Origin of the sequence: Gilliamella sp. wkB72 (assembly GCF_001693745.1) — a bacterium.
In the GTDB taxonomy this organism is placed as follows: domain Bacteria; phylum Pseudomonadota; class Gammaproteobacteria; order Enterobacterales; family Orbaceae; genus Gilliamella; species Gilliamella apicola_E.
Genome location: NZ_LZEI01000009.1, coordinates 1 through 57671 on the forward strand (window position 1 = coordinate 1; position 57671 = coordinate 57671).

Below are 57671 nucleotides of genomic sequence, written 5' to 3' on the forward strand. Positions count from 1 at the left end.
GCATTATACGATCCTTATCTTATCTAACAGTCTTTTTCTATTTTATGTTATTTATAAAGATAGTAAAGTAAATATTTATTCATAAATATTGAATTTATATTCATTCAAAAAAGTTGGATATTTTGTATATTTTATTCTTTTCTGCAATTATTTTCGGGTATAATTAGCGATTAATTAATAATCGTTAAAAAAATAGGAATAAATATGAGTCGTATTATTTATTGCCATTATTTAAAAAAAGAATCCGAAGGTCTAGATTTTCAGCTTTACCCAGGAGAGCTAGGCAAGCGTATTTATAATGAAATTTCTAAAATAGCATGGCAAGAATGGCTTAAGAAGCAAACAATGTTAATTAATGAAAATAAGCTTAATATGATGAATTTAGAACATCGTAAAAAAATTGAAACCGAAATGATAAAGTTTTTGTTTGAAGGTGAAGACGTGGTTATTGATGGATATATACCTGAAAATTGAGAGATTACAATGAAAAACAATTTTAAAATTCTTACATTACTCATTTCAGTAAGTTTATTAACAGCCTGTCCTGGCTCAAATAACAAAAAAACTGATGAAGACTATTATATAAAAGATACTAATGCATTTAATATTTTAATAAGTCAGTACGCTAATAATATAGAACAAATCTGGGGACCTAAAGAGGTTCTTATTGCTGGTCCTAAAGATTATGTTCAATATGAAGATAATCTACAAACTCGAGTTCATATCAATTTTGTTTCTGGGATAATTACCATTGAAACTTTATCTGATACACCAATCAATAATTTGAAGGACGCAATTGTATCAACATTACTTATGCCAGAACCTGTTGATATTATCAGGCGAGATAAAATAAGTCAGGATTTATCACAAGAACCTTTTTTATATAACCAGGTTCTTGATCAAGAAAGACAACCAATTCGTTGGAGTGGTAGGGCAAATAGCTTTGCCGATTATTTGCTTGCCAATAATTTAAAAGTACGCTCTTCTGGCGCTCATAAAATCACTTATGTTGAAATCAAACTTGTTCCAAACCATATTAATCAACGTGCAAGAAAATTCTTACCTTTAGTGACTGAAGCGTCAAATCGTTACTTTATTGATGAACGATTGATTTTAGCTATTATGGAAGTTGAATCAGCATTTAACCCATTTGCGGTAAGTCGTACAGATGCATTAGGATTAATGCAAGTACAGCAACACACTGCTGGTCGAGACATCTTCAAGTTGCGGGGTAAACCTGGTGAACCGAGCCGTCAGTTTTTACTTGACCCTCGTAATAATGTTGATATGGGAACTGCTTATTTATCTTTACTAAAAACTAAGTATTTAGCAGGTATAAATAATCCAATATCACTACGATATGCAATGATCACCTCTTATAATGGTGGAGCAGGAAGTGTATTACGTACTTTTTCTGATGACCGAAATGAGGCGATCAATATAATTAACTCGATGACACCTCAACAAGTTTATCGGAAATTAGTGACTTCACATGTTTCTCAAGAGTCACGAAATTACCTTATCAAAGTTAGTAGAATCCTAGATAATAAATAAAAGTATCTATTCTTTATAGGGCTATCACATTATTTTTAATAATGTAATATTGTGATGGTCCTTTTAAAAAACATTATATTTCTTATGCAAAGCTTAATATTTTAACCTTTCCCTTTCATTTCTTTAAAAAAGCTTACTTCAAGAGTTGTGTATGACGTTCAATAATTTGTTTTATAACATTTTTTTGGCTTACAACTCTTATCAAATATGAAGTTGCTGGCTATCAAGGTCAAATCTAGAATATATCAAAATTTTTATAATAAATTTTTAATAATTATACGTTTGTAAATAAATATATAGAAAATTTTCATTTCTTTAATTTTGAAATTTCTTCAGCTCTATTTTTATAACAACAAGATGTATTTAAGTGAAAGGAAATAATAGTTCATGGTCAAATTTAATCGTTTCCGTAACATTTCTTATCTAAGTATAAGTGCTGCATTTTTACTTGGTTCAAATAGTGTTTATGCGGGTACAGAGACCGTACCAAAATTAAATATTATTCGCGATGAATTTAATTCAGCGGAAAAACTAAATTTAAGTATCTATAATCCGAAGCTTAAATTAACATCACAAGGTTTATTCAATACCCCAATGGGGCTTTATGTCTATACCAACTATCCGAGCAAAATAGCAGAATATCAAATCACTATTTATCGCCAGTCTGATGTCGATAACCAACATCCAATAAAAACATTGAAGTTTAATGAAATTAGCCCATATGAAGCGTTATTGTGGCAAGGTGATACCGACAATGGAGAACCATTGTCAATTGATAGTGATTATAAAGCGATTTTAACCACGACTAGTCATGACGGCTTAAAAGATAACGTTTATGCCGTTAACTTTAGTACATTAGGTCATGGTATAAAACAAGAGAGTGAATTTATTTCATATAGCAAATCAAATATTTCTTCCTCCCCCGCCACTAACTTGACCTTTGGTAAATTAAAATCAGATAGTACTATTCCTGGTTTTGGAGAGAGTCGGATCGATCATCAAGGCATTGTCAGTGGTGCGCAAGATCGTAAAGTTGTCATTCAAATGGCGGGACTAAAAGATAAAAAAGATGTGATGTTAAATGGTGAACGATTGGTGGTGGATAATAGTGGTCGTGCCATGCGAGAGATGATTTTATCGCCAGGAGAGTATCAGTTCGATTTAACTTGGAAAGATGAATTTGGTCAAACTCATTCACAAAACGAAAAATTAGTTGTTCAGAAAGAAAATGATATTTTTTATGTCGGTATTGTTGATGTCACATATGCACAAAATAATGTTAGCGGTGAAGGCCAATCAATAGTAGAAGATGCTGATAGCCATCATTATAGTGGTAAAGGTAGTTGGGATGGTCGAGTTGCATTTTATTTAAAAGCCAATAAAGAAGATTATCGCTTAACAGCTCATTTAGATACCACCGAAACCAAATTAAAAAATGCATTTGGTCATTTAGGCGAAAAAGACCCAACGCGTTTTGTTCGAGAAATCGATCCTCAAGCTTATTATCCAATTTATGGTGATGACTCAACCACTGAAAGTGATGTTGATACCGAAGGTAAATTCTATGTTAAGTTAGAGAAAGGCAAAAATTACGGGTTATGGGGTAATTATAATACCCAAATTACTGGCAATGAATTTGCAAATTTTAACCGAAGTCTATACGGTGCTAAGCTTTACCATGAAAGTGAGCAGACGACAAAATATGGCGATACTCGTACATTAGCTACCATATTTTTATCAAATGGTGAAACACGAGGTAGTCATAATGAATTAGCCTCAACTGGTGGTAGCTTATACTTTTTGAAACATCAACGTGTAACTCAAGGTAGTTTAAAACTTTCGGTCGAAGTACGCGATCGTAACACTGGACGAGTATTAACTACCAGTACTTTAACCGAAGGTGTGGATTATGAAGTTAACCAATTCCAAGGTCGTATAATACTAACTAAACCATTACCAATGACCTCCAGTGGTGGCTCGGGTAGTTCCATTATCGAAGGTGGAAACTTAGTTGGTGGTGATCCAGTTTGGATTATTGCTGAATATGAATATTACTCTGATGGATTTGATCTTGAAGGTCAGAAAGTTTTTGGTGGAAGAGCTTATCACTGGTTAAACGATTATCTACGAATTGGGGGAACTTACCTAAGTGAAGATCAGGCTAGTGGTGATAATTATGAATTGAAAGGTGTGGATTTAATTGTAAGACCAACGCAAGGAACACATACTCAATTAGAATACGCCAAAACCAAAGCGAAAATGAATGATATATTTGTATCGAGCAATGGTGGTCTATCATTTACTGAAACTGTGCTATCAGGTGATACTCGTGGAGCTGCTTGGAAAATAGAACAAAAAATCGATTTTAATGATTTTACCGAAAAAGATGTTCCACTAAGTTTCAAAGGCTATTACTCGATGCAACAAGAAGGTTTTTCATCTTTTGCTAAAGCACGTAGTAGTGATTTAGAAGAATGGGGCGGTGAATTGCGTTATGACTTTGAACCAGATAAAAAAGGTGTATTGGTTGGTCATAGTCAAGAAAAAGATAAAGCAAATTACGTTGAACGAATTACTCGCGCACAATACTACACTGCCTTAGGTGAATTATATAAAACCGCTTTAGAGCTCCAACAACGAAATGATCATAATTATGGTAGTGATTCAACTAAAGAAACATTAGTAGCGGCAAAATTAGAACGTTCATTCTTTGATGGCCGAGATAAAGGTTATATCATCCAACAATTAACCTTAAATAAATCAGGTGATGTTGCCGATGATAACCGCACAACGCTAGGTTATAACTCGCAAGTGACAGAAAGCATCAATATCGGTGCTGAAGTTTTTGGTTCTAACCGAGGCGCAGGGGGTGGTGTACAAGGTAGCTGGGATGTTAATGAACGAACCAGTTTATACACCAAATTATTAAATGATGTCGATTCAACTTCTGGTCGTGGAATAACTACTGTTTTTGGTGGAAAAACCAATGCGACAAGTAAAATGGAGTTATATTCTGAGCGTCAATTTAAAACCAGCAAAATCGATCACACTACTTCAGATATCTATGGTGTCAATTATAAACCAACCGAAGCGCAATATGTCGAAGGGTCTTACTCTATAGGTCGAGTAAATAACCGTAATCGAAATAGTACCAGTTTGACAGGAAATGATGAAACTCGCCGAGATGTATATGCAGTAGGTTATGGCTTTAAAAATGAAAAATTTCAAATGCGTAATCGCCTTGAATATCGTATAGATGAAGCGAGTGAGCGTATCAAACAATGGGTCACAACAAACCGTGCTAAAACTATCGTAAGTGAAAACTTAAGTTGGCTTACTCAGTTTGATTTTGCTAAAACATTAGGTGAACGCGATGATAAGGTTGTAAGCAATTATACTGAATCAATGGTTGGTTTTGCTTATCGGCCACAAGCCATTAATAACCTAAATCTATTTGGAAAACTGACCTATGTATATGGATTAGATCCTGACGATCAGCTAATCGCAAACTCTACCTCATCAGGCAGTAAAAGTTACACATCAAGCTTATATGATCAGAAGAGCTGGGTGTGGTCGCTAGAAGGGGTTTATGAATGGAATGCAAATTGGGAGACGGCGTTTAAAGCGGCGCACCGTCAAGGGCATTTACGTTACAAAGGCGAAAGTAATTGGTACTCATCAGGCGCAGACTTATATGCCTTAAGAGTCAATTACAAACTTGGCGATTGGGAATATCAGGTAGAAGGAAGAACATTACGCACAAGCTTAGCCGATGACCATAAAGATGGTTTAGTCACCAGTGTTTATCGCAATGTTGGTGACAATATCAAGATGGGTGTAGGTTACAACTTCACTGATTATAACGATAACTTAACGCACCTGAACTACCGTTCACATGGTTGGTTTGTAAATGTCGTGGGGAGTTTCTAATGAACAGTTGGCAAAAAGTTAAAAATGGTCAACCGCATTTACAAATGCAAGTGAAATCAGATCAAAAAGTCGAAAACGTTAAAAAGAATTTACGCATATCAGGAGAAAAGATAATGCGAACTGAGCATAACACAAAATCTAAAAGAAGATCATTAATAAAAGTTTTTAATTATAAAGCGATAATAAAACACTTTAATTTAGTGTTGTTCTCATTTTTTATTTCGTTTATGGCTCTATCGGTAGCAAATGCGATACCGATTTCAGGTAAAGTCTTTCTGGATTATGATGGTAACTCTAATAATGTCAACTTCCCATTAAAAAACTTACCTGTTGAACTAAAAGATTATACAGGTGCGAAAATTGCTAGCGTAAACACTGATGAAGATGGAGCTTATGAATTTGATGTATCTTCATTAGGTTCTTATAGTGTTGAAGTGAAAACAACAAATAATGAAAGTGTTTCCAAGTCAGTTTCAGTCAGTGGTATGACTGGTGAATTGGGTCAAAATCTATTTTTAAAAGGTAATGGTGGAACTGTTCACCTTAAAGTTAAAGATTATAATAATCAGGGGATTAATGATCTTCCAGTTAAATTGCTTAATACATCAACAAAAAATGTAATAGTATTAGATACTAATTCTAATGGTGAGGTTGAGATAAAAAACACATTATTGAATGATGAATATACTGTTTACTTTGATGCTGAAGTTGATATTTTTTTAAAGCGTTTAAAGTATAAATTGTGGGATGTTACTTTACCAAATGGTAATAATACCTATGATGATAAAATTAAATTTGCAATGAAAGGCGCTGAACAAAGTGGCTCTTTTAATCTCAAAAAGCGAAATCCGAATAAGCTAGATGGTATCATTGCGTTTGATATGGATAATGATGGACTTTACACTGTCGGTAGCGATCCAGGATTAGAAGGAATAAGAGTTGATATTTATTATGAGAATACTACTATCCCTGTTATGGGTACAAATCCAGTTACTACGGGAGAAGATGGTTTTTATGGTTTCAGTGATTTAGCTGTAGCAAGTTATGATATTGTAGTATCAAATGTTCCTGCACCTCCATTTAAATATTTACCAAGCGATCTGAGAAAGAAAGCTAAAATACCTGATGAGATAGGTAATCCAACAGGTCCTGATTTCTTATTCCAGATTGACCCAAATGATACAACACTATCTAGTATATCAGGTAATGTTTTTGTTATCGGACCACAACAATATCTTAGCAGCGGTCCCGATTCAGGCAAATCGGATAATAATATTTATGATACTTCGGTTGGTAGCCGAGGAATGTCAACAAAAGTTGCACTTTATCAACATACTGGTTCAGAATGGAAAAAAATTTCCACTACAAAAACGAATGGTACAACAGGATTCTACCAATTTATAGGTCTTACTAAAGGTAAAGATTACAAAGTTCTGTTGACTGAATCTGGTATTGATCAGACTAAATTCTATTTCATCAATGATACTGATGGGAAATCAACGAGTACTTCACCAAATTCAAGAAGTAGCCATAAAGGTAAAGTCACATTAAGCAACAATACAAAAGATAATATTGCTGGAAAAGAAATCATTATTCCTAATTTAAATACTAAGAAAGGATATCAAAACTTCTGGTATTCACCAGTGCAAGAAGCTTTGGGTAATTTAATGGTTGTTAACTACTTAGAAACAGCTGGAGGACATTGGAGTTGGAGTACAACTTACAATGGATTGGAGGCAAATTCAGCCAGTACCTATACTAAGATAGTATTTTATGAAGAAGATGGCGTTACCCAAGCAACTGACTCTAAAAATAATAAACTTGAAGTAACTTATAAAAGACCAGGGTATTATGGTTTAAGAGACCTTCAGAATTATTATATTGACCGTTGTGGATTATTTAATTATACGGTTGAAGGTTATGATACTAATCTTCTGGAAAAACCAACATCATTACAGAATTTCACGGTGATGCTAACCCCTGGTAGAGTTTGGGACGATAGACTTATTTTTGTACCTAAACAAAAAAATACTATTTCAGGTTATGTTTATTTAAATAATAGTCATCCAGGTGTTTTAGGTAGTTATGTTCCTAATAATGATACAGCTATTAAATATAATCGAGTTGTTTTGGATAGGAAAGTTGACGGTGAATGGGTCGAATTTACTAACTTTTCTACTGATGAAAATGGTAAATATGAATTTACTAATTTACCGAATGGTGATTATCGAATTACGGCTAAACAGACATATGGTTTGGCTAGTAATATCAAAGACGGGGATCTAGTTTTTGAAAATAATGACCAAAATAAAGGGTTTAGTATAGATCCAGGTAATAACAAAAAAACCATATCACAAATTGAATTATCAGTTAATGGCGGTAGAGTATTTAATACTAATACCAATTTTTGGTATAAGTTGAGAGTCGATGATTATGTTATCCGAGGTACAGTATACCTTGATACATGGTTAGCTGACAGTAAGATCCAAACAGGACAACTTTATAACTCTAATGATTTGCCATTGAAATATGCAACAGTTCTACTTTGCCGTGATGGTAATGAAAGCGATTGTACGGAAAATGGTATAAACTTTCTTGATAAGCAAATCACAGATGGTAAAGGTGACTACACATTTAATGGGCAACTTAATAATGTAACTCCTAATACAGATTATATGATTAAGGTAAAATATGATGGAATAAAAACAGTTACAAACGCTAGTGAGAATTTATATCCATTTTACAGAGTTAAATTTACAACACTTGATGCGCCTATTACTAAAAACTTCCTTATGCAAGGTAAAGGTACTATTTCTGGTGCACCAATTAATGATATAAATGGTGACACTCAATATGCAGGCGAGCAAACAATTGAAGTCGGTAAAGGAAATTTTGCTCTCTATTATTGGGATACAGATCATTATGAATATTGGGCAGATATTGGTGATTATTATCATGCATTCGATTTAAAATCTTTACCGAAAGGTAAATATAAAATTGTGCATAAGACTAGCACTGATGATTATATTGATATAGCCGATCAAGATCCTGCGACTGAACCAGGTACATTGCAGTTTGAAGTTCAAGCTGATGGATCTTTAGCTAATGGAATGCAAGCTGATAAACAGTGGTTTATGCAAGCAAATACAGCTCCAGAAGCGTTAACTGAAGCTGTTTCAGGTAATATCTATCTGGATGTTACTGGTTCAAATGTTAAGAATGATCAGTCAATTTTGTTAACTAAAGAAGAACTCGAAAGGTATAATCCTTCCAAAATAACTGTTGAAGGGGTATTTACTCCTCGTCTTTATAAAAATCATTACAGTGGAAGTTTTGAATCATTATTCAATACACCAGATTTTATAGATAAGGGAGTAAAAGACAACGCTAGATTTGTCTATAACAAGACAAATGCAAGGTTGATGAATAAATTATATATTTCCAACATGATGTTAAAACTAAAAGGGTTGGATAATGCATTCGAAATAGTAGGTAATAGTGGTCAAACGAAAGGCAGCTATTTACCGAATAAAGTACAAAATGGTTTGGAGTATATGCAGGTAGAACTATTGCAAAATGGTACTCCAGATCAATATTGGTTACTAAGATTAAGAGAAACCACTGAAATTGGTGGAAAACTTTATTACGATTATGATAACAATGGTATTTTTGAACCTAATAATGGTGACGTGCCAATGACAGGGGTTCGAGTAGAGTTATATCGTAATGGTTCTAATAATGTTTACTCATATACAATGACAGATGGTAATGGTAATTATAAATTTACAAACCTGTTATATGATGACTATAAAGTTAAAGTCACAGCTGAAGGATTAGATACAAGTCGTTATGAATTGAAAAGTTTATCTGACACAATTTCTAATATTAAAATTACACAAAGCAATCCAACTGTACCAAATGGGGCGTTAGATTTTCTTTATAAAAAAGAAGGTGATTCCTCTATTTATGGTTATGTGTTAATTGATATTAATAATAATGGTGAAGCAGATATTAATTTCGATAAAACAGGTGATGTGCCAGTACAAAATGTTACTATAAATTTATATAAGGGACCTACGGCAACTGGTAGTCCATTTAAGACGATAAAAACTAATCAAATTGGGGTTTATAGTTTTGATTTAGATAAAAATCAACTTAATGATACTTATGTTGTTCAAATTGTGCCTCCTAGTGGGTATGGTGTTATTTCTAATGCTGATAAAAATACCAATACAGTTTTATCGCCAATTAGCTTTAGTTCGGGAAGGCAAAACCAACAAAGTAAATACTTCTTGTTAGCTGGAGGGACGAACCCTAATCCTTCAGCAGGGATTACTAGCCCTACAGCAATAAATAGTGGTATTTCTGGTAAAACATTAATTGATGATCCAGATCCTACAAACTATAAACCATTGAAAAATGTTTTATTGAGTTTGATTGATGAAAACGGTAAAGAGATGGCTCGTCAAAATAGCGATGAGAATGGTGAATATCATTTCTATAATTTACCGAGTGGAAATTATAAAGTTAACGTGAAACATCCACCAGCATATTATGTTGTTGTTCGAAATAGTGTGAGCACTACTCAACCAATTGATACTATTTCAGGTATTGCTATTACTAATTCAGGGGTAACGGATAAAACCTTCTTCTATAGCAAAGCAAGCCATGATGGTATCCAAGGTGATATTTATGTCGATTTTAATGATACTAATACTGATACAAGTCGATTGAATGAGTATGCACATTTAATCAATAGTTCAAACCAAGTAACAGTTAAGCTTTATGATGGTTTAAATGGTACAGGTCAGTTGTTAATGACACAATTGACAACCAATGGGCACTATCATTTTGCAGATCTTTTATATGGAAATGATGTTGATTACTCAGTTAAAATTGAAATGAACACTCTTCCGGGCTATGACTTTAAATTCAGTAAAGCAGGTAATAGAGCGCAAGATATTGTTATTCCTGTAAAAGCATTGAAAGAAGAGGGATCATTAGATAATCACTATGTAGTTTTAGGTAAACTACAACTAGGTGGTGATGTTTGGATAGATAATAATAGTGATAAGATTAAAACTGATCAAAAACTGACTAATGATGTTGAGGTTGAATTATCTTATCAAGAACCAAATACAGATACTTTTAAAACGCTTAACAAGACAAAAACGGCTAACATTGCATTGAATGGTAATGCATCGAAAAATGGGCAATATTTGTTTGATAAATTACCAAAAGATTATAATTATCAAATTAAGGTTAGTACGCCTAATTCGACTGTATTAGTACCAGCGACTGATATACCGAATAATACTAATACATTCAATTTTGAACCTTTAACTGATAATGATTTTAATAGCAGTACAGCTTTCAAATATACTGGACGAGTATCAGGTCAAGTTGTTATTGATGTTGATGATAGCAAAGATAGAACCGGTGTAGACACTAGTTTTGCAGGTGTTAAACTGGTTCTAACGAAAGTATCAAGTTCAAATTTCAGTGGTGGACAAACTCCATTTGAAGCAACAACTGATCCAAATGGTAACTTTGTATTTGATAATATTCCGGTAGGAACATGGGCTATTTCAACAGCATCTTCACAAACAATAACTGATTGGAATAGTTATGTTCTAAATTATACGACTATTGGAAATAATGTTGTTCCAATACAACAAAGTAATAATTTATCGTTAGAAGTTGAAGTGACAGCTGATCAAAATGTTGTTGATAACATTGATATTGGTTATCGAGGTAATAGTAAGATTACCGGTTATGTCGTTATTGATCGTGATAGTGATGGAGTTTATAGTTCTAACGATATAAGCTTTGGTCAGCTAGCTACTCCTATAACGCCGAAAATAACACTAACTTCGGCAACTAATAAAGCTGGATTTAAAACAAAAGAATTTACTGTTGATGCATCAACTGGTCTTTTCGAAATAACAGGATTGAGCGCTTATAATTATGAAATAAGTAGTAATGTGAGTGATTCTAATTATAAATTAGTCTTTAGTCCTGGAAATCCATCACCTGTATCTGAGATAGCAACTTTTAATGTAAATGGACCAAATGATACAAGTTTTGAAGCAAATCCAAATACAAGAGTGTTTGGGTATCAGTTTGATCGTAAATTATCAGGGAATGTTTATTTAGATATCGGTGGGAATGAGTCTGAAAAAACATTTAATCCAAAACTAGATGGGGCGGTAGTTAAACTTGAAGGCGAATTGAGTAACAATAAGCATGTAACTCATACTAAAACTGTAGGAAGTAACGGTGAATTTACCTTCAATAATATTACTGAAGGTAAATGGACAGTATCTGTCTCTCATCCGACACGAACTGATTTAACCTATAGTTATTTTGTTGAAAAAGTGGTAACCCCAACTGCTGTCAATAATAATAGTATCACTTATGAAGTAGATTCAAATACTGGCAATGAGATCAAACTTGATTTAGGTATGAAAGGCCAAGCTAAGATTACTGGTAAAGTCGTGTTTGATAATGATGCGGATGAGCAATTGTCATCATTCGATACTGGTGTCGATGGTTTAACCATAAAATTGATAGACCCAAATAGTGATACCGTTATTTATAAGGAAGCGGTATCGAATAGTGATGGTGAATTTACTTTTGATAATTTAGCTAATGGTAGCTACCGAATTAGAGTGACTGACCCATCTAATAAATTAAATGGTTATGTCATTAGCTTTAGTCCTTCTGGTCAAGCATCATCAAATACTGCTTCGGATATTGCGACAATTTCTATTTCAGGCGATGCTGCGCAATCAGATAGGAATGACTTTGGTTATAAATCTAATTTAGGTATAAGTGGACATATCTATCAAGACATTATGGGGAATGGTCAGCATAATACTAACTATCCTCCGCTAGCAGGTGTTGGAATTACCGCAGTTAATCAAAGTAATAATTTAACTATTAATGCAGTTTCTCTTGCAGATGGTAGTTATTCACTAAACAATCTGATTGCTGGTACTTGGATAATTAAAATTTCAAATTCACCGTCAGGTTGGAATTATAGTTATTTTGATGCTGCCGTAGGTAATGCAACTATTAGCGAAGTTAACCCTGGCGAATTGAAAATAATAATCGCGTCAAATGATACGGTAGGAAAAAATATTAATTTCGGTTTGAAAGGTAGTGCAAAAATATCAGGTAAAGTTGTTGTTGACGTGGATGTAAATGATAATGTCGGTTTAAATTATCATGCAGCATCAATTGATAGACCATTAAGCGGTGTAGAGGTTACCCTTAAAGCAAATGGTTTAAACGGTACAACGGCTATTTCAACAACTACAGGAAGTGACGGTAGTTATAAGTTTGAAAACCTTACCGCATATAATGATTATGAATTGACTGTTAATGATAGTAACTTGACTGGAGCTGGCTATCAAATCAGTTTCAGTCCAGCTATGATAAATGGTGGGTCTGCAATTAATCATGATACATTAGCATTAACATCTGCTACTCAAGATCTTGCTCAGATTGACTATGGTTATAAGAGCCAAAAAACCTTGAAAGGAACTATTTATAAAGATGTTTCTGGAAAAGGTGTGCATCAAACATACGATACAACTTTAGCGGGAGTTACCGTTGAGGCAAGAGATGTTAATGATCATAATATAGTATTAACTGCAATTAGTGATCCTAATGGTCAATATGAAATTAATAATATAGCTGAAGGTCAATGGGATGTAACTGTAAACGCAACAGCCGTTGCAGGTTATAGTTACAGTTATGTGATTCAGCCTCAAGGTTCAAATTCAACATCTATAACAAATGGAACAAGAATTAAAATTGAAGCAACATCTTCTAATTTGGTCACGAATGTTGATTTTGGATTGAAGGGACAAGCAAGTATTAGCGGTCAAGTTGTAATTGATGTTGATACTCAAGATGGTAATGCTATTTCATCTCGGGATATCGGTATTGATTCTCTAATTCCAAATTATCAAGTTGAGTTATTTGTAGACGATAATTTAATTGATAAGAAAGCCGCAACTACTACTGGAACAAATATTGATGAGCTTGGTAAATATCAATTTGACAATTTAGCTTCTGGTATTAGTTATAAAGTTAAAGTTAGTATGGGAAGTAATAGTTACATTAGTAGCTTCATGCTTACTGATAGTAATATTGCCGCAACAATCAATAAAACAGATAACTTGATGGAAGAAACCTATCAGTTTGCTAGTGCAACAGATCAAGCTAAAAACGTTACATTTGCTTGGAGTGGTATTAGTGGCATTAAAGGTAAAGTGTTCTTGGATAATAATGATGATGGAGAATATAATCCTTCAATAGATACAGCTATTAATGCTCCAATAACAATTACCTTTAAAAATGTGAATAATCCGTCAATTAACTTCACACGTAATTTAGCTGCTGGTGATATAGATTATGATGTTGCTAATCTTATTCCGGGCAAATGGAGTATTGAAATTGCTGGCGTACCATCAACACTAAAAGCTAGCTTTGACCCTGATGATGCCCATCATAATGCAAATGGTGAATTAAAATTACCGCAAACTGCGAATATTGCCGTCATAAATATTACAGGTAAGTTATCTGATCAAAACTTTGGTTATATCAATGGTGGTATTATCGAAGGTAAAGTTCTAGATGATAATCAAGGTGCTGGTTTAACTGGAGTATCTGGTTATAAAGGTTTATCTGGAGTTAAAGTTTACTTATTAGATGGTAATAAAAACCATATAATGGATAGAAATGGTCGTCCAATTGTTTCGACCAGCAATGACAATGGTAAATTTAATTTCCGTAATCTAATCAGTGATACTACTCGTAGTACAAGCGCACGTTACTTTATCCGTGTTCTTTATGGCGATTATAATGATGGAACTGTTAGTGTAGGTCGAGGTAATCCTTTATATGATCTAATACCATCATTTGATAAGTATAGAGATGCTAGTGGTAATTTAGTAGAGCATGATTTAATTAATCTCTCTAACCCACCGGCTACAATAAACTTTAATGGTGTAGGTGGTGAACATACTGTACCAGTTATGGTAAATGATGGAACAAGTAATTTAGCATATGGAATTTTATTAGGTTATCGTAGTTCAGATGCTGATATAACTATTGCTAAAATTGCATTAAAAGATAAGGTAACGGTTGGTGATATTGTTCCTTACTCTATTAAAATAACGAATAATAGTTCACGCGTTTCAACTATTAAGATCAAAGACGTTTTACCAGCAGGCTTTAAATTTGTTAAAGGCTCCACTCGCCTTAATGGTAAAAAAGTTGAAGATCCTACTGGAGGAAGAACAGTAAATTCACAACTTATTCAATTAAAACCAAAAGGTGAATTAACCTTTACCTATATGCTTGTTGTTGGTGCTGGTGTCACTCAAGGTGAATACACTAATACAGCTGTAGCAGTTAATTCAATAAATGGAAAAGTTGTATCTAATACTTCTCAGGCAACAGTAACTGTTACTGCTGATCCATTATTTGATGATGCACTCATCTTCGGAAAAGTGTATGTTGATAAAAATGGTAATGGTGTTCAGGACGAAGGTGAAGAAGGCTTAGGTGGTGTAAAACTAGTTACCGTACGTGGTGAAATTATTACAACTGATGCTAGTGGTCGTTATCACATAGTTGGTGTATCTGGTGGACGTTGGGAACGAGGTGCGAATTTTGTTCTTAAATTAGATACAAGATCACTACCGAAAGGCTATGAAGTAATTGGGCGTAATCCTAAAGTAGTGAGAGTATCACCAGGCTTACCAAGTAAAGTTGACTTCACAGTTTCAGAGGAAAAGAGTCAATAACAAATGAATTTGGATCGTAAGATCCAAATTTTAAACCACCTTAATTTCCGTCCTTTTCTGATTTATTAGGAAAAGGGCGGAATTTTTTATTTCTAACTGATAATTACATTGATTTATAATTGTTTATCTCTAAATATTAACTATTTAAGTGCAGAAAAAAAACATTGAAAAGTAACTAAAAAAACAATTGGTTAAAAAAAATGTTTTTTTTTAACTAAAAAATTGATGATCTGACTTAAATTAGTAGTATACTATGCGCCTCATAAAAGCATAGTTTTTTTGAGGATGTCAACTTGAGTAATGATAAGCTTGTGGACTCGTTTTCTCCCGCGCAAATGACCCAAATCGCCGAGGAACTTGGCAACTATAAAGTAAATAAAAACCCTACTAGTACTATAGTATCAGCTATCCTTGCTGGTGTTTTTATCTCTATCGCATTCGTTTTCTATATTACTGCTACAACAGGGACTTCAACCGTTGCTTTTGGCTTGGCTAAATTAGTTGGCGGTATCTGCTTCTCGTTAGGTTTGATGCTTGTTGTATGTTGTGGAACAGATCTTTTTACTTCAACTATTTTAACCATTTTACCTAAAATGACACATAAAATTAGTTGGATAAAAATGTTCCGTAATTGGATTTTGGTCTATATTGGTAACTTTATCGGTGCTATACTATTTGTAGGAATTATTTGGTTTTCTGGGCAATATATGGTAGCCAATGGTTTGTGGGGATTGAATGTATTACAAACCGCAGATCATAAATTACATCATACTTTCATCGAAGCTGTATTTCTTGGTTTATTAGCTAATTTAATGGTTTGCTTAGCTGCTTGGATGAGTTATGCTGGTCGCAGTCTACTTGATAAAATGCTAATTATGGTATTACCTGTAGCAATGTTTGTTGCAAGTGGTTTTGAACATAGTATTGCAAATATGTTTATGATTCCTATGGGAATTGTAATAAATAATTTTGCATCACCTGAGTTTTGGACTACTGTTGGAATATCTCCTGATTCATTTAAGGCATTAACCGTTGAGCATTTTATTGTAAATAATTTAATTCCTGTTACTATCGGGAATATTTTAGGAGGCTTGTTAGTCGCTATCCCTAATTGGGCTTTACATCTTCGTAAGCCACATTGATTTTATAATATTTACCCTTATGTAAGAGTAGATAGATATTTTTGTAAACCTGAGGTTAATAACTATGAGTAATTTAAACGAAGTACAAGCAACGGCTTGGAAAGGATTTAAAGAGGGTGATTGGCAAAGTAATGTCAATGTTCGCGATTTCATTCAAAAAAATTACACACCATATGAAGGTGATGAATCTTTTTTAGCTGGCGCAACAGATGCTACAACTAAATTATGGGATAAAGTCATGGAAGGCATTAAAATTGAAAATGCTACTCATGCTCCTGTAGATTTTGATACAAGTGTAATCTCTACTATTACTGCTCATGATGCAGGTTATATCGAAAAAGATTTAGAGAAGATTGTTGGTTTACAAACTGAAAAACCATTAAAACGTGCGATTATCCCGTTTGGTGGTATCAAAATGATCGAGAACTCATGTAAAGCATACAACCGAACTCTTGATCCTTTAGTCAAAAAAATCTTTACTGAGTATCGTAAAACTCATAACCAAGGTGTTTTCGATATTTACACTCCTGATATCCTTCGTTGTCGTAAATCAGGTGTTATCACTGGTCTTCCTGATGCTTATGGCCGTGGTCGTATCATTGGTGATTACCGTCGTGTTGCACTTTACGGTATCGACTTCTTAATGCAAGATAAATTTGCTCAATTCAATTCATTACAAGCTGATTTTGAAAATGGTGTTGATTTAGCAATGACTATGCAACGTCGTGAAGAAATCGCTGAACAACATCGTGCTCTTGGTCAAATCAAAGAAATGGCAGCTAAATATGGCTACGACATCTCTGGACCAGCTAAAACAGCTCAAGAAGCAGTGCAATGGACATATTTCGGTTACTTAGCTGCAGTTAAATCTCAAAATGGTGCGGCAATGTCTCTTGGTCGTACTTCTACATTCTTTGATATTTACTTCCAACGTGACCTTGAAGCAGGTTTAATTACTGAAAAAGACGCTCAAGAAATTGTTGACCATTTCGTTATGAAATTACGTATGGTTCGTTTCTTACGTACGCCTGAATATGATGAATTATTCTCTGGTGACCCAATTTGGGCAACTGAATCAATCGCAGGTATGGGTGTTGACGGACGTACTTTAGTTACTAAAACTTCATTCCGTTTCTTAAACACACTATATACAATGGGTCCATCACCTGAGCCTAACATGACTATTCTTTGGTCAGAACAGTTACCAAGTGGATTCAAAGAGTTCGCATCTAAAGTATCTATTGATACCTCATCATTACAATATGAAAATGATGATTTAATGCGTCCTGACTTCAATAACGATGACTATGCAATCGCATGTTGTGTAAGCCCGATGATCGTTGGTAAACAAATGCAATTCTTCGGTGCGCGTGCCAACCTTGCTAAAACTCTTCTATACGCAATCAATGGCGGTGTGGATGAAAAACTTAAAATGCAAGTTGGACCAAAAGAAGATCCAATCACTGACGAATACCTTGATTTTGAAAAAGTATTTGCTCGTTTAGATCACTTTATGGATTGGTTAGCAAAACAATACGTAACTGCACTAAATGCAATTCACTATATGCATGACAAATACAGCTACGAAGCATCATTAATGGCACTACATGATCGTGACATTATTCGTACAATGGCATGTGGTATTGCAGGTCTATCTGTTGCTGCTGACTCATTATCAGCTATCAAATATGCAAAAGTAAAAACTATTCGTGATGAAGATGGTTTAGCAGTGGACTTTGAAATCGAAGGTGAATATCCACAATTCGGTAACAACGATCCACGTGTAGATGATATTGCAGTTGATTTAGTTGAACGTTTCATGAAGAAAATTCAAAAACTTAAAACTTATCGTAATGCGATTCCTACACAATCTGTATTAACCATTACTTCAAACGTTGTATATGGTAAGAAAACAGGTAACACTCCAGACGGTCGTCGTGCTGGTGCGCCATTTGGACCAGGTGCTAACCCAATGCACGGACGTGACCAAAAAGGTGCGGTTGCTTCATTAACATCTGTTGCTAAACTACCATTTGCTTATGCGAAAGATGGTATTTCATATACTTTCTCAATCGTTCCTAATGCATTAGGTAAAGATGATGATGTTCGTAAACGTAACTTAGCTGGTTTAATGGATGGTTACTTCCATCACGAAGCTACTATTGAAGGTGGTCAACATTTAAATGTTAACGTATTAAATCGTGAAACATTATTAGATGCGATGGAACACCCTGAAAAATATCCACAATTAACTATTCGTGTTTCTGGATATGCAGTACGTTTCAACTCACTAACTAAAGAACAACAAAAAGACGTTATTACACGTACTTTCACACAATCAATGTAATTTAGTTAACTGATACTAACTTAAAATGGCGCCTACTTGAGGCGCTATTTTTTTATCAGAATAAGATTAAGATTTATTGATTCCATATCAATATTCTTAAAAAGAATGTTTTTCAACTGTTATTCTCATCATTAATTTAATAAGCGATTATCCAATTAATACAATTGGTGTAAGAAAGTATCATATGAGTTAAAATATCTTAAACAATAAAAAAGTAATATGAGCAAGCACTAGAGAATTTTTATGGAACAAAATATTATTATGACAACAAAGCAACCAATCAAAGGTCGCATCCACTCTTATGAGTCGTTTGGTACCGTAGATGGGCCAGGTATACGTTTCATTGTTTTTTTTCAGGGTTGCTTGATGCGTTGCTTGTACTGCCACAACCGAGATACTTGGGATTTAAAAGCAGGCCGTGAAGTCACTGTTGATGAACTGATGAAAGAGATCGTTACTTACAAAAGTTTTATTATGCCTAATGGCGGGGGCGTAACCGCTTCTGGCGGTGAAGCGACACTACAATCTGAGTTTATTACTGAATGGTTCAAAGCTTGTCATCAAGAAGGTATTCACACATGCTTAGATACCAATGGTTATGCAAGACAGTTAGATCACACAGTTGAAGCACTTATGGAAGTGACAGACTTAGTCATGTTAGATCTCAAACAAATCAATGATGAAATACATCAAAAACTAGTTGGCGTACCTAATAAGCGTGTGCTCGAGTTTACTAAATATCTACAAAAAATTAATAAGAGAACCTGGATACGATATGTGGTTGTACCGGGGTGGACTGATGATGATAATTCCGCACATCTTTTAGGGCAATTTATTCAAGGTATGGAGAATATTGAGCGAGTAGAGTTATTACCCTATCATAAAATGGGCGCTTACAAATGGGATACGTTCGGAGATAAATATCAGTTAGAAGGGGTAGAGGCGCCACCGCGAGAAACCTTAGACAGAATACAACAGATCATAGAAAGTTATGGTCAATCGGTTACATTTAGTAAATAACATGATAATAAAAAAGGTACCGGCTATGGTACCTTTTTAGTTGCTATCCTTTTTTATCTAATTCTTTTACGCTTTATTGCTCGCAAAACAAAAATCGTTCCCTCCAGCGCAAGTACACATACTGACAACCAAATAAAGCTGTAAGAGATAATATGTTGTGCCGAGATCGATTCATGTAAAAATAGAACTGATACAAGCGTTAATAAAACGGGTTCAACATATCCAAGCAAACCAAATAATCCCAAAGGTAATAGTCGTCTAGCTAAAAAGTACATAGCAAAGGCGATAGCAGTAATGATCCCTAGCATTGGGATAAAAATGTGAAAGTGCGTAATATCACTCACAATCTGGCTAAATGGGTAATTAAAGGCGAAATAAATCACGCAACCAATAAATATAAAAAAGAAGTCGGAAAAGGTGCCACAAATCCCCTCTATTTGCAATTTACGACGTGTAATAAAGTAAATGGGGTAACCCAATGCAACCACTGCTGTTTCCCACGAAAATGCGCCTGTGGTATAGATTTCAACGGCTACGCCGATAGCAGCAAGACAAACGGCAATCTTTTGCAAAAAACTGAGTTTTTCCTTGTAAAAAATTTGACCTGAAATCACCATGGTTAATGGTAATAAGAAATAACCTAAAGAAGCCGATAAGCCATGCCCATTAAGCGGTGCCCAAATGAAAATTAACATCTGAATAGTTAACAATAGGGAGGAAAAGATCAATCCGACTAAAATCATCGGTTGCTCTCTAATGCGCTTAAATAAATCTCTAATTGCGGACCACTGGTGTTCTATAAAGACTAACACCACTATGGCTGGAAACGAGGTTAATAAACGCCAGCAAAAGATGTCAACCACAGGAAGAGGCTGTAGTAAAACCGGATAGTAGTAAAGTAAGCCAAAAAGGCATGATGCGAGTATTGAAAGAACAACACCTTTAATCATTTTTCCACCTTTAATAAAAAAATAGCGCTAATTAATAGCGCTAAAAATGAAGTAAGCAAACTTTTAGTACATGGTTAACCGATTACTTCAACACCATTCATATATGGCACTAAAACAGAAGGCACTTTAATGCTTCCGTCTGCCTGTTGGTAGTTTTCCATGATTGCCACTAATGTGCGTCCAACAGCTAATCCTGAGCCATTTAAGGTATGGACTAAATAGGTTTTGTTATCCGCTTTATTACGATATCGAGCTTGCATTCGGCGAGCTTGGAAATCCCACATATTAGAACAAGACGAGATTTCTCGATAAGTGTTTTGAGCCGGTACCCAAACTTCAAGATCGTAAGTTTTGCATGAACCAAAGCCCATATCGCCGGTACACAATACGATTTTACGGTATGGCAATTCAAGTAGCTGTAAAACCTTTTCCGCATGTGCTGTCAGCTCTTCTAAAGCTTTCATAGATTCTTCCGGTTTAACAATTTGCACAAGTTCGACTTTATCAAACTGATGCATACGAATTAAGCCACGGGTATCTTTGCCATAAGAGCCTGCTTCAGAACGGAAACAAGGTGTATGAGCAGTCATTTTCATCGGAAGCTGGCTTTCATCAAGTATCTCATCACGCACTAAGTTAGTTACCGGCACTTCTGCCGTTGGAATTAATGCATAGTTACTGCTTTCAGCTTCTTCATCGAGAGGTTTAGTATGGAAAAGATCACCTGCAAATTTAGGTAATTGACCTGTGCCAAATAAGGTAGCATGATTAACAAGATATGGAACATAGATTTCAGCATAGCCATGTTGTTCAGTATGCAGATCTAACATAAATTGAGTAATCGCTCGATGTAAACGGGCTAATTGTGATTTCATCACCACAAAACGTGCACCAGTAAGTTTTACCCCAGCAGCAAAATCAAGGCCACCAAAACGTTCACCTAAAGCGACATGGTCTTGGATTGGAAAATCAAAAGTCCTTGGTGTACCAAAACGAGATACCTCAACATTATCGCTTTCATCTTTACCATCGGGTACAGAGTCATCAGGAATATTTGGAATGTTGGATGCAATATCTTTAATTTGGTTTAAAAGGATATCAAGCTCTGCTTTAGCGCTGTTAAGCTTTTCGCCTAATTGGTTTACTTCTTCTCGTACAACTGAAATATCTTCACCACGTGCTTTAGCTTCCCCAATAGCTTTAGAGCGGGCATTACGCTGTGCTTGTAAATTTTCAGTTTCAACTTGTAATATTTTGCGCTTTTCTTCTAATTGTCGAATGGTTTCAACATCTAATTTAAAACCACGACGTGCTAATTTGCTAGCAACAAGATCTAATTCGTTTCGAAGTAAATTTGGGTCCAACATAAAAAAGTCCATTATCGTTTATTAATGTTATCTATTTAATTTTCTGTTTGAGTTAACAAAAAATATGATGAATAACACATATGAAATTTGTGAGCTTAGTATACTAGAATTATATCGGGTTTCAACCGAAGTGGTAAACCCGAAGAAATCTAACTGATAGCCATAAACCAATGTAGTTCAATAGGATAAAAAATAATCATTTTTTATATACGCTGATTTTATACATATATAAATTTTATCTATTATTTTATTTGCTAATACTGTTGAATATTTTAACTTAACTATTATTCATAAAAGGAAAAACAAATACAAGTTATTAACAATCATTTTTTAGTAAATTTTATAATACCAATGCTGTATTTTGAGTTGAAGTCTATTTTTCTGTATTTCATATTTGTAAATCAACGTACAAACCATTTATTTAAGATTATATGTATATTTTTGCTGATATAAATCTTATTAAGATATTTAATGGAATAAATTATTATGATTTGCCATTGGTAAAGTGGAATCTGTCTTAGATTGATCTGCTAAACCGATAATATTATACTTAATCACAATTTGTTTAACTTTTCGAAATCTTTACGGAGCAAAAAATAAGTGGATCAACAGCAATATAAAGTAATAAGTGGTTTAGCTATAGCAGGGATGGTTTGCGGAATTATATCACTAATCCCAATAGGCCTTATAAGCATTGTATTAGCTATTGTAGCTATAGTATTAAGTGCAGTTGCTAAAAGTGATATAAAAACTAATAACAAAAGTGGTTCTGGTTTTGCAACAGCAGGAATCGTTTGTGGAATCATTACCCTTGTATTATGGTTTTTATTCTTTTTCGTAATTGGCAGTATATTATTATCAGCTAACCATTAATCTCATAAATAAAGAATAATGTTATGGTGAATTAAAAGCTGTCAGCTTATTATGAATAAAAGATTGTGTTCTAATAAATACCCAATTGTTTCTGCAATAAACGCATTGCATTACATATCAAACATTCAATATAGGCTTCTTAATATTTAATTCTTTAATTTCATCATTGAAAGTATAAACAAAGCTTTTAAGTAATTATTTTTCGGTTGTCCTTGATGTTCTTTTTATAACTTTATTTTTCTAAGTCGATGTACTTTAATTTTATTATTGCCAATTTAAAATTTAAGCTTGTACGAAGCTTTTTAAGAGCGGGTAGGGTAATATTTAAGGGAAAACAGAAAAAGCTTTGTATAGTGATTTATAGCATTCAACGTTTTTAAAATAGTTTGTAGTCCTAATAAGCTAAAAAGTAATTAACATTGTTAATGAGTATAACCTTTTATGATATTCAATATAACGTTTAATTGGCATTATAAATCGAAGAAGGTTTTTAGGATGCTTAAATGGCGCACCCGAAGGGATTCGAACCCCTGACCGCTCGGTTCGAAGCCGAGTGCTCTATCCAGCTGAGCTACGGATGCTTGTAAGTTCGTAAAAAATGGTGCATCCGAAGGGATTCGAACCCCTGACCGCCCGGTTCGTAGCCGGGTACTCTATCCAGCTGAGCTACGGATGCGTATTAGATTTTAAAATGGTGCATCCGAAGGGATTCGAACCCCTGACCGCCCGGTTCGTAGCCGGGTACTCTATCCAGCTGAGCTACGGATGCATATTTTAATTTTTAAAATGGCGGTGAGAGAGGGATTCGAACCCTCGATGCAGCTTTTGACCGCATACTCCCTTAGCAGGGGAGCGCCTTCAGCCTCTCGGCCATCTCACCAAAACATTATGACTCTGCTTGAACAACAAAATCATAATGTGTGGCGCACATATTACGTTCTACAAAAAATAAGTCAAACATTTTTTTGCGAACACGTGCTGGTTGTTTATTTAGTACCCAATATTACTCTTTGGGTTGAACTAATTCATCAACTTTGTCTTGTGATTGATGAATACGGTTGTAGATTTCTTCTCTATGAATAGAAACTTCTTTAGGTGCGTTAATACCGACTCTGACCTGATTACCTTTCACGCCCAAGACGGTAATAACAACATCGTCACCAATGATAAGTGTTTCACCTACTCTCCTAGTTAAAATTAACATTAGATCTCCTAATATCAGTTAAGTATATATCCAAACAATTTTAAGATATAGCTTCGTCAGCCTACTATCGAAGAGATAGAAAGACGTAATTTTACAGAAATACACTAATGTCTAATTAACAACACTGGAGTACTTCCGGCTAACTTGCTTGTAATTTATTACTGATTTCCTTTTTTACAGAAGATAACGCTTCTGGTAACGCCGAAAGATCCATTCCACCTGCTTGGGCGAAATCAGGCCGCCCACCGCCTTTACCACCTACTTTTAATGCTAATTGAGAAACTAATTCGCCAGCTTTAACAATGTTTAATAAATCATTGGTTACACCAGCAGCTAAATTGATTTTGCCATCATTGACAGCAGCTAAAATAATTACGCCAGTTTTTAATTGATTTTTGAGATCATCAATCATGGTACGTAACATTTTTGCCTCGACGTTATCAACCTTAGCAATTAGTAAGTTTTTATTATTGATTTCCACACATTGATTAAGCAATTGCCCACTTTGTTGGCTAGCTTGTTGGGCTTTTAACTGCTCTATTGCTTTTTCAAGTGTTTTGGTTTGATCGAGCAGTTGCTCAATTCGTGATAAAACAGCAGATTTATCACTTTTAACCAATTGTCCAATTTGATTTAGCAAATTGGATTCATGGTGTATATATTCCATCGCATTTTGACCTGAAGTAGCTTCAATACGACGTACTCCTGATGCAATACTTGACTCTGAAATAATTTTAAATAGTCCTATATCTCCAGTTCTATCAACATGTGTTCCACCGCAAAGCTCAATGGAGAAATCTCCCATAGTTAATACTCTTACAATATCTTCGTATTTTTCACCAAATAGCGCCATAGCACCTTTATTTTTAGCCTGATCAATAGGCATGAGTTCTATGTCTACTGGTAAATTACGTCGAATTTGTTGATTAACTAAATTTTCAATTTCTTCAATTTGTTCTGATGTAATCGGTTGATTATGTGAAAAATCAAACCGAAGATAGCTATCGTTAACTAATGATCCTTTTTGATGTACATGACTTCCTAAAATACGTTGTAATGCGGCTTGTAATAAATGTGTTGCAGAATGATTACGACGAATGCGTTCACGTATCTCTACATCGATTGCAGCTGTTACTATATCACCAACTTTCAATGATCCTTTGGTGACCTTACCTATATGACCAATGCTTTTACCATATTTCTGGCTGTCTGAAACGTTAAATACTAAATCGGCAGCGGTTAATACACCTTTATCGCCAACTTGACCACCAGATTCACCATAAAATGGTGTTTTATCTAATATGACAACAGCTTGATCACCGGCATTTATTGTTTCAACTTTGTTTCCATTTTGGAAGATTGCAATCACTTTTCCTGAAGCTTCGCTAGATTGATAACCTAAAAACTCTGTCTTATCATCAAGCTTAATCATATTGCTATAATCAACGCTGAATGAACTAGATTCACGAGCTCGTTTACGTTGTTCTTCCATGCATTGATTAAAGCCATTTTCATCAATAGTGATATTCTTCTCGCGACAAACGTCAGCGGTTAAATCTAATGGAAAACCATAAGTATCATAGAGTTTAAAAGCAATATCGCCAGGTAATACATTGTTAGTAATCTTACCTAACTCTTGGTCTAGTAAGAATAAACCCCGTTCTAATGTTTTTAAGAACTGCTCTTCTTCAGTTTTAAGTGTATTTTCAACTATCTTTTGATTAGTTGCTAATTCATTAGCAGCACTTCCCATTACGTCAATTAATGGTTTAACTAGCTTATAGAAGAAAATATCTTTAGCACCTAACATATGTCCATGGCGTACTGCTCGGCGAATAATTCGACGTAATACATAACCACGCCCTTCATTTGAAGGTAGGACTCCATCAGAAACTAAAAAGGCGCAAGAACGTATATGATCTGCAATTACTCTTAATGATTTACTTTCTAAATCTTTAACTTGAATGATTTCAGCTGCAGCTTTTATTAATGTTTTAAACAGATCAATATCATAATTTGAATTGACATGTTGTAACACAGCTGCTATTCGTTCAAGCCCCATACCAGTATCAACTGATGGTTTAGGCAAAGGTTCCATAGTACCGTCAGCAAGGCGGTTAAATTGCATAAAGACGAGATTCCAAATTTCAATAAATCTGTCACCATCTTCTTCTGCACTTCCAGGTGGTCCACCCCATATATGATCACCATGATCATAAAAAATTTCTGTACAAGGCCCACAAGGTCCTGTATCACCCATTTGCCAAAAGTTATCGGATGCATATGGTGCACCTTTATTATCGCCTATGCGGATGATACGCTCTTTAGGAATACCGATTTCATTTTCCCAAATAGCAAATGCTTCATCATCAGTTGCATAAACAGTAACAGTCAATCTGTCTTTTGGAAGATTAAACCATTTTTCACTGGTTAGTAGTTCCCAAGCAAAATGAATCGCATCACGTTTAAAATAATCGCCAAAACTGAAATTCCCAAGCATTTCAAAAAAAGTATGATGCCTAGCAGTATAACCTACGTTGTCAAGGTCATTATGTTTTCCGCCTGCTCGTACACAACGTTGAGATGTTGTTGCTCTGGTATAAGGTCGTTTATCAATACCAAGAAAAACATCTTTAAACTGATTCATTCCCGCATTTGTAAATAAAAGTGTTGGGTCATTGTGTGGAACAAGGGAACTACTTGCAACGATTTCGTGTCCTTTGCTATGGAAAAAGTCAAGAAAACTTTGACGAATTTCTGCAGTGCTTTTCATTTATGCTTCCATATTAAACGATAAATTTTTAGACATAGTAATATACCCGTTACAACTTAAGTTGAAAAGTAAATATTCTTAGTACAACGATTGATCTAGTTACTATTAATAAGTAATAAGGAATAAAATTAAAAGATCTTGAGAGCTTTTTACGTAATGGGTATTATCTAAGTAATATTGTAGGGACTATAATAATTTAAGTCAACAAACTATACGCAGTTTTTATATCAAGTTGTGTAAATCCTCGTGCCTTTAAAAATTGTATTACTTTTTGTTTTTGTTGATTATTTTTTGGTTCGATAAGTTTGAACTTTTTTAATAATTGATGACATGCAATTTTTGACCAATCAATATCAGCTAAAAGTAATAGCTCTCTACTAAGATCTGATGGCAAACCTCGCTGTTTTAATTCCAAGCTTATTTTATATTTTCCATAACCTTTATGAGCACGCATAAAGATATACTTTTCAATATACTGCTTATCATCCATCCAATCTTGATTAGTACAGTGTGCAATTACATGTTCTATTTCTGTTTTTAACTTATTTAGTTGTTCTGGATAATCATCTTTTGAGCAAGTAATTTTTTTGCTAAAAAATAATGTTAATTTTCGGCTAAGTTCGCATGATGAGTGATCACGCTGTGCAAGTAATTGCACAGCTTTATTTAAGATTAATTTATTGAGTTTTTTTTCCATTACTCAAAGCTTTCATCATCTGCCGAAACGTCTTCATCATCAGCAGAGAAAACAGCAGGACTGTTTAACAATAAATCGCGTAATTTAGTTTCAAGTTCTTTGGCAATTTCAGGATGTTCTTGTAAAAACTTAATTGAATTTGCTTTACCTTGACCTACTTTCTCACCGTTGTAGCTATACCAAGCTCCAGCCTTATCGACTAATTTATGTTTAACACCTAAATCAATCAATTCACCTTCTTTAGAGATACCACATCCATAAAGGATTTGGAATTCAGCTTGTCTAAACGGTGCAGCTACTTTATTTTTAACTACTTTTACACGCGTATCACTACCAATAACATCTTCGCCTTCTTTTACCGCACCAGTACGACGGATATCTAAACGAACAGATGCATAGAATTTTAAGGCATTACCACCGGTAGTGGTTTCTGGATTTCCAAACATTACACCAATTTTCATACGAATTTGGTTAATGAAAACGACGAGACAATTTGCATTTTTGATATTAGCGGTTAATTTACGTAATGCTTGAGACATTAAGCGTGCTTGTAACCCCATGTGAGAATCGCCCATTTCACCTTCAATTTCTGCTTTTGGTGTTAATGCTGCAACCGAGTCCACAATAATCACATCAACTGCACCAGAACGAACTAATGCATCACAAATTTCAAGAGCTTGCTCTCCTGTATCAGGTTGAGAAACTAATAAATCATCGACTTGAACACCTAACTTAGCTGCATAGATAGGATCTAAAGCATGTTCAGCATCGATAAATGCACAGGTTTTACCTTCTTTTTGTGCTTGAGCAATAACAGATAATGTTAATGTTGTTTTCCCTGATGACTCCGGCCCAAAAATTTCAACAATTCTTCCCATTGGCAAGCCGCCGATACCTAATGCAATATCTAACCCTAAAGAACCTGTTGAAACCGCATCTACGTCTAGTGTCTGAGTATCACCTAAACGCATTATTGAACCTTTACCAAATTGTTTTTCGATTTGGCTTAATGCTGCAGAAAGTGCACGTTGTTTGTTTTCATTCATATAATAAAATTCCAATAAGTAAGGATATTGGGGTACATTATACTGTATTGTTATACAGTATCAAGTTTTTTTTATAAACATTCATAAATTAGTTAACTCTGTGAAATTGGTCACAAAATTTATTAATTTTTTGCAGAATTTGTTTATGATCTAGTGCTGAAAAAGATATTGAATTATTTAAAAAGGTGACTAAAAAATAGATCTTTTAAAAAATGAGAATAATCAAATTAAGGTAATTTAATTAGGTAATACTTTCATAAAAAAAGACCATTTGGTATGATGATAGAAATAAATTTTAGTCGTTATTGATGTATTAAATTAATTGCCTCAACATATTATAATCATTGAAGATTTTTATACCTAAATGTTATGCTAATCAAAAACATCTTTATAGCTTAAAATATAAATAAAGGAAAATAATGACCACTGATAGTCAAGACTATGTATTGTGTTCTCATTGTGATTTGGTCATCGAATTAGCTGATGTTGCAGTTGGCCACAAAGCTGTTTGTCCACGATGTAATACAATATTATTTAAAAACAATGTCAATATGAAGTTTAGAGCGGCAATGTATGCAATTTGCTCTCTAATTATGCTCATTGTTGCTTGTGGTTTTGTTTTTATTGATATCAATTTAGTTGGTAATGTCAATGGCGTAAGTGTGCTGGACATTCCAAGAATACTTTTTATTGATAAATATAGTTATATTTCAGCATTATTTATTTTTTTCGTATTAGTCTTTCCATTACTCAATTTATCAATTATTGCCTTACTTTGTTCAAATATTAATTTAACCAAATATCGGAAAAGAGATTTACTTATTGTTTATGAAAAATTCCAACATTGGTGTATGCCTGAAATATTTTTAACAGGCATATTAGTTAGTTTCGTTAAATTAATGAGTTATGGCAATATTGGTGTCACTAGCACGTTTTGGGCATTTTGTTTATTTGTATTCTTTTATATTAAAGCATTAGTTATCTTCACTCCGGGTAAAATCTGGAATGAAATTCATCGAAGTGATTTTTCAATAAAAGCATTAGAAGTTGGTGAGACGGGAATTTCTCAAAATATAAAATTGTGTCAATGTTGTCATGCAATCGTCCCTGTTGAGTATGCCAAATGCCCAAGATGTAAACAAAAAAGCCAAGTAAGAGGGCGAGATAAAATACAATGGACAATTGCATTATTGGTAACTTCATTAATAATTTATATTCCCGCTAATTTATTCGGAATTATGATCACAGTTGTATTTGGCTCAGCGTCGACCTCAACTATTATGGATGGTGTTATCTATATGTGGCAGTCAGGGGATGTACCAGTGGCATTAGTTATCTTTTCCGCAAGTGTGGTTATTCCAATTTTAAAGATTATTTCACTCAGCTGGTTATGTTATTTTGCTTTAGCCGTGAAAGATAAAAATAAACATAATTGCTTAAAAATGAAGAAATTATATAATGCGGTAGAATTTATTGGTAAATGGTCAATGATAGATATCTTTGTTGTTTCTGTAGTTTGTTCTTTAGTTAGAAATCAACAAATGATGGGAGTTTATCCTGATATTGGTGTTACTTTTTTCGCAACCGTCGTCATCATTACTATGATTGCATCCCAAAAATTTGATCCACGCTTACTTTGGGATCGAAATCGAAAATAGAATAATAGGAATAATATGGCAACCTCAAGAAAATTAGCAAAAATAATTAAAATCCGAGCAATTTCTGCAATATGGATTATTCCCATAGTAACCGCCGTTGTTGGATTATGGATTATCTATGCCCACTTTGCTGATAGAGGCACATCTTTTACCTTATTAGCCAATGATGCAAATGGCATTGTTGCAGGTAAGACTGTAATCAAAAATCGTAGCGTTGACGTTGGTATAGTTGATGAAGTGACATTATCTGATGACTACAAGAAAGTCGTCGTAAAAGGTCGAATTTATAATGATATGGAGCCATTGTTAAAAAATGACTCAATTTTTTGGGTAGTTAAACCTGAAATTGGCCGTGATGGTGTGACAGGGCTTGGCACTATTTTATCTGGTGTATATATTGAACTGGTCTCAGGCAACGATACGCATAGTTTCAAAAATAACCCATTTATTCTATCTGATACACCACCGTTATCTGATCCAAGTATAAAAGGAATTCGCTTAAATTTAGAAAGTGACCAAAGTGGTGTAGTACCTCGTGGTGCAAAAGTGATGTTCCGTGGTTATCAAGTCGGTAATGTTGAAACGTCCTTATTTGATGTCGATGCTCGTAAAATGAAATATCAAGTTTTTATAACCAAACCTTATGATGCATTAGTTACCGAAAATGTACGCTTTTGGAAAGAGGGTGGTATCAATTTATCTTTATCATCACGTGGAGCAAGTCTTGAAGTTCCTTCGTTAGATGTTCTAATGTCTGGTGGAATCAGCTTTGATTTACCAGATGGCGCAAAACTAGGTGAACCGGCGAAGCAACATGATGTCTATAAATTATATGAAGATAGAAAATCGATTCAAGATTCACAGTACACTGAATATAAAGAATTTCTAATTATGATTACTGATTCCATATCGGGATTAACCGAAGGTGCGCCAGTGGAATATCATGGTATAAGATTGGGTACAGTGAGTAAAGTACCGTTTTATACCACAGAAATGTTAAAAGAAAGATCAATTCTCAACCAAAAAGTACCAGTATTAATCAGAATAGAGCCTGATCGTCTATCAGAATTAGTTGATGATAAGATCGATATAGCAGCTTTGATAAAAGATGAACAAAAAAATGGACTAAGAGCATCATTAAAAACGTCCAATATGTTTACTGGTGCGCTTTATATTGATCTAGATTTTTATCCTGATTTAAAAAATAAATACAATATAAAATTAGCTAACCAATATGGTTACGATACTATCGAAACAACATCAACAGGATTTGCTCAAATTCAAGCAAAAATATTGCAATTACTCGACAACTTTAACAGTTTACCGTTGAATAACACGATGACACAATTTAATAAATCATTAGAATCAAGTGAAAAACTAATGAATTCATTAAATCAAATTATGGCGAGTAAAGAGATGCAAGCTATGCCGAAGGATTTACAAAAGGCAATTCGTTCATTACACGAGACCATGAAAGGGTTGCAACCGGGATCTGAACTTAACACGCAAATGATCGAAAGTTTACAGAAAATTCAACTAATGATGGATGAGCTGACTCCTTTACTTAACACATTAAATAATAAAAGTAATGCATTGATTTTCTCAGCGCCAAATAAAAAAGACCAAGAACCCAAAGCCAGAGGTAAGAAATAATGGTTAAATTAATTCGAACGCTAAAAGTTACGATATTGGTGACATTATTAGGAACTATAATTGGTTGTTCATCAAATGCACCGAGTAAAAGTTATTTTCAATTAACTAGTAATTTGACTGGCTCAAGAATGACACAAACTACAGATCATTTTATTTGGATTGAGTCCATTGAGGTAGCTAGTTTCTTAAATAAACCCGGTATTGTCCTGCAAACACAGGATATAAAATATGTCACAGCAACTAATCATTTATGGGCATCGACGCTGTCTCAACAACTTGCCGATCGATTGTCACAAGACTTAACTCAAATTTTGCCTAATTATTTGGTGTCAACTAAATCAATTACCACGCCAACTCTTACAGTTAAACTTTTTATTGATGGTTTCCATGGTGGTTATAATGGCGATGCAATCATAAAAGGACGCTGGGTAGTGACAGATAAGAAAGGTAAAATCGTAACTAAAGCTATTGAACGTCATGTTCCACTTGTAACAAATGGTTATGATGCTTTGGTAAAAGCCTTATCCGAAGGCTGGCAAAATGAAGAATTAGACTTTGCAAATTCAATTAAACATTAATACTTACTAAACATTCCGTCAATATGATGACGGAATGTTCTCTGCTCTTAATTTCAGATCATCAAAACTGTGCTTTTAATTTATCTAATATCTGGTCTTTAATTTCAACCCATCCTCGCACACTATTAATAAATGCTATTTTCTCGGCTTGCAAAATATCTTGTTTGACAATCTTTTGCTCGGTTAATTGATGATTATCCAAATAATACTGTCGCATAGTACCCGCAAGTAAACCCGAAGTAATAGTTGGTGTTACCCACTTTTCATTAATCAACAACGCAATATTACCATTAACAAACTCAGTGAGTTCATCATATTGATTATAATTGATATATTCTTGCCCAGCTGCTAATTCAGGAAAGTGTTGTCGATTAGTCGTTTTATGATAGAGAAAAGCGTTTTCCTTATCGACACATTTGGGTGCAAAATCAAGCTTATCAATCACCATTGAGTGAGTAAGTTTATCGAGACTTATTTTTGCTTGGCCATATTTAGGTTGCAGAAGCCTAATTTTATATCTTTCTGATGAATGAGTTTTAGCTAAATTAGTCAATGTTTTTTTGATTGTTTGAATATCACATTCAAAATCAAAATAACTCGTTGAATTTATCAACCTATCTAAGTGCATATCAAGCAAAACCAACTCGCCATCTTTAAGCAATAATGTTTCAATAATATATTCAGGAATAGTCAGCGTTCGATTTAAGATAGCTGTTTTAGCTAAAATCTCATGATATTCATCATCAGCAGTTGAATCCCATGTAATGCCACCACCAACACCATAATTCAACTGTTGATTATGTATGGTTAAAGTTCGTATTGGAATATTAAATACTGCCTTTTTCATTAAAGGTTCTACATAACCGATTGTGCCACAGTAAACACCGCGAGCCGAGTTTTCAATATCACTAATGATTTGCATGGTACTTGATTTGGGCGCACCAGTAATTGAACCACACGGGAACAGCGCTTGAAATAGCTGATACAAACTTATATTTTGTTTTACGGTTGCTTGAATAGTTGAAGTGAGTTGCCAGACAGTCGGATACTTTTCTGCTGTAAATAAATGTGGAACGGTTACTGAACCTGGCACTGATATTTTGCTTAAATCATTACGAAGTAAATCAACAATCATCATATTTTCAGCAAGATTTTTTTCTGACTTCAACAGCGCCACTTGTTGTTTATCTTGGTCAGAATTTAAACCTCGTGCTGCTGTTCCTTTCATCGGTTTAGTTGTAATGGTTCTATCTTCTAATTTAAAAAATAGCTCAGGGGAGATAGATAAAATATGATAATTTTCAAATTCAATATAGGCACAATAATTTGCCTGATTATTTTTTTGTAGAAAATGATAATAATCTAAAGGATCACCATTGAATGGAGCGTTAAATTGAATGGTATAGTTGGTTTGATAAGTATTGCCTAATTCAATTTGTGATCGAATATAACTAATTTTCTGCTGATATTCGTCAATATTTGTATCACAAGACAATTCAAAATATTCGGGTAAAGCGCATTCAGTATGAGCTATTGTTGTATAGCTCTCAAAAATACCAAAAAAAAGTAAAGGTAAATCCTGGTCTGACTTTGTGACTATTTTGGTCTTATTTGACTCATTAAAGCCCATGGCGCTTTCATAAGCAAGATAACCGCAAGCAAAATAACCTTGTTGTATAAACTCTTCTATCTCATCAATATGTTTTTTTATTGAGTGATAATCAGATGACTTTATAATCTTTATTGGATCACAAAAATATTTACGTTGCCCCTCAAAATCGATATAAATTTTCATGCTTATTGCTCACTAACAAAATTGCTTATCATTTTTAAACCAAATTCAGTCTTGATCGCTTCAGGGTGGAATTGTACAGATTCGATAGGTAATGTTTTATGTCGTAACCCCATAATCAACCCTTGTTTATTAGTAGCAGTGATTGTTAAAGGTGACTCATTTGACGAATTTTGTACAATTAACGAATGATATCTTACAACAGACAGAGGATTTTTAATTCCAGAAAATAATCCCTTTTCATCATGAATGATCTCATCAATTTTTCCATGCATGGGTACAGGTGCTTTAATAATCGAGAATCCAAAATATTGAGCAATCGCTTGATGGCCTAAACAGATACCAAGTATTGGACATTTATTCTCAAAAGCCTGAATTGCTGACAACGATATCCCAGCATTATCTGGCGTACCTGGCCCTGGGGAAATTACCATTTTAGAAAACGACAATCGTTTTAATTCATCAATAGATTTTTCATCATTTTTAATGACCATAACCTTCGCGCCAGCACGGCACAGGTAATCATATATATTAAATGTAAATGAATCGTAGTTATCAATCAGAAGAATCAAAATTATATCCAATACTTATTATTTTAAAAAATGAAGGTTCGAAATGTGACAGATGATTCTATTATAAAAAGGGATATCACATAAAGCAGTTTATATATAAGCTTTCAAAAACCCCGTTCCTCAACTTTTTTTTAAATTTTGAGGAACGGGGTTTTTGAATGTAGTTTAAGCAAAAATTTAATTTAGGGGATCAAAATTATGTATAAAATTGCATGATATATAAAATAAATGATGTTCCTCTTTCAATAACTTTCAATGCATTACATATGCCATCTTTTATTTAAACTTCTGTGAAGCGAGTTATAAAAGCTCCTTTTTTCTTTGAGATATTTCTTCGTAATGTGATCTCTCTCACAAAAATATACTAATCTACTTGTATGGTAGTATTTAATCGATTAATTTGTAGTTACACAATTTATTTTCGAGGTATTTAATGAAAATTGTAAAAGCAGAAGTTTTTGTTTGTAGTCCAGGAAGGAATTTTGTCACATTAAAAATAACGACAGATAGTGGCGTATATGGAGTAGGTGATGCGACGCTCAATGGACGTGAGCTTTCCGTCGCATCATATCTTAAAGATCATCTTTGCCCACAATTAATAGGTCGAGATGCCAGTCAAATAGAAGATATTTTTCAATATTTCTATAAAGGTGCCTATTGGCGTCGTGGACCTGTGACGATGTCAGCAATATCAGCCATAGATATGGCGTTATGGGATATCAAAGGTAAAGTTGCCAATATGCCACTTTATCAATTATTAGGTGGAGCTTCTCGCACCGGTGTAATGGTGTATTGCCATACCACAGGTAAAGATATTGAAGAAGCGTTAGATGATTATGCTAAACATAAAGAAATGGGCTTTAAGGCTATTCGAGTGCAGTGTGGCATACCAGGAATGAAAACCACCTACGGTCAAAGTAAAGGTAAAAACTTAGCTTACGAACCAGCAACACGAGGTAACTATCCTGAAGAACAGTTTTGGGCTACCGATAAATATCTTGATTTCACACCAAAATTATTTGAGGCAGTGAGAAATAAATTTGGTTTTAACGAACATTTATTGCATGACATGCACCATCGTTTAACACCGATTGAAGCTGCTCGATTTGGTAAAAGTGTTGAAGACTATCGCCTATTTTGGATGGAAGACCCAACACCAGCGGAAAATCAAGAATGTTTCCGTTTAATTCGCCAACACACCGTAACACCAATTGCCGTAGGTGAAGTATTTAACAGTATTTGGGACTGTAAACAGTTAATTGAAGAACAGCTTATTGACTATATCCGAACCACAATAACCCATGCAGGCGGTATAACTCATATGCGTCGAATAGCTGATTTTGCGTCGCTTTATCAAGTTAGAACAGGCTCTCATGGACCATCAGATTTATCACCAATCTGTCATGCAGCTGCACTTCATTTTGATATGTGGGTACCTAACTTTGGTGTTCAAGAATTTATGGGTTACTCAGAGCAAATGCTAGAAGTCTTCTCACCAAACTGGACCTTTACTGATGGTTATATGCACCCAAGTGACAAACCAGGTTTAGGTATCGATTTTGATGAAAAACTAGCAGCAAAATATCCATACAACCCCGCTTATTTGCCAATTGCTCGTTTAGAAGATGGCACGTTGTGGAATTGGTAAGTTGAGGGAGCTTATATGAAAAGTATCGTTGTAAAAAAACCTAATGAACTAGAAATCGAGGAACGTGAAGTTCCTCAACCAGCTAAAGGTGAAGTTAGAGTCAAAGTTAAACTAGCTGGCATCTGTGGTTCAGATAGTCATATTTATCGAGGACACAATCCATTTGCAAAATATCCAAGAGTCATCGGACATGAATTTTTTGGCGTCATTGATGAGGTAGGTGAAGGAGTAGATCGATCAAGAATTGGTGAACGTGTTTCTGTCGATCCCGTCATTAGCTGTGGTTGTTGTTACCCTTGTTCAGTTGGGCGTCCCAATGTTTGTACATCTTTGACTGTTTTAGGCGTTCATCGTGATGGTGGATTTAGTCAATATACAACAGTGCCAAGCAAAAATGCCTACCCGATTCCAGATGATATTAGTAATGAATTTGCTGTAATGATTGAACCGTTTACTATTGCAGCGAATGCTACTAGTCATTTGAAACCAGCTGAAAATGATGTTGCTTTAATTTATGGTGCAGGTCCAATGGGACTAACATCAGTACAGGCGCTAAAAGGTGTTTATAAAGTTAAACAAGTTATCGTTGTCGATCGAATCGATGAACGTTTGGCTATGGCACAAACAAGTGGTGCAGATATAGTAATAAACAATACAGATATATTACTAAAGAATGAACTAGAAAAACTCAATATTAAACCGACGATTATAATTGATGCTGCGTGTCATCCTTCGATTTTACAAGAAGCAATTACTATTGCCTCTCCCGCTGCAAGGATCCTAATCATGGGCTTTTCAAGTGATCCTTGTGTAATTACTCAACAAGGGATAACCAGCAAAGAGCTATCTATTTTTTCTTCTCGATTAAATGCGAATAAGTTTCCAGTTGTTATCGATTGGTTAAAGAAAAAATTAATAAACCCTCAGAAGTTAATCACTCATCAATTTGATTATACGCAAGTAATTCAAGCTATTGAAACTTTTGAGAAAGATCAGAAACATTGCTGCAAAGTTTTATTGACCTTTAATTAACACTCAAAAAGCCTTATGAAGAACGTTTTTAGATAAAATATTAAAAGAGAGAACAGTATGAATAATATAGGAAATAAGTGTGAAAGGGATACTTCGGATTTAGTTAAAGCCGCAGTATCAGGCTGGTTAGGAACAGCTCTAGAATTTATGGATTTTCAATTATATTCTTTAGGTGCTGCTTTAGTTTTCCATGAAATTTTCTTTCCGGAACAATCTGCTATTATGGCGCTGATTTTAGCAATGGGCACTTATGGTGCTGGTTATGTTGCACGAATCATTGGTGCCTTCGTTTTTGGTCGCATGGGTGATGCTATCGGCCGTAAAAAAGTTTTATTCATTACTATTACAATGATGGGGGTATGTACTACGTTAATTGGTGTACTACCAACTTATGCTCAAGTAGGTATTTTTGCGCCATTGATGTTGGTTGTTTTACGTATAATTCAAGGATTAGGCGCAGGTGCTGAAATTTCTGGCGCTGGAACAATGCTCGCTGAATATGCACCAAAAGGGAAAAGAGGAATAATTTCTTCATTAGTTGCAATGGGAACTAACTGTGGGACATTAAGTGCAACAGCAATATGGGCATTTATGTTTTTTTTATTAGATAAAGATCAATTAGTTGCATGGGGTTGGCGCATTCCATTTATAGCAAGTGTTGTTGTTATGATTTTTGCAATTTGGCTAAGAATGAATTTAAAAGAAAGCCCTGTATTTGATGAGGTTAATGATACTAATACGCTAAAAAATGATAGTGATGTTACAAAACATATCTCATTACTTGGAATGTTTAAAAGTAAATCATTCTGGTTAGCTACAGGATTACGTTTTGGTCAAGCAGGAAATTCTGGTCTAATCCAAACTTTCTTAGCGGGATATTTAGTGCAAGCATTATTATTTAATAAAAGTATTCCAACTGATGCAATTATGTTTAGTTCAATTGTCGGCTTCTTGACTATTCCTTTCTTAGGTTGGTTATCAGATAAGATTGGTCGAAAAATTCCTTATATAATACTAACATTGTCTGCAATTATACTAGCATATCCAATGTTATCTATCATTGTAGATATAAATCATTCTGTAAATACTATTACATTATGTTTGATTCTCATTCATAATATTGCAGTTTTAGGCTTATTTGCCCTAGAAAACATCACCATGGCCGAAATGTTCGGTGCTCGCAATCGATTCACCCAAATGGCAATATCTAAAGAAGCAGGTGGTTTAATTGCCGTAGGATTTGGCCCAATTCTGGCTGGAATTTTCTGTAAAATGGTAAATGATTGGTGGCCAATTGTGGCTATGATTATTGTTTACTCATGTATTGGTCTTATCTCGGCTATTCTTATGCCGGAGGTAAAAGATCGTGATTTAGCTGACTTACATGATGCGGCAGATAGTAAAAATTAGACGGAAGAAATAATGAGATTATCGAATCAAACTTTATCACAACTACCTAAAGAGGTAGTTGTTCCAACTTATGATAGAAGCAAAATTAAAACCAAAATTGTTCATCTTGGTTTTGGAGCATTTCATCGTGCTCATCAAGCTATTTATGCAGATATATTGGCTGCGCAATATGATAGCGATTGGGGATACTGTGAAGTTAACTTGATTGGTGGTGAAGCACAAATTCAAGATTTAAAACAACAAGATTGCTTATTTAGTGTGTGTGAAATGTCTTATGATAATTGGAATACTCGTGTTGTAGGTATTGCAAAAGAAGCATTACATGCAGATGTTGATGGAATTGAGAAAGTCTTAGATGTGATGACTCGTCCAGAAATTGCAATTGTGTCAATCACTGTAACCGAAAAAGGTTATTGCTATCTACCATCAACATCATCAATTGATACTAATAATCCATTAATTATTCATGATGTAACTAATCCACATACACCTAAATCTGTTCCAGGTGTCATTGTGGAAGCTTTACATTTACGTAAAGAGCAAGGATTAAGACCTTTTACAGTTATGTCTTGTGACAATATGCCAGAAAATGGACATGTTACTCGTAATGTTGTGTTAGCCTTGGCTAAACAGCGCGATGAAAGTTTAGCGCAATGGATTGAGGAAAATGTTACTTTCCCATCAACAATGGTTGATCGAATTGTACCCGCATCAACGCCGGAAACGATGGCTAAAATAAAAAAACAACTTGGTGGTATTGATGATCCGGCAGGTATCGCTGGTGAACCATTTAGACAATGGGTGATTGAAGATAATTTTGTGGCTGGTCGTCCAGAGTGGCAAAAAGCAGGGGCAGAATTAGTTAATGATGTATTGCCTTATGAAGAGATGAAATTACGCATGTTAAATGGTAGTCATTCATTTTTCGCTTATTTAGGTTATTTAGCTGGTTATATGCATATTGATGAATGTATGCAAGATCCTAATTATGTTAAAGCAGCTAGGCATTTAATGTTAAATGAGCAAGCAACTACATTGCGGGTAAAAAATGTTGATTTGTCAGCTTATGCTGATTCATTACTAGATCGATATCGCAACACCGGTTTAAAACATCGTACATGGCAAATCGCAATGGACGGAACATTAAAGCTTCCACAACGTATGCTTGATTCTGTTAGATATCATTTAGCTAATGGTACACCATTTGATTGTTTAGCTTTAGGTGTTGCAGCTTGGATGCGTTATGTTAGTGGTGTGGATGATAGTGGTAACGTTATTGAAGTTTGCGATCCAGCAGCCGAGAAATTAAAAGAGTTGGTTTTAAATAGTTCAGATAATCAAGATCGAGTTAATGCACTGTTATCTTTAAAACATGTGTTTGGAGAGGATCTACCCCAAAATCCATTGTTTATTGAACAGGTAACTAAAGCTTATTTTTCTTTAAGAGACATAGGAGCAAAAGAGACCGTTAAACAAATAACTCAAAATTTTTAATTCCACTAACAATAATTAATAAGCCAAGTGCAATCATCTTTAGATGATTGCACTTTTATTATTAAATAAAAAACTTTTCTTATATTCAAAAATCCCCTATATTCTCTTTTATTGTAATTTGTTTTTTGAAAGTAATATATGTTCAAATCGGAAGCGTTAACAACCTCAGAACCTGTTAATCAACAAATATATCGCCAATTAAGAAAGGCCATTATCACTTGCCGAGTATTACCAGGTGTTTTATTGTCTGAAAAAGACATTTCGGGTCAATTTAATGTTTCACGCCAACCCGTTCGTGAAGCTTTTATTAAACTAGCAGAAGCTGGATTGGTCCAAATTCTTCCACAACGTGGAACTTTTGTAACGAAAATATCAGTCAAAAAAGTAATTGATGGTCAATTTATTCGTGATGCGGTTGAGTGTGCAATTATTAAACGTGCAGCACAAGAAATTAATGATTCAGATCTTTTATTACTCGAAAAAAATTTAAAAGAACAAATTGACGCTAACAAACATAAAGATATTGGTTATTTTCTTGAAAAAGATGATGAATTTCATCAGATTATAATGAATGTTATTGATTGTCCCATGGCATGGGAAACCGTCGAAAATATCAAAGCAATGATGGATAGGGTAAGATACCTTACTTTAGAAGATATATCCCCACCAGAAGACCTAGTTAAACAGCATGGAAAAATCGTTATTGCGCTAAAAAATCATGATCCTGAAATGGCTGCACTTGCACTTCATGAGCATTTATCAACTATATTAAAAACGATAAAAATAGTATCACAACAGCATAATGAATGGTTTGTTGATTGATCATTTTATTAAATAAACAAACTAATTCGCGATTTCAATTTTTAAATTAAGCTTAGTTTATCGAGTGAGACTTTTTAGTATGATAAAACAAGTTAAAATTAGAGTATCTGGTCGTGTTCAAGGGGTAGGGTTCCGTTTTTTTACCTATCAACAAGCAGTTAAGTTAGGATTAGCGGGTTATGTTAAAAATTTAGATAATGGTGACGTTGAGTTAGTTGCTAAAGGGGATGATTTAATAATATCTAAGTTAATACAGTGGATTGAAAGAGGTGGTCCTACATCCGCACGAATAACTGGTATTGATGTTTCAGAACAGCCCCCCAAAAATGATTTAACTTCTTTTAATGTTAGATATTAATTTACTAAAAAATAAAGTAAAATAAGGCAATTTTTGGGTGATTTGTAATAAAGGTCTACTTTTATTAGTGATTAACTTTATTTACATAATTAACGTAAACTATGAATAAAAAAAATTTAATCTGTATCCTACTCCTTATTCTGATAATTGGTATTTATTCTGTTTACCAAACAGAAGATAGTGTTTCAGTCGCACCATCAAACGCAAATTCGCCTGATACACCCATTTATCAAAGTGATGAGATGATAACCAATGTCTATGATTTATCAGGCACTATGGTATATAAAATTGCTTCAAGCAAAGTAAAACATTTTGATAGCAATGAAAATACAGATTTTGATTTACCTAATGTCACGCTTTACGATCAGGAACATGCCGCGACTTGGCATATTCAAGCAAAACGTGCAACATTGACTAATGATAAATTAATCTACCTTTATCAAGATGTACAATTAACAAATTTATCACCTGATTCACAATTACAGCAAGTATTGACAGATAACGCAGTGGTCGATTTAAAAACACAACTTGTCACATCAAATGATCCTGTAAAAATAAAAGGGATTGGCTTTTTATCGACGGGGACAGGGTTAGTTGGCGATTTAAGAGAAAAGACGGCAAATATACTTGAGAATATAAAAACCTATTATAATACTGAGGCACAATAAAAAATGAGATTGAGAAAACAAGCAATTTATCCATTATTTTTTATGTTATATGTATCATTTGCTTGTTTTGCAAATGAGCCTAATTTTGAAGCGTCTTCCCCTCAAAAAGATCAAAAGATGGTTGTTAATGATAAACCTATTACAATTGATGCAGATAACCAACAAATCGATATTGAAAAAAATATTATTACCTTTAGTGGTAATGTACTGATTGTTCAGGAAGGTCTTACCATTTGGGCTGATAAGGTTGTTATAACCGATATGCAAGACTCTACCAAACAAAAAATTACTGGATATGGTAACCCTGTAAGATATAAGCAAATTATGCCTAAAAATAATAAAGTTGTAACAGGTCATTCATCACAAGTTATTTATGATGTGAAAGAAAGTAATATTGTACTACAAGGTGATGCGGAGCTTATTCAGCAAGATAACCGTATAAAAAGTCCGATCATTACTTATGATGTCAAAAAACAACGAATACTTGCGCAGCCGGGTAATTCAGGACGGGTGAAATCTACTATCATCCCAAGTCAAGTTAAAGAGATGAATAAATAAAATGTCAATTTTAAAAGCTGAAAACCTCGCAAAAGTTTATAAAAAACGACGTGTTGTTGAAGATGTAAGTCTCACCGTCAATTCTGGTGAAATTGTTGGTTTACTTGGTCCTAACGGTGCGGGTAAAACTACTACTTTTTATATGGTAGTTGGCATTGTGACTTTAAATGCAGGAAGAATCTATCTTGATGATCATGATATCAGTATTTTACCATTACATGAGCGTGCTCAAAAAGGTATTGGTTATCTACCTCAAGAAGCCTCAATATTTAGAAAATTATCTGTTATAGACAATATTATGGCTATTTTAGAAACACGCCAAGATATTGACAAAAATGAAAAATTAAATCGAGCAGAAGAGTTACTTGAAGAATTTCATATCACACATATTCGAGACAATATAGGCCAATCTTTATCAGGCGGTGAAAGACGAAGAGTTGAAATTGCTCGAGCTTTAGCTGCTAATCCAAAATTTATTTTACTTGATGAACCATTCGCTGGGGTTGATCCGATTTCTGTTATTGATATCAAAAATATCATTAAACATCTACGAGATCGTGGGTTAGGAGTATTAATTACAGATCATAATGTCCGCGAAACGCTTGATGTTTGTGAACGTGCCTATATAGTAAATAAGGGACATTTAATTGCTGAAGGTACGCCAGATAGCATATTAAATAATGAATATGTAAAACGTGTTTACTTAGGACATGAATTCAGATTATAGATTATGATGAAACAAGGGTTACAACTGAAGGTATCGCAACAGTTGTCAATGACTCCACAATTGCAACTGGCGATTCGAATGTTGCAATTGTCTACATTAGAATTACGACAAGAAATTCAAACCGCACTTGAAAACAATCCACTATTAGAGGTTGCTGATCAATACGATGAGATCAATGTTGAAGAGCATGAGCCTAGCGAAAATATTGATACTCGTGAAGCACTCGATAGTCAGGAAATCCCAGAGGATATTCCTTTAGATGCAACTTTAGATGATATCTATACTGCAGGCACACCATCAGGAACCTATTCTGATTATCGTAATGATGAGTTACCTATCTATCAAGGTGAAACACACGAAACCTTGCATGATTATTTAAATTGGCAATTAGATTTAACGCCTTTTAGTGAGGTAGATCGTGCAATTGCGCTATCCATTATTGAAGCAATAGACGAAAGAGGTTACCTGACTGTTTCAACTGAAGAAATTTTAGAGGAACAAGGTAATAATGAAATTGAGCTCGACGAGGTTGAAGCAGTATTAAAGCGAATTTGGCATTTTGATCCCATCGGGGTTGGAGCAAGAACATTACAAGAATGTTTATCTATTCAAATCCAACATGTAATACCACCGGCGTTAGTAAAAGAGATCATCAATGACTATTTAGATTTATTAGCAAGTCATGATTACCGGACACTGAAAAAACGATTAAATGCTTCTGATGAGCAACTAAAAGAAGCTATTAACTTTATTCAACATTTACAGCCTTATCCGGGGGATTCTGTTAATACCACGCCACCTGATTATGTTATTCCGGACGTTGTAGTGAAAAAAATTGATGGTAAATGGATAGCAGAATTAAATAATGATACTGTTCCAACGCTACGTATTAATCAACACTATGCTGCGATGGAAAAAGTCAGCAATGAACATGACAGCCAATATATTCGCGCACATTTACAAGACGCTAATTGGTTTATAAAAAGTGTCGAGAATCGTAATGAGACGTTATTAAAAGTTAGTCAATTTATTGTTGAGCATCAACAAGATTTTTTTGAAAATGGCGCTGAATATATGAAGCCAATGATTTTATCTGATGTTGCTGAAGCTATAGATATGCATGAATCGACTATTTCACGAGTGACAACGCAAAAATATTTACAATGCCCAACCGGTATTTTTGAGTTAAAATTCTTTTTCTCAAGTCATGTTAACACTCAATCCGGTGGGGAAGCCTCTTCCACAGCAATTCGGGCATTAATTAAAAAATATATTTCAGATGAAGATTCTAAAAAACCTCTGAGTGATAGTAAATTAGTCTCACTCCTTGAAAATCAAGGTATCATAATTGCTCGCCGTACAGTGGCCAAATATCGTGAAGCGTTATCAATACCTCCATCAAGCCATCGAAAACAACTTTAACTTAATTCTTAATATTTAGTCATCACACCTTAAGTGATAACTTAACTGATAAGCAATAAACCATTTATCTGATTGAATTTATTAATATAAAACTCAGTGATTCCAAGTATAGCTTCGGTTAGTTATTTATATGAAGTGTAGTTGAAAGTTTATTTAAGAAGTAGTGAGATATCATCGCTTAAACAACAATAAGCGATGATATTTTCATAAAGATTTTAAGCTAAAAATGTTGGAATCTTATGTTCAAAGGCACTGATTGCATCTTCATGTTGAAGTGTTAAACCGATATTATCTAGTCCATTTAACAAACAATGGCGTTTAAAAGCATCAATTTTAAAAGGATATTGTTTATCTCCAGCAATGACAACTTCGTTAACCAAATCAATAGTAAACTCAATACCTTCGTTGGCTTCTACAATCTTGAAAAGCTCATCAACATCTTCTTCAGGTAGATTCACTAACAATAGTTGATTATTGAACGAGTTATTATAAAAAATATCGGCAAAACTCGATCCTATAATAGTTTTAAAACCATAATCTGTTAATGCCCATGGAGCGTGTTCACGAGAAGATCCACAGCCAAAGTTTTCACGAGCTAATAAAATACTCGCACCCTTATAACGAGGTTTATTTAACACAAATTCAGGGTTTGGTTGTTTACCGGCATCATCTAAAAATCGCCATTCATGAAATGCATGTTGTCCAAATCCTGTACGAGTAACTTTCTGTAAGAATTGTTTAGGAATAATGGCATCAGTATCCACATTTGCAGCATCTAAAGGAACGACTAATCCAGTATGTTTTGTAAATTTCGCCATGACAAGTCTCCTTAAAATGGTTTGCGAATATCAGTAAAATGACCAGTAATGGCAGCAGCAGCAGCCATTGCAGGGCTAACTAAATGTGTTCTGGCATCACGTCCTTGTCGTCCTTCGAAATTACGATTACTGGTTGATGCACAGCGATCGCCAGGAGCTAACTTATCATCATTCATCGCTAAACACATTGAACATCCTGGTAAACGCCATTCAAAACCTGCATCGATGAAAATTTTGTCTAATCCTTCAGCTTCTGCTTGTTCACGTACAGGCCCAGAACCTGGAACAACCAAAGCTTGAACGCCATCAGCTACTTTGCGTCCTTTGGCGACTTCTGCCGCAGCACGAAGATCTTCGATACGAGAATTCGTGCAAGAGCCGATAAACACTTTATTGATCTTAATATCAGACATCTTAGTACCAGCAGTTAAACCCATATAAGCTAACGCACGTTCAGCAGACTGTTTTTCTATCGGATCAGAAAAATCTTGTGGATTTGGAACTTGCTTATCAATAGCAGTGACTTGACCAGGGTTAGTTCCCCAAGTTACTTGTGGAGCAATATCTTTAGCTTCCAAAGTTACAATCGTATCGAAATGTGCACCTTCATCTGTTTTTAAGGTTTTCCAATAAGCGACTGCTTGCTCAAAATCTGCCCCTTTAGGCGAAAATTGTCGACCTTTCAAATATTCAAATGTGATTTCATCCGGTGCAACTAGTCCCGCTTTGGCTCCCATTTCAATCGCCATGTTACATAATGTCATTCGACCTTCCATTGACAAAGATGTAATTGCTTCCCCGCAAAATTCAACTACATGGCCAGTACCTCCAGCGCTCGTTGTTTTGCCAATGATGGCTAAAATAATATCTTTAGCAGTTATGCAACTGGCTACTTTGCCTTTTACTTCAATTTTCATGGTTTTAGCTCGACCTTGTTTTAAGGTTTGGGTAGCTAAAACATGTTCAACTTCTGATGTCCCAATACCAAAAGCTAATGCACCAAAAGCACCATGCGTTGCAGTATGTGAGTCACCACACACAATGGTCATACCAGGCAATGTCATGCCTTGTTCAGGTCCAACAACATGAACGATACCTCGTAATGGACTTTGTAAACCATATAAAGATACGCCAAATTCTTCAGCATTCTTAGCTAACTCAGTTAATTGGATTCTAGCCATCTCGCTACAAGCACTTAAATCATTGCTTTTCGTTGAAGTATTGTGATCCATCGTAGCAAATGTTTTATGAGGTTGGCGGACTTTACGATTCATCGCTCGTAAGCCATCAAAGGCTTGAGGAGAGGTTACTTCATGAACCAAATGGCGATCGATATACAAAATAGGGGTCTCATTCGGTGCTTCATAGACAACATGTGCATCATATAATTTTTGATACAATGTTTTTGGTTTTGTAGACATTGCTTATATTCCTTTAATATTCTTTAAAAGGGTTAATATGATAGCTTAACCCTTAGTCTAAAAATTAAATTAAACGACAAATGGTATCACCCATTTCATCGGTTGAAACATAACTACCACCACGAGCAAGATCGATAGTGCGGGTCCCTTGTTCTAAAGCTTTATTAACTGCATTTTCAATAGCTTTGGCGATATCATCACGTTTTAAACTATAACGCACTAATAATGCTAAAGATAAAATTTGTGCTGCTGGATTAGCAATATTTTTACCAGCAATATCTGGTGCACTACCGCCAGCTGGTTCATATAATCCAAATCCATCTTCATTCAAGCTAGCAGACGGTAGCATTCCCATTGAACCGGTAATCATAGCGCACTCATCAGATAGAATATCACCAAATAAATTAGAACATAATAATACATCAAATTGAGAAGGATCTTTAACAAGTTGCATGGTTGCATTATCGATATACATATGTTCAAGTGCGACATCTGGATATTGTTTAGCAACTTCGTTTACAACTTCACGCCACAATATTGATGTTTGTAATACATTAGCTTTATCAACAGAAGTGACTTTTTTACGACGAATTTTTGCAGCTTCAAATGCCATTTTAGCTATACGCTCAATTTCAAAACGGTGATAAACTTCAGTATCAAAAGCACGTTCTTGAGGGCCAGAACCTTCACGCCCTTTAGGTAAACCAAAATAGATACCACCAGTTAGTTCACGCATACATAAAATATCAAAACCACGCTTAGCAATATCTTCACGTAAAGGACATAATTCTTCTAAACCTTGATATAAACTAGCAGGGCGCATATTCGCAAATAATTTAAAATGTTTTCGTAATGGTAATAAAGCTCCGCGTTCAGGTTGTTGATCTGGAGGTAAGTTTGTCCATTTTGGACCACCAACTGAGCCAAACAAAATAGCATCGGCTTTTTCACAACCTTCTAGTGTTTCTTTAGGTAATGGACAACCATGAATATCAATTGCTGCACCACCGACATCATATTCACTAGTCGTAATTGCAAGGTTATATTTTTGACGAATGACTTCAAGCACTTTATAAGCCTGTTTCATCACTTCTGGACCAATACCGTCGCCAGGTAATACTGCAATATGGTAATTTTGAGACATATCTATTCCTTATAATTAATTTAAGCATTTCGTCAATAAATAACGAAATCGCATCTATTATTTAATCGTGGTGCAATTTTTGTTTTTGCTCAGCAACTTGATTAGCTCTATAAACATTATTTAAAACATTAATTAATGCTAATGCGGATGAATGAACAATATCAGTCGCAAGCCCAACACCGTGGAATTTGCGTCCTTTATATTCGGCAACGATATCAACTTGACCTAAGGCATTTTCACCTTGACCTTTAGAAGCTAATTGATATTTTACAATGGTAATTGGTTCACCGGTAATACGATTTATTGCTTGATAAACTGCATCAACTGGACCATTACCCGTTGCCGCATCTGAATATTTTTGATCGCCAATAATCAAACTTACTGACGCAGTTGAAACGACAGTAGAGCCTGATTGAACATTAAAATAATCTAAAACATAATGCTCTTGATCATCTTTAAGTTGATTAATAAATATCAAAGCTTCTAAATCATAATCAAAAACTTGGCCTTTTTTATCAGCAAGCTCTAAAAAAGCTTCATAAACTTGATCTAAATTATAATCGTTATCGTGGTAACCCAATTCTTCTAGGCGATGTTTAACAGCTGCTCGACCAGAGCGTGAAGTTAAATTTAATTGGATTTGATTTAAACCGATCGACTCTGGTGTCATGATTTCATAAGTTTCGCGGTTTTTTAATACACCATCTTGATGTATTCCTGAAGAGTGGGCAAAAGCATTGCTACCAATAACCGCCTTGTTAGACGGTATTGGTGTATTAGTAATTTGGCTTACAATTTGGCTGGTACGGTAGATTTCTTGATGATTGATATTAGTGTGAACGTTTAAGATATTTTGACGAACTTTGATCGCCATAATCACTTCTTCTAAAGCAGTATTACCGGCTCGTTCGCCTAAACCATTCATCGCGCCTTCAATCTGCCGAGCACCTTCCTGAATCGCGCTAATCGAGTTAGCCACCGACATGCCCAAGTCATCATGACAATGAACAGAGATAATCGCTTTATCAATGTTCGGGACACGTTCAAATAAGGTACGAATAATGCCACCAAATTGATAAGGGACAGTATAACCGACAGTATCCGGAATATTGATCGTTGTTGCCCCTGCTTGAATTGCTGCTTCAACAATCCGACATAAGTTATCAATTGGGGTACGGCCTGCATCTTCACAAGAAAACTCCACATCATCTGTATAATTACGTGCACGTTTAACACAGTGCACCGCTCGTTCAACGACATCTTCAAATGTCATTTTTAATTTATCTTTAACATGTAAGGTTGATGTCGCCATAAAGGTATGAATACGAAATTGATCGGCTACTTTTAGCGCTTCAGCGGCAACATCAATATCTTTGTCAATACAACGAGACAACGCACATACACGACTATTCTTAATGGTTTTAGCGATAGTTTGTACTGATTCAAAATCACCAGGCGATGAGATAGGAAAACCAACTTCCATCACATCAACCCGCATTCTTTCTAATGCTAAAGCTATTTGTAATTTTTCTTTAACACTTAAACTTGCTTGTAACGCTTGCTCACCATCACGTAATGTTGTGTCAAAAATAATAATCTGATCGCTCATTGTTATTTCCTTTATATTTTGGTGCTATCTCGGTATTTCAAGTTAAGAAAACAAAAAACCCGCACTTTAGCGCGGGTTCTTGTTAATCTATCGAGTTAAGTATTAAATCACTTTTACTCCACACACAAGCTATCCGCGCAAACTGATGCGAGGAGGAGGCTGAGTAGGAGGCTAGTAAATTTAATCATTAACTTCTCAATTGTTATATTATTTATAAAATATTGATGATATTTTTATCAAATGATCATTGTTGTGTCAATGATTATTTGAATATTAATTACTCATTACAATAAATATCAGCAACAAATATCACCATAATAAAATTAAATTATCGTTAGATTCCTTCAGGAATTTCTATTGTTTCTAATTTTTTAATAATGAAAATGTGTGCAAGAGCCCCAATTAAAGAAACAGCAGAGATATAACACATTGCATAAGCAAAACTATTAGTGTATTCGAGAATTAACCCCATGATAATTGGAGTAATTATACCCGCACAGTTACCAGCAATATTGAAAAATCCTCCAACTGTACCCATTACTTTTGCTGGTACAATATCACTTAGTAAAACCCAACCGATATTTGCAAAAGCATTTGCAAAAAAAGCAAATGATAATAAACCAATGGCAATAGCTGGATAATCTTCAAAAAAGTTAGCTAAACACATAACCCCAGCAAAACCTAACCCTAAAATTGATGGTAATTTTCGTGAAAAAGTTCTACTTTTGCCTTTTTTCATTAATGCATCACTTACAAATCCACTGCATAATAATCCAACCATCGCCATAATATAAGGGAACATTGCCCCAATACCAGCTTTAGATATAGATAAATGTAACCCTTTTTCTAGGTAAACAATAAACCAAGTAAGAAAGAAATAAAGGGTTGAATTTAAGGCAAATTGAGCGATACATAAGCCTAAAAAATTACGTTGCTTTAACACATAACTAATTTCTTTCCATTCAACTTTTTCTTGGCGTTTTTGGGCTTGTCCTAGACCACCTCCTTGTTTTATATAATCAATTTCAAGTTGATTAGTATTTTTACTATCTAGAGGATCACGATAACGGATTAACCAATAAATACCGAAGATGATACCTACAATACCACAAACGTAAAATGACATTTCCCAACCATAATTAGCCACAACGAAAGCTAAAATTGGTGTCAATCCCGCAAGGCCAATGTATTGCGCACAAGCATAAAGTGCAGTAGCACTAGCTCTTTCTTGGGTAGGAAACCAAGTTGATATTATTTTAGTATTAGCTGGAAAAGATGGCGCTTCAGCTACACCTATTAACGCTCTGCATAACAGTAAAAAAATGAATGATGCTGTTGCTGTGGTAAATAAATGATTTGAAGCAATTCCCATAAGTAGAGTGAATATACTCCATAAAACAATTGCACATCCGTATAATTTTCGTACTCCAATTCGATCAAGTATATAGCCAACTGGTATTTGACTTAAAACATATGCCCAAGTAAACATTGAAAAAAGAAGACCAAGTTGTGTTGGAGTTAATGAAAAATCAGCTTGAATACTTGTGCCGGCTACAGATAAATTTGCTCTATCCATATAATTGATTGCTGTTACAATAAAAAGTAACACCAATACAAAATATCGAGATTTTGTTGCTTTCATGTTATTTCCTTGTTAGTTATACATAACGTCCATTAGTTAAACAGTTACAATCACTCATGATTTTATGAGTTGTTTGATATGCTTGGGAGATTATCCATTCAGGCGTCTTTTCCCAATATTCAGGCCGAAATGTTTCAATCGAAACCATTCCTGTGTATCCCATATCTTTTAATGTGATTAGAAAATTATTTAAATCGAGTACTCCTTTATCGCAAAAACGACGTAATGCTTGAGATAACTGTTCTTCAGGTGCGTCGTCACCATTATTTATATGCACAGCAAAAATTTTATTAACAGGAATTTGTTTTATTATTGAAAAGTCGTTCAAACGGTTGTATAGATAAAGATTAAAAGAATCAATAACTAACCCAACATTATCTTTATCTACTGCTTTTACTATTTGCCAGGCTTGTTCAACAGTTCTAACAGAGCTGCGATTAAAACCAACCAATTCAAAGCAAAGTTTAATGCCATAGGGCTTAGCTAAATTTGATAAGTGGGATAGGATTCGTACTGAATTTTTATAATTATCTTCCCATGAACCAATAAATGGCCCGCCATCGGGATTTCTTTGTAATGGGGGAACAATAATAAAATATTCAGATCCAATTATTTGCGCTATTTCGCATCCCCAGATAAATTCTGCTACTAAATCTTGCTCCTGTTGGCTTTGAGAACCATCAAATAATGTTGAAAATGTATAAAGTGCATTTAATGCATGAGGTTTTAAGTTATTTTTTTCAAAAAATTGCTTTAATTCATTTATATCATGATCTTTTAGATATTCATGAAGCATATCTAACCTTAGTTCGATAAAATCAAAGCCATTTTTTTCACACAAGACTAAATCTTTATCTACACTAGAGCATTTCATTGCATTTGATTGATTGTATCCAATTTTCACGATAGCACTCCTAATCTAAAGGAAACTTCACAACTTTATTGCTTTGTGTACTTCGATAAATTGCTTCAATCAACTCAACAGTTTTTAAACCAGCAAGCCCATCAATTAAAGGAGGTGTATCGTTTATTATTGAATTGAGAAAATCTTCAATTTGAAGTTGATGATAATAGTACATGGAATCAACACTATTAAAAAAATCACAATCTTCTTTTTTCCATGTTTGTAACAGATCTTCCTCACCTTGAATTGTCCATAAATCATTATATGGGGGCTCAGTAATTGAAGATACACCAGCAATAAACATTGCACCTCCATCAGTTTGTACGCCAATAGAAGCTCCATTTTCACCATGGATATGTACTTTTCCATATAGCGCAGGATTTTGAGAATTACTTACTAACACATTACCTATACCACCATTTTTGAATTTAATAATTGCAACGGCTGTATCTTCGACTTCGATATAAGGATGATTTAAGTTACTCCATAATCCATATACTTCTTCTACTTCACCCATGTACCATAAAAGTAAATCCAGTTGATGAGGAGCTTGATTGACTAAAACGCCTCCACCTTCACCTTTCCATGTTCCTCTCCAAGGATCACTTTCGTAGTAAGCTTTATCACGCCAACCTAACATTGTTACTGTTCCGATGATTGGTTTTCCGATTTTTCCTTCATCAATTGCTTTTTTTATTCTTAAACATGGTCTATAAAAACGACGTTGACATACGGTTCCGACTTTAGCTTTTCCGTTTTTGGCAGCAGATAATATTGCATGAGAATCGGCCAAATTTGATGCTAAAGGTTTTTCGACAAGAATATGGCATCCTAAACTTGTTGCAGTTATGGCGACCGATGCATGGATAGGGTGAGGAGTACAAATACTCAACATCTCAATCCCTTCATTTAAAATCATTTGCTCAACATTATCATAGGCTTTAACACCATACTGTTTAGCAAATTCTTGAGCTCGTGATAAGTTCTGATCACAAACAGCAATAAAATTAGATTGTTTTAAATTCATTAATGCTTTTGCGTGAAAATGTCCTACTTTTCCACAACCAACAATAGCTGTTTTTAAATTTTCCATTCAATAAAATCCTCCAATGTTACTGGTAACTTATTGATTCAAAAAAAATGAATCAATTTTTTTCAATTATAAGATTAATCGAATAATAAATTATTTGATACCGGTCACATTTTTGGAAAAATTATTTTCTATTTATCAAATTAAGGATTAACTCGGCATAACCAACGGATTATATTTTTTTGAAAGTAAATCAATTTCTATATCCATCACTGATTATTAATGGTTCATCAAACATGAACGCCAAGAAATAAATTGAAAAATAGTTTAATAGTATGCAAAATGGTAGGAGTTTAAGGGCATAAGCGATAAGGTGCCTGATAAGTACTTTTCAATAGATTCAAAATAATCATTTCAAAAATAAGAATGTTCATTATTTATGTATCATTTTTTGCTCTAAAAAATAGTTTTACACAAGTAACGCTATTTCAGAATTAATTATCAATTATTGGAGCCATTATGAATATTGTCGAAATTTCACAAAAACGTTATACCACCAAACATTATGACAAAACGAAAAAGATTCCCCAAGATAAGATTGAGCAGTTATTAACTGTTTTAAGAAACAGTCCGTCATCGGTCAACTCTCAACCGTGGCATTTTTATGTTATTGATAATGAAGCGGCCAAAAATAAAATTTTGCCGGCAATAGCTGATTTTAATCAACCACGTGTCACCGGCTCATCACATACTATTGTTTTTTGTATTAAAACTCCGTTGGATGAAGCCCATTTAGTTAATCTCCTTAATCAAGAAGAGAAAGACGGCCGTTTGCCTTCGGCGGAATTAAAGGCGTCTCAAGATCAGGGACGACGTTATTTTGTAAATTTAAATAGCAAAACACCTGAATCACAACAGTGCTGGGAAGGTAAACAAGCCTATATTGCATTAGGGCAATTGCTTTTTGCTGCTGCAGCAATTGGTGTTGATTCTACCGCAATAGAGGGTTACGATTCTGCTAAAATGGATGAAATTTTAGATCTTAAAAGCAAAGGATTGAAAAGCATTGTGGTTGCAACGTTAGGTTATCGTGCTCAAGATGATGGTAATGCGCATCGTCCAAAATCACGTCTGCCGAAAGATCAAATCTTCACCTTTTTATAATCTGATTAACATCCCACCTCGTATTAGGTGGGATGAGTAAAAAAGGTATGTTTTTATTTCACTGAATAATTTTTATAGTGTTTCAGTTTCTCTTCCAGCGCTTGTTGTTGTTCTAAACTAAACTCGTTATAAAAAAAGTAATACCCCGAACTCTCTTGTATGAAAAACACATAACCTTTTGATGTTTTATCTATTTTATGAAATTCAGCATAGTTAATATTAAAAGATCCAACTGTTTTTTTGTAATTGAATGTTAGATGATCATCATAAAAAATACAGGTCATACTGCCAAAGCGTTCATTCAATGTTAAAACCTGCTTTTTTGATTGTTTTTTAAAATTAGCCAAAAATAAGGTAAGTAATAAAATAGGCAGTATGAAAATTAGTACTGATAAAGTAGGATTTTTTGGAAATAGCAACAAACTCAAAAATAAAAGGATAGTAGATAAAATAAACATCCTTTTTCTTGAATTTCGAAATTGATAACAAATAAAAGCATATACTTTTTGATAGTCAAATTGATAATTTACCGTTGCTATTTCGGGTTGTTGGTTTTTGTTTAAATAAGGAGCCAGATAATCTTTTAGCAGCAGTAACTCATCCGGTTGAAAAAGATCATAACGAACAAATTCAAAAATAATCTTATTACTAAAAAAAAATAATCCAGTTGTGGTTTCTTTTATTTGATACAAATCAGAGTAATAGAAAGTACTGACTTCGTTTTTATCTCTATTTAGCTGTACTATTTTTTCATTATCGAAGGTGAAGGTAAAATTACGCATATTATCAGCAATCGAATCATCTAATTGTTCTGCAAAATCATTATCTAAACAATCTAGCAGTGCGTAATAAGTATCAACTAAATATTGTCGATCAATGTGGCAATTAACGGTGATATTACTCATCCTTGCTCCTAAAATGGTCTTTATCACTAATACTGTCAATTTAATTGATTATATATAAAACTGAGTAAATTGTATGTAAAAAACAAAACCGACAGTGAATAAATCTAATCAATTCGACAAATAACCCTAGACCCCATTGACAGAATCGTTACAATATACGGCATGACTTTTATAGCAAGTAAAATTAACTTGGCTATGATTAATTTAACAAACGGATGATGTTTTATGGCGCAATATGTTTATACCATGAATCGTGTTGGGAAGATTGTTCCTCCTAAACGTTATATTTTAAAAGATATCTCATTAAGTTTTTTCCCCGGTGCCAAAATTGGTGTTCTTGGCTTAAATGGGGCAGGTAAATCGACATTACTACGAATTATGGCTGGAGTGGATACCGAAATTGAAGGTGAAGCTCGTCCACAGCCGGATATAAAAATAGGTTATTTACCGCAAGAACCTAAACTTGATCCTAAACAAACTGTACGTGAAGCAATTGAACAAGCCGTTGGTGATGCCAAAAAAGCATTGGCTCGTTTAGATGAAGTTTATGCGGCTTATGCTGATCCAGATGCTGATTTTGACAAATTAGCCAAAGAACAAGCCGAACTTGAAGCCATTATACAATCGCAAGATGCGCATAATCTGGATAATCAATTAGAACGAGCTGCTGATGCACTACGCTTGCCTGATTGGGATGCAAAAATCGAAAATTTATCGGGTGGTGAACGCCGTCGAGTGGCGATTTGTCAGTTATTGTTGGAAAAACCAGACATGTTATTAATTGACGAACCGACTAACCATTTAGATGCTGAATCTGTCGCATGGTTAGAACGCTTTTTACATGACTATGAAGGCACGGTGGTCGCTGTAACCCATGACCGTTATTTCTTAGACAATGTTGCTGGTTGGATTTTAGAGCTAGACCGTGGTGAAGGTATTCCATGGGAAGGTAATTATTCATCTTGGCTTGAACAGAAAGATCAGCGATTAGCGCAAGAAGCGGCAACCGAATCTGCTCGCCGTAAATCGATTGAAAAAGAGCTTGAATGGGTGCGTCAAAATCCAAAAGGTCGCCAAGCAAAAAGCAAGGCTCGTTTAGCGCGTTTTGAAGAATTAAATAACAATGATTACCAAAAACGTAATGAAACTAACGAACTCTTTATTCCGCCTGGGCAACGTTTAGGTGATAAAGTCATTGAAGTCGCTAATTTAACTAAATCATATGGCGATCGAGTATTAATCGATAATCTCTCATTTAGTATTCCTAAAGGGGCGATTGTTGGAATCATTGGTCCAAATGGAGCGGGTAAATCGACGCTATTTAGAATGCTATCGGGTAAAGAACAACCAGATTCAGGAACTATCACATTAGGTGATACCGTACAACTTGCCTCTGTCGATCAATTCCGTGACAGTATGGATGATAATAAGACTGTTTGGGATGAAATTTCAAATGGACAAGACATCATGCGTATTGGTAACTTCGAAATCCCAAGCCGTGCTTATGTTGGTCGCTTTAATTTTAAAGGTGTGGATCAACAAAAACGAGTTGGTGAATTGTCTGGTGGTGAACGTGGTCGGGTGCATTTAGCTAAATTACTTCAAGTTGGTGGTAATGTACTATTACTCGATGAGCCAACCAATGACCTTGATGTCGAAACCTTACGTGCGCTGGAAAATGCGTTATTAGAGTTCCCGGGCTGTGCATTAGTAATATCGCATGACCGTTGGTTCTTAGACCGCATTGCAACTCATATTCTCGATTACCAAGATGAAGGGCATGTGGAGTTCTTTGAAGGTAACTTTACCGAATATGAAGAGTGGAAAAAACGCACTTTAGGCGCGGAGGCACTTGAACCTAAACGAGCCAAATATAAACGAATTACAAAATAACTTCATAAATTATTCCGCCGAAAGT

39 protein-coding genes and 4 tRNA genes are annotated in these 57671 nt (G+C 34.6%); 23 read left to right on the forward strand and 20 right to left on the reverse strand.

What is annotated here, in order from left to right:
• The first annotated feature begins 204 nt into the window (after positions 1 to 204).
• The 7 genes from A9G07_RS04520 (at position 205) to pflA (ending at position 19814) form a co-directional block, all read left to right on the forward strand.
• Positions 205 to 474: an oxidative damage protection protein gene (locus tag A9G07_RS04520; RefSeq protein WP_065734211.1), complete on the forward strand. Its 270-nt coding sequence runs from the start codon at positions 205 to 207 to the stop codon at positions 472 to 474.
• A gap of 9 nt (positions 475 to 483) precedes the next feature.
• Entirely contained in the window at positions 484 to 1554 is a 1071-nt protein-coding gene (mltC, locus tag A9G07_RS04525) for a membrane-bound lytic murein transglycosylase MltC (RefSeq protein WP_065562304.1), read from the forward strand.
• A gap of 387 nt (positions 1555 to 1941) precedes the next feature.
• Positions 1942 to 5484 carry a hypothetical protein gene (locus A9G07_RS04530; protein ID WP_065734212.1) on the forward strand — a complete coding sequence of 1181 codons (3543 nt, stop codon included), beginning with the start codon at positions 1942 to 1944 and terminating at the stop codon, positions 5482 to 5484.
• The gene (locus tag A9G07_RS04535; protein ID WP_065734213.1) at positions 5484 to 15305 is read left to right on the forward strand and encodes an SdrD B-like domain-containing protein; all 9822 of its coding nucleotides are present in this window, start codon (positions 5484 to 5486) and stop codon (positions 15303 to 15305) included. The genes A9G07_RS04530 and A9G07_RS04535 overlap by 1 nt, the downstream gene beginning before the upstream one ends.
• Before the next feature lie 293 nt (positions 15306 to 15598).
• A complete protein-coding gene (gene focA, locus A9G07_RS04540) occupies positions 15599 to 16447 on the forward strand; it encodes a formate transporter FocA (protein ID WP_218058385.1) in 849 nt (282 codons plus the stop codon).
• Positions 16448 to 16511: 64 nt separating this feature from the next.
• A complete protein-coding gene (gene pflB, locus A9G07_RS04545) occupies positions 16512 to 18794 on the forward strand; it encodes a formate C-acetyltransferase (RefSeq protein WP_065734214.1) in 2283 nt (760 codons plus the stop codon).
• A 261-nt stretch (positions 18795 to 19055) separates the two neighbouring features.
• Positions 19056 to 19814, forward strand: a complete 759-nt coding sequence (pflA, locus tag A9G07_RS04550) for a pyruvate formate lyase 1-activating protein (protein ID WP_065734396.1) — start codon at positions 19056 to 19058, stop codon at positions 19812 to 19814.
• 53 nt (positions 19815 to 19867) lie between these two features.
• Here pflA and rarD read toward each other — a convergent pair whose 3' ends face one another.
• Both rarD and serS read right to left on the reverse strand, forming a co-directional pair.
• Positions 19868 to 20764, reverse strand: a complete 897-nt coding sequence (gene rarD / locus A9G07_RS04555; RefSeq protein WP_065734215.1) for an EamA family transporter RarD — start codon at positions 20762 to 20764, stop codon at positions 19868 to 19870.
• Positions 20765 to 20838: 74 nt separating this feature from the next.
• Positions 20839 to 22131, reverse strand: a complete 1293-nt coding sequence (gene serS / locus A9G07_RS04560) for a serine--tRNA ligase (protein ID WP_065734216.1) — start codon at positions 22129 to 22131, stop codon at positions 20839 to 20841.
• A 600-nt stretch (positions 22132 to 22731) separates the two neighbouring features.
• Here serS and A9G07_RS04565 point away from each other — a divergent pair.
• Complete coding sequence (locus A9G07_RS04565) at positions 22732 to 23004, forward strand: DUF4190 domain-containing protein (RefSeq protein ID WP_065734217.1); 273 nt, start codon at positions 22732 to 22734, stop codon at positions 23002 to 23004.
• A 504-nt stretch (positions 23005 to 23508) separates the two neighbouring features.
• On the opposite strand, the gene A9G07_RS04570 is transcribed toward A9G07_RS04565, so the two are convergent.
• The 8 genes from A9G07_RS04570 to recA form a co-directional block, all read right to left on the reverse strand.
• Positions 23509 to 23585 (reverse strand) — tRNA-Arg (locus A9G07_RS04570).
• An 18-nt stretch (positions 23586 to 23603) separates the two neighbouring features.
• Positions 23604 to 23680 (reverse strand) — tRNA-Arg (locus tag A9G07_RS04575).
• Between the two features lie 16 nt (positions 23681 to 23696).
• Positions 23697 to 23773: transfer RNA gene (locus tag A9G07_RS04580), tRNA-Arg, on the reverse strand.
• An 18-nt stretch (positions 23774 to 23791) separates the two neighbouring features.
• Positions 23792 to 23884: transfer RNA gene (locus A9G07_RS04585), tRNA-Ser, on the reverse strand.
• Positions 23885 to 24007: 123 nt separating this feature from the next.
• Positions 24008 to 24208, reverse strand: a complete 201-nt coding sequence (gene csrA / locus A9G07_RS04590) for a carbon storage regulator CsrA (protein ID WP_065562297.1) — start codon at positions 24206 to 24208, stop codon at positions 24008 to 24010.
• 139 nt (positions 24209 to 24347) lie between these two features.
• Positions 24348 to 26981, reverse strand: coding sequence for an alanine--tRNA ligase (alaS, locus tag A9G07_RS04595; protein WP_065734218.1), 2634 nt, complete (start codon positions 26979 to 26981; stop codon positions 24348 to 24350).
• 196 nt (positions 26982 to 27177) lie between these two features.
• On the reverse strand, positions 27178 to 27678 hold the full coding sequence (locus tag A9G07_RS04600) for a regulatory protein RecX (protein ID WP_065734219.1): 501 nt from the start codon (positions 27676 to 27678) through the stop codon (positions 27178 to 27180).
• Positions 27678 to 28724 carry a recombinase RecA gene (recA, locus tag A9G07_RS04605; RefSeq protein WP_065562294.1) on the reverse strand — a complete coding sequence of 349 codons (1047 nt, stop codon included), beginning with the start codon at positions 28722 to 28724 and terminating at the stop codon, positions 27678 to 27680. Before recA ends, A9G07_RS04600 begins: the two co-directional genes overlap by 1 nt.
• A gap of 419 nt (positions 28725 to 29143) precedes the next feature.
• Here recA and A9G07_RS04610 point away from each other — a divergent pair, with 419 nt between their 5' ends.
• Genes A9G07_RS04610 through A9G07_RS04620 form a run of 3 tightly spaced genes read left to right on the forward strand, consistent with a single transcriptional unit; the run spans position 29144 to position 32613 of the window.
• On the forward strand, positions 29144 to 30382 hold the full coding sequence (locus A9G07_RS04610) for a PqiA/YebS family transporter subunit (protein WP_065734220.1): 1239 nt from the start codon (positions 29144 to 29146) through the stop codon (positions 30380 to 30382).
• Between the two features lie 15 nt (positions 30383 to 30397).
• Positions 30398 to 32035: an intermembrane transport protein PqiB gene (gene pqiB, locus A9G07_RS04615; protein WP_065734221.1), complete on the forward strand. Its 1638-nt coding sequence runs from the start codon at positions 30398 to 30400 to the stop codon at positions 32033 to 32035.
• Positions 32035 to 32613, forward strand: a complete 579-nt coding sequence (locus A9G07_RS04620) for a PqiC family protein (RefSeq protein WP_065734222.1) — start codon at positions 32035 to 32037, stop codon at positions 32611 to 32613. Before pqiB ends, A9G07_RS04620 begins: the two co-directional genes overlap by 1 nt.
• A gap of 61 nt (positions 32614 to 32674) precedes the next feature.
• On the opposite strand, the gene pabB is transcribed toward A9G07_RS04620, so the two are convergent.
• Both pabB and A9G07_RS04630 read right to left on the reverse strand, forming a co-directional pair.
• A complete protein-coding gene (pabB, locus tag A9G07_RS04625) occupies positions 32675 to 34408 on the reverse strand; it encodes an aminodeoxychorismate synthase component I (protein ID WP_065734223.1) in 1734 nt (577 codons plus the stop codon).
• Positions 34409 to 34410: 2 nt separating this feature from the next.
• The gene (locus A9G07_RS04630) at positions 34411 to 34977 is read right to left on the reverse strand and encodes an anthranilate synthase component II (protein WP_065734224.1); all 567 of its coding nucleotides are present in this window, start codon (positions 34975 to 34977) and stop codon (positions 34411 to 34413) included.
• A 433-nt stretch (positions 34978 to 35410) separates the two neighbouring features.
• On the opposite strand from A9G07_RS04630, the gene manD reads away from it, so the two are divergent.
• The 10 genes from manD (at position 35411) to A9G07_RS04680 (ending at position 45116) form a co-directional block, all read left to right on the forward strand.
• Entirely contained in the window at positions 35411 to 36625 is a 1215-nt protein-coding gene (manD, locus tag A9G07_RS04635; RefSeq protein ID WP_065734225.1) for a D-mannonate dehydratase ManD, read from the forward strand.
• 15 nt (positions 36626 to 36640) lie between these two features.
• Positions 36641 to 37657 carry a Zn-dependent oxidoreductase gene (locus A9G07_RS04640; RefSeq protein ID WP_065734226.1) on the forward strand — a complete coding sequence of 339 codons (1017 nt, stop codon included), beginning with the start codon at positions 36641 to 36643 and terminating at the stop codon, positions 37655 to 37657.
• A 57-nt stretch (positions 37658 to 37714) separates the two neighbouring features.
• Positions 37715 to 39067 (forward strand): MFS transporter, encoded by a 1353-nt coding sequence (locus tag A9G07_RS04645; protein ID WP_065734227.1) that lies wholly within the window; start codon positions 37715 to 37717, stop codon positions 39065 to 39067.
• 12 nt (positions 39068 to 39079) lie between these two features.
• Complete coding sequence (locus A9G07_RS04650; protein WP_065734228.1) at positions 39080 to 40561, forward strand: mannitol dehydrogenase family protein; 1482 nt, start codon at positions 39080 to 39082, stop codon at positions 40559 to 40561.
• 138 nt (positions 40562 to 40699) lie between these two features.
• A complete protein-coding gene (locus A9G07_RS04655) occupies positions 40700 to 41383 on the forward strand; it encodes a GntR family transcriptional regulator (protein ID WP_065734229.1) in 684 nt (227 codons plus the stop codon).
• A 79-nt stretch (positions 41384 to 41462) separates the two neighbouring features.
• On the forward strand, positions 41463 to 41741 hold the full coding sequence (gene yccX, locus A9G07_RS04660; RefSeq protein WP_065734230.1) for an acylphosphatase: 279 nt from the start codon (positions 41463 to 41465) through the stop codon (positions 41739 to 41741).
• A gap of 101 nt (positions 41742 to 41842) precedes the next feature.
• Entirely contained in the window at positions 41843 to 42409 is a 567-nt protein-coding gene (lptC, locus tag A9G07_RS04665; RefSeq protein ID WP_065562282.1) for an LPS export ABC transporter periplasmic protein LptC, read from the forward strand.
• 3 nt (positions 42410 to 42412) lie between these two features.
• On the forward strand, positions 42413 to 42967 hold the full coding sequence (gene lptA / locus A9G07_RS04670; protein WP_065734231.1) for a lipopolysaccharide transport periplasmic protein LptA: 555 nt from the start codon (positions 42413 to 42415) through the stop codon (positions 42965 to 42967).
• A gap of 1 nt (position 42968) precedes the next feature.
• The gene (gene lptB / locus A9G07_RS04675) at positions 42969 to 43694 is read left to right on the forward strand and encodes an LPS export ABC transporter ATP-binding protein (RefSeq protein ID WP_065562280.1); all 726 of its coding nucleotides are present in this window, start codon (positions 42969 to 42971) and stop codon (positions 43692 to 43694) included.
• A 6-nt stretch (positions 43695 to 43700) separates the two neighbouring features.
• Positions 43701 to 45116 (forward strand): RNA polymerase factor sigma-54, encoded by a 1416-nt coding sequence (locus A9G07_RS04680; protein ID WP_065734232.1) that lies wholly within the window; start codon positions 43701 to 43703, stop codon positions 45114 to 45116.
• A gap of 215 nt (positions 45117 to 45331) precedes the next feature.
• Here the strand turns inward: A9G07_RS04680 and leuD are convergent, their stop codons facing one another.
• From leuD to A9G07_RS04715, 7 genes are all read right to left on the reverse strand, one after another.
• Complete coding sequence (gene leuD / locus A9G07_RS04685) at positions 45332 to 45934, reverse strand: 3-isopropylmalate dehydratase small subunit (protein ID WP_065562279.1); 603 nt, start codon at positions 45932 to 45934, stop codon at positions 45332 to 45334.
• Positions 45935 to 45945: 11 nt separating this feature from the next.
• Positions 45946 to 47355, reverse strand: a complete 1410-nt coding sequence (gene leuC / locus A9G07_RS04690) for a 3-isopropylmalate dehydratase large subunit (RefSeq protein ID WP_065734233.1) — start codon at positions 47353 to 47355, stop codon at positions 45946 to 45948.
• 64 nt (positions 47356 to 47419) lie between these two features.
• Positions 47420 to 48499 (reverse strand): 3-isopropylmalate dehydrogenase, encoded by a 1080-nt coding sequence (leuB, locus tag A9G07_RS04695; RefSeq protein WP_065734234.1) that lies wholly within the window; start codon positions 48497 to 48499, stop codon positions 47420 to 47422.
• A gap of 61 nt (positions 48500 to 48560) precedes the next feature.
• Positions 48561 to 50108 (reverse strand): 2-isopropylmalate synthase, encoded by a 1548-nt coding sequence (gene leuA / locus A9G07_RS04700; RefSeq protein WP_065734235.1) that lies wholly within the window; start codon positions 50106 to 50108, stop codon positions 48561 to 48563.
• A 334-nt stretch (positions 50109 to 50442) separates the two neighbouring features.
• On the reverse strand, positions 50443 to 51750 hold the full coding sequence (locus tag A9G07_RS04705) for an MFS transporter (RefSeq protein WP_065734236.1): 1308 nt from the start codon (positions 51748 to 51750) through the stop codon (positions 50443 to 50445).
• 16 nt (positions 51751 to 51766) lie between these two features.
• On the reverse strand, positions 51767 to 52654 hold the full coding sequence (locus A9G07_RS04710) for a sugar phosphate isomerase/epimerase family protein (protein ID WP_065734237.1): 888 nt from the start codon (positions 52652 to 52654) through the stop codon (positions 51767 to 51769).
• Between the two features lie 10 nt (positions 52655 to 52664).
• A complete protein-coding gene (locus A9G07_RS04715) occupies positions 52665 to 53747 on the reverse strand; it encodes a Gfo/Idh/MocA family protein (protein ID WP_065734238.1) in 1083 nt (360 codons plus the stop codon).
• A 456-nt stretch (positions 53748 to 54203) separates the two neighbouring features.
• Here A9G07_RS04715 and nfsB point away from each other — a divergent pair, with 456 nt between their 5' ends.
• The gene (nfsB, locus tag A9G07_RS04720) at positions 54204 to 54848 is read left to right on the forward strand and encodes an oxygen-insensitive NAD(P)H nitroreductase (RefSeq protein ID WP_065562275.1); all 645 of its coding nucleotides are present in this window, start codon (positions 54204 to 54206) and stop codon (positions 54846 to 54848) included.
• Positions 54849 to 54901: 53 nt separating this feature from the next.
• Here nfsB and A9G07_RS04725 read toward each other — a convergent pair whose 3' ends face one another.
• Positions 54902 to 55753, reverse strand: a complete 852-nt coding sequence (locus tag A9G07_RS04725) for a YcxB family protein (protein ID WP_065734239.1) — start codon at positions 55751 to 55753, stop codon at positions 54902 to 54904.
• Positions 55754 to 55978: 225 nt separating this feature from the next.
• Here A9G07_RS04725 and ettA point away from each other — a divergent pair, with 225 nt between their 5' ends.
• Complete coding sequence (gene ettA / locus A9G07_RS04730) at positions 55979 to 57646, forward strand: energy-dependent translational throttle protein EttA (protein ID WP_065734240.1); 1668 nt, start codon at positions 55979 to 55981, stop codon at positions 57644 to 57646.
• The last annotated feature ends 25 nt before the right edge of the window (positions 57647 to 57671 follow it).

Coding starts and splice junctions, on each gene's coding strand:
- A9G07_RS04715 (WP_065734238.1), bottom strand. CDS start 53,747: ATGGAAAATTTAAAAACAGCTATTGTTGGTTGTGGAAAAGTAGGACAT.
- leuC (WP_065734233.1), bottom strand. CDS start 47,355: ATGTCTACAAAACCAAAAACATTGTATCAAAAATTATATGATGCACAT.
- pflB (WP_065734214.1), top strand. CDS start 16,512: ATGAGTAATTTAAACGAAGTACAAGCAACGGCTTGGAAAGGATTTAAA.
- A9G07_RS04650 (WP_065734228.1), top strand. CDS start 39,080: ATGAGATTATCGAATCAAACTTTATCACAACTACCTAAAGAGGTAGTT.
- A9G07_RS04705 (WP_065734236.1), bottom strand. CDS start 51,750: ATGAAAGCAACAAAATCTCGATATTTTGTATTGGTGTTACTTTTTATT.
- A9G07_RS04655 (WP_065734229.1), top strand. CDS start 40,700: ATGTTCAAATCGGAAGCGTTAACAACCTCAGAACCTGTTAATCAACAA.
- A9G07_RS04725 (WP_065734239.1), bottom strand. CDS start 55,753: ATGAGTAATATCACCGTTAATTGCCACATTGATCGACAATATTTAGTT.
- A9G07_RS04535 (WP_065734213.1), top strand. CDS start 5,484: ATGAACAGTTGGCAAAAAGTTAAAAATGGTCAACCGCATTTACAAATG.
- A9G07_RS04645 (WP_065734227.1), top strand. CDS start 37,715: ATGAATAATATAGGAAATAAGTGTGAAAGGGATACTTCGGATTTAGTT.
- A9G07_RS04680 (WP_065734232.1), top strand. CDS start 43,701: ATGAAACAAGGGTTACAACTGAAGGTATCGCAACAGTTGTCAATGACT.
- A9G07_RS04620 (WP_065734222.1), top strand. CDS start 32,035: ATGGTTAAATTAATTCGAACGCTAAAAGTTACGATATTGGTGACATTA.
- mltC (WP_065562304.1), top strand. CDS start 484: ATGAAAAACAATTTTAAAATTCTTACATTACTCATTTCAGTAAGTTTA.
- A9G07_RS04530 (WP_065734212.1), top strand. CDS start 1,942: ATGGTCAAATTTAATCGTTTCCGTAACATTTCTTATCTAAGTATAAGT.
- leuD (WP_065562279.1), bottom strand. CDS start 45,934: ATGGCGAAATTTACAAAACATACTGGATTAGTCGTTCCTTTAGATGCT.
- alaS (WP_065734218.1), bottom strand. CDS start 26,981: ATGAAAAGCACTGCAGAAATTCGTCAAAGTTTTCTTGACTTTTTCCAT.
- manD (WP_065734225.1), top strand. CDS start 35,411: ATGAAAATTGTAAAAGCAGAAGTTTTTGTTTGTAGTCCAGGAAGGAAT.
- serS (WP_065734216.1), bottom strand. CDS start 22,131: ATGTTGGACCCAAATTTACTTCGAAACGAATTAGATCTTGTTGCTAGC.
- A9G07_RS04520 (WP_065734211.1), top strand. CDS start 205: ATGAGTCGTATTATTTATTGCCATTATTTAAAAAAAGAATCCGAAGGT.
- A9G07_RS04610 (WP_065734220.1), top strand. CDS start 29,144: ATGACCACTGATAGTCAAGACTATGTATTGTGTTCTCATTGTGATTTG.
- rarD (WP_065734215.1), bottom strand. CDS start 20,764: ATGATTAAAGGTGTTGTTCTTTCAATACTCGCATCATGCCTTTTTGGC.
- pqiB (WP_065734221.1), top strand. CDS start 30,398: ATGGCAACCTCAAGAAAATTAGCAAAAATAATTAAAATCCGAGCAATT.
- leuB (WP_065734234.1), bottom strand. CDS start 48,499: ATGTCTCAAAATTACCATATTGCAGTATTACCTGGCGACGGTATTGGT.
- lptC (WP_065562282.1), top strand. CDS start 41,843: ATGAATAAAAAAAATTTAATCTGTATCCTACTCCTTATTCTGATAATT.
- lptB (WP_065562280.1), top strand. CDS start 42,969: ATGTCAATTTTAAAAGCTGAAAACCTCGCAAAAGTTTATAAAAAACGA.
- pabB (WP_065734223.1), bottom strand. CDS start 34,408: ATGAAAATTTATATCGATTTTGAGGGGCAACGTAAATATTTTTGTGAT.
- csrA (WP_065562297.1), bottom strand. CDS start 24,208: ATGTTAATTTTAACTAGGAGAGTAGGTGAAACACTTATCATTGGTGAC.
- ettA (WP_065734240.1), top strand. CDS start 55,979: ATGGCGCAATATGTTTATACCATGAATCGTGTTGGGAAGATTGTTCCT.
- lptA (WP_065734231.1), top strand. CDS start 42,413: ATGAGATTGAGAAAACAAGCAATTTATCCATTATTTTTTATGTTATAT.
- yccX (WP_065734230.1), top strand. CDS start 41,463: ATGATAAAACAAGTTAAAATTAGAGTATCTGGTCGTGTTCAAGGGGTA.
- pflA (WP_065734396.1), top strand. CDS start 19,056: ATGACAACAAAGCAACCAATCAAAGGTCGCATCCACTCTTATGAGTCG.
- recA (WP_065562294.1), bottom strand. CDS start 28,724: ATGAATGAAAACAAACAACGTGCACTTTCTGCAGCATTAAGCCAAATC.
- leuA (WP_065734235.1), bottom strand. CDS start 50,108: ATGAGCGATCAGATTATTATTTTTGACACAACATTACGTGATGGTGAG.
- A9G07_RS04640 (WP_065734226.1), top strand. CDS start 36,641: ATGAAAAGTATCGTTGTAAAAAAACCTAATGAACTAGAAATCGAGGAA.
- nfsB (WP_065562275.1), top strand. CDS start 54,204: ATGAATATTGTCGAAATTTCACAAAAACGTTATACCACCAAACATTAT.
- A9G07_RS04600 (WP_065734219.1), bottom strand. CDS start 27,678: ATGGAAAAAAAACTCAATAAATTAATCTTAAATAAAGCTGTGCAATTA.